Source organism: Paenibacillus sp. FSL H7-0331 (assembly GCF_001956045.1).
The window spans coordinates 115,344-160,074 of the sequence record NZ_MRTH01000018.1; the positions used below are offsets into that span (position 1 = coordinate 115,344).

Sequence of the window (44,731 nt, forward strand, 5' to 3'; positions counted from 1 at the left end):
TTCGCATGGCTTCCTCCTATTTCTTCTATTCAGGAAAAACCCATTTTCCGATCGGTTCAAAGACCGCTTTCAGCGGTGTGGCCGGACTTGGCAAATGAACGTCAGCAATAAGTAGTGACCCGATCACGGCAGCGGTCAGCATCAGACCCATATACGCGATCACGTTATCTCCTTTGGAAAGCATGTTTTGAATTTGCAAATAGGACAGACCTATGACAAACATCAGGAACAATGCCAATTTTATAACCATCATTCCTCGGTCACCTTCGAACTATTTGATTCACTCAAAATCAGCTTACGCTTCCGTTTAGTAACAAGCACAATCAGAAGTATGACAAGCGGGATTATTATTTGAAATGGAACCGAATACCATTGCCATACTTTTGTTGCAAATTGGATCAACTCCGTGTTGCTTTGGTAGACAAGGAAGGAAAATTCCAGCATTAATAGACTCAAAGGAAAAAGGTACGTACGATACTGTTTGCTGGAAAGTGCCCATGAAAGCGATTTGGCACATACATAAAGGCAAATACTTATTTTGATAAATCCCCCCATCATCCAGCTGAGAATCTCAATCGGTTCTATCCGATCAAAGAAATCTGCAATCGAAATGTACTGATAAGCGGTAAAGCTCGGATAAATCAACTTCGATGATAATTCTCCCAGTATTAACGTATTACGAACATTGACAAGAAGAAGCAATGAACCGGCGATTATGAGCGTCCACAGCATCGTTTTCTTCGCCTGTCCGATTATATTAATATGCGGAATAACCATCGCAAACAAAATCGTTTCGCCAAATGGAAATCCGACAAGCTCTGTCATTCCTTGAAATATTGGCTTCCAACCAAGATCCACCACAGGGAGCAGATTATCGAGTTGGAAATCTTTTCCCATAAGAATTAGCGATAATATGCCTTCTAATAACACAAAAACAACAAGGGGCACTGAGCAGCGGGAGATCACTTCGATTCCCGCATAGGTCACCCAAATCACAAGCCCCATCATCACAGCTGAGATGACAAAAGGAGGTGTCTTGTGCAGTGCGACCATCAAGATAAACTCAACAAACGCGCGCAACACAAGAAATCCGAGGTGAAAGCTGTACCATGCATAGCATAGTCCTAGAAGACGGCCGACCCAAGCACCAAACAACTCCCCTCCGATTTCAATGAGAGACTTACCAGGATATAACTGGCAAAGATGCGTATATACCCACACAATTCCAGAAGATAGAATCATACTAAAAAGTATAGAGATCCAAGCATCGTGCCCGGCTACCGCGGCCAGCGGTACCGTTAAAGGGGTGCCAACCATAAACATTAACATTACCGCCGAAAGCCCGGTGCTTGAAATCTGCTCGACTTCACGTTCCATTTCTTCCACCTCCTTCTCAGCCAATCATGACTCGGGTAATAAAACCTGTTTAGTGGAGCCTATGCACCGTCATTTGGTTATTTCCTGCTCTCGAAGTTGCAGCGAAGGTCCCGTCATACCCGCACGTGTGACAACAAAATCTACATCTACACTGATTTCTGCTTCCGCAAAACTTTCTTTCCACTGTGGTTTGAGTTTTTTCCATGCTTTCTTGTTTTTCTTGTGAAGTGTGTCGCCAAAACCGAAAATATCGGATGCATACTTCTTCTGTACATTTTCTATTAGCTTCACTGTTTCCGTGCGAACCAACTGCTCAAGCTCTTTTTCCACCATGTGTAAATTCTTGGGGTCTGAAAAATCCAGATGGGTATTGCTTTCATCTATCGTTCCTTTTCCTTTCAAATGAATCGCAAATTTCACCTTACTTCCTTCCACTGTTGGAGCTATTACCCCTTTTGATTCGATCAGTGTGACACTTACGTTGTTTTTTTTATTTGGCAATTGAACGATAATTATACCTTGCTTTAGCTTTCCGGTTATCCAATGTAAAAGTTGTGTATCGTGATTATCTAGATAGCCCAGCAGCTTCAAATCTTTGAAAATCGCTGTACCCGTCAAATTGAACGTTTTCTTGACTGGCTCACTCCCTTTGGGTTTCTGTGGACTTGGCGTCAGCTCAATTGCACTTAAGACAGGCTCTATGCCTTCCCCGGAAGCAGCGTTGAACAGATCGCGGAAAGTAGCAGTCATACCCCCGCTCTGTTTCTCTATCTCGCGCACTGCTTCGGAAGGCACAAATTCCATTGGGTAATCAGTCATGATCGCGTCTTTACCTTCCCCTCCTTTGACTATTAGTACATACGTACGGAGACGTGACAATGAGTTACGGCTAAAATGATCAATAATATCGTTGATCCCTTTTCTAGCAAGCTTCTCTCCAATAAACAACACACGTCGTTGTGAAATGAATAATTTGCGGGATAGCTTAGGTTGTTCATGCTGAACAATTTCCTGCACATTAGTCCCTATTCCTGATTCAACAAAATAACTTTTAGTTGCTTGCGGCGAATTGTCGATTTGACGGCTAGGTACTGCAATTTGACTTAAGCCATAATAACGTCCGTCCTCCTCCAGATCCAAGGAAGAAGCCATCATCAACGCAATATCGTTGATTTCCGCACGATCCCAGCATCCCGTACATACTACCGTGATGGCAATAAGAATAACACCAATCTTCCCTAAATAGATCATCACAGAGGACCACCCTTCTCCTTGTTTCGATCCGGAGCGGGTTTTTGTCCTGGAGGAACACGCAACGGTTCCTGATAACCCGTTAATCGGGGGCGTAGCTTCAATGCCCAATGCGGAGTACGGATCAATACGTCTTTCAATCCGCTTAGTGATAGTGGAGCCACCGGCTCAAAGTACGGAATTCCAAACGAACGAAGTGAGCTCAGGTGAATCAGAATACCGAGCAATCCAATGCCAACGCCGTAAAGACCGAACGTTCCTCCCAGGAGGATCATCGGAAAACGAAGCAATCGAGTACCGATCGCCACACTAAACTTAGGTATCGCGAAATTTGCAATTCCTGTAATCGAGACAACAATGACAATTGGCGCAGAAACGAGACCCGCCTGTACCGCGGCCTGCCCAATAACAAGCGCACCCACAATGCTGACTATAGTAATCTTCTGCATTTTGCAGCGCACTCCAAAATGTCATCGGTACGATGAGTACGTTAGGTGAGCCGTCAACTAGAATCGCTATCTTGCCTTCGAGCAGATTGGCCATGACAACGTCTGGCCTCTCTGTGTTCTGTACCTGCGGAAACGGAGAAAACGGCATATCTTCAATGAACTCCTCGATATAGCCAGAATCGATCACCCCGTCAATCTTGATAGTCGAAACGCGTTCCCGTACCTCCTTCACAACGGAATCGGTTGCAATCCCACTGATATAGGCGACCAATACCTTCGTTTGAGATAGTTCTCCTAAAGTAAATGATTCAATTTTCAGACGCGATGTCCGCAAGCGTTTGCGAAGCAAGATTGTATTTGTTTTAATCTCTTCGATAAAGCCTTCGCGCGGGCCACGAACAACTGGCTCCGCCTCCGGTTCTTCCACATTCCGAGATGGAAACTTTTCCATGCCGACAATCAGCACATTCTGTGCCCCATCAAGAACAATCGCTAAACCACCATCAAGCACGCCTTTAACAAGCTCGTCCGCCATATTCGTCACATGCATTCGCCCAATCGTCAGCGTCTGCTCTAATTTTTCGGCTATACTTAAGAGCTCTTTTCCTTCAAATATTCTTTCGCTGTCCAGCACTCCCTGTAATAAACCATGCGGATCAATCATTCCGTCCACATAAACCAGAACAGCTTGGTTACTACCAAACAGACTCACTGTTCGAAACACAACATCCGAACAATGGGCAAACGTCCTTTCCAATAGTAACCGCTTTGTATCTATATCCTCACCCATAGTCACTATCGGTCCAGAGAGACTTTGCAATTCCAGTATCCGTTTATTGCGACGGGATGATCCCATCAATAGTTTCATTAAACGATACATAGATGAATCCCATCCCTATTTCTGCTAAAATGAATTTGCTTATTATTAGAATTTCAAGTAATAATTATGCAAATCGTTATAATTTACCTCACGTATCTTTGTTCAAATTTAAAATTGCTATCCATCATTGTTCACCCCAACTTGGATTCGAATTTTATTTATTTGGTATTCGTGCATGCACATGATTACCTTTCAATGGTATAATCGGTTTAATCAAAAATTCAAGATGTTTAGTTGGAGGTTTGTTAAAACTTGCATATCGGAATCGATTTGGACAACACCATTCTAGATGCAACTTCAGCTTTTTTACATTACTATAATATCGCGTCTGGGTTATCGTTAACGCATGTAGATGTGAATGATTTTTATTTATACCGTTTATATGGGTGGGATAAAGAAGAACGCGATGCCGTTTATAATAAATACGGTCATGATATTCATTGGAATTCATCGCCTCTACCCATGGCTATAGAAATATTACAGAAACTATATACTCAGCATCAAATATCCATTATTACCGCACGACCCTTGCTTTTTCGCGAAGTTACCATTAACTGGCTTCAGCATCATAAGATTAATTATCACAATATTACACTGATCGAAAATAAACTCCAAGCATGTATTCAAGCTAAGGTTGATGTATTGATTGATGACGGTCCTCACTATGCTGAGGAGTTTGCCCTTGTTAATAAGCCCGTTATTTTATATGAACAGCCCTATAATGTATCCGTTGCTAATCCCTTAGTATTTCGTGCTACGAATTGGAATGAGGTAGACAAGCATGTTGATTACTTGGCCTCTAATCTAAACTTGAGTTAAACTTCTATTACGAAACGGTTTCGCATCAAATGGATGACTACATAGACTCATATGGGGGATTTTGAACAGATGGAAGAACATCATCAAGACATTTCAAAAGCAGGCACGAGGGATCCCATTAATTGGAATTCGACCGACACGATTCATAGTGACCTGCTTGCCACCAGGGATCTTGTATATAACCCTTGCAGGTTTGATTGCTCTCAACCACTCGAAGAAAAACAAAATTCTGACTATGGCGCGTATGTATTTAACTTGAATGCTCTTTCCATTAGATTTCGTGTCGCAAAAATCACACCTACAAAGATCGGACAATTTGTGACCCTATGGGAGAGAATCGGGAATGGACCGACCCAACCCTATGACATATCAGAACCAGTCGATTTCTTTGTTATTAGTACACGCCATGATAACAACTTGGGGCAGTTTATATTTCCGACATCTGTTCTATGTGATCAGGATATCGTATCCAGTCAAGGTAAAGGTGGTAAAAGAGGAATACGGGTTTACCCATCATGGGACCATCCTACAAGCCGTCAGGCTCTAAAAACTCAAGCTTGGCAGCTGGAATATTTCCTGGAAATACCTGTGAATAGACCCTTAGACCATGTTCGTGCACAAATGCTTTACGGGGTCCAGCCAACATATTAACCAACATATACGGTTTGACATTATTTTCAGATAAAAGCTGGATTTTCTTACTCTAAGGAATCCAGCTTTTAGTTCCTTGATTATATGATCTCAATATATCTTTTTGTCATTAGCTTTTCTGATAAGTGCGTTAATCCAAAGACCTGATCGGTGTAACCGGCTGTATCCGTGTAATGTTCTTCAATCTGTAAATCGGTTTCAACATAGGCATATATTTTTCCAGTACAGCTCTAACGGTAACATTCAAAGGAACCTCTCGCTGCTTCCTCCTTGTCTGTCATCTGTCTTAGACTTGTCTTTTCTTCAGGAACCAATTTGACTGGTTTTGAGGGATTGCGGCGAATGAGTCCTTCCGAGTTTGCCCATTCAAAAAAACGTTTCAGTGTGATGAGACGGCGATTGATTGTAGATGGCTTCAACCGCATTGTTTTTTGCATATCTTCTCGGTACCGCGTCAATGTCGGGGTAGCCACATCCTCGATCGAAATACAGGTTTTCTCTTCCTGGTACTCCGCGGTTTCAAACCAACTAATAAACTGTTTTAAATCACCGGCATATTCGCGTAACGTTTTTGGATTTAATCTTTTTGTGTCGTGAGGACATGAATGAATGCCTGAATATATTGTTCACCTTGATCTGAAATTGCCATTGTATGGCTCATCGTTCTAGGTCATCCAAACTGTTGACTTATCTTAGCGGTCATCAATTATTCGTAAAACGTGTGCGTCAAATAGCCCCCACCTCTGCTAGGTGGGGCTATTTGACGCACACAGAGCTACCTATAATGTACCAATTAAATGTCACAAACTAAGCTAATAAAGATTTGAAGCGTCTGGATAAGCCGATCATTAAGATTGTGCGTGGTTATTAGAAATAATAGTAAGGGTGATTCCGCTAGAAGACAATGAAATAATAGGATTTGTTAGTGGTATGCCAAGTGTAGGTAAAAACACACTTAGATCGTGCGACTATGAGGCGCACAAAAAAGCAGAGAGAATGTCATCTCCCTGCCGTGCAACGTCTCTTCCATGTGCCGCTTGCGCCGTATCCTGCAACTTTTCCGCAAGAGGAAAATCGTACCGCTCATATTCCAGCACATCATACATTTGTTCCAATGATTCCAGCATGTATCCTTCGTTCGTTTTCTGAATGCTCATATCGATCTCTTGCTCTTTCAGCTTTCTCTTTAGACGATACATCGTATTGTGTAAATTATGCAATGCGCGGTCCTTGCTCATATCCGGCCATAACAAATCCGCCAACCGCCACTTGTTGAGACCCTGATCCGGGTGACAGAGGAAGAAAGCTAATAACTCCTCCGTCATTCGTGTTGGAAAGTGGACCATCGAACCTCTCGAATTACGGACCTCGAATCCCCCCCAAAACACCGAATCAAGGCAGGCTGCCCTTTTGCACGGCATCGGCGACAGGGCAATGCCGCTTTAACAGCCGGCTCGCAACCTGCTCGATTACCGTGGGTGTCACGGGCTTCAAGATGTAATCGAAGGCATAAACTTTGATTGCGTCTAGCGCATAATGCTTATGTTCCGTCATGAAGACGATTTTCGTATGCTTTGACGCCTCGTTAATCTTTTCCGCGAGCTGCAGCCCGTTCATCCTTGGCATTTCCACATCAAGGAAAGCGATATCCGGTTGAAGCTCAGGCAGGCGAGCTAACGCCTCAAGCGAGCTTGTAAACGCGCCTGTGATCGGTAAAGTGCGGAACTTGTCCAATAACGCGTTTCATTAAATTTAATGTCGGTATTTCGTCCTCTACAATGACCCTTTTAAACAATCTCGCCTCTCCTCCGTTTACCTGATCCGGCATGTTCGTTTTTCCTCACAGGCAAAACCATTGTTATATTATTTTCAAATCAATTTCACCTAAAAATTAACTTGCTCTCATCCAAGTTGTGACTACCTTGCTCTGTTACTTTCCGCCGACTGATACCGGCACATGAACATGATCCACGGACGCCTCTTGAATGTTCTTAAACGCCCAGTGTTGTGAAGGTACATCACTCCACTTTGCATCGGATACAGATAACGGATCCCGGCCCGACAACTTGTTAAGCATCATCACCGCTTCAGCCCGGGTAAGGGTCTGCTCAGGACGGAACGTGCCGTCCCCGTATCCGTTAACTACTCCCGCCGCCTTCGCTTTCCCAATCGCTGCCGCTGCCCAATGGCCTACGGTGTCGGAGAAGCTGCCGCCGCCTTCCGCGGCCGAGCTCAAACGAGCTGCAATGCTTGCCGCTTCAGCGCGCGTAATGGTTTGTTCCGGCTTGAAGCTGCCATCCAGATAGCCGTCCATCAGTCCGCTGTCCGCTGCCACATCGATAGCTGCATTGGCCCAATGACCAGGCGTGGTATCCGTATAGGTTATGGCAGCTGTCTTACTGCTCTTATCCTTAGCGAACAACCGGACTAACACTGTTGCCATTTCTGCACGCGTAATTGGCTTGTCCGGTCCGAATGTGCCGTCCGGATAGCCCGTCATATACGCTTGATGCACATTACTTGCTTGCGATCCTAGCTGAACGACCGTAAATGTACTAAACTTGTTCACGGTAAACCGGATGCCCGGCTTGCCCGTTGAATCGTAGGGGACAATTTCCCCTCGAATCAGCTCTTTTGTGCCGTCGCTATGCTCGATGAAGATGCCCAACTCTTTAAGCTGCTGCTCGTTCAGGCCCGTGTCGGGTAAAGGCAGTACCAGCGTAACCGGACGGTTCTGCATGTTCGTCTCGATCATCATGGGACGACCCAAGACATTGACAATTGCACTACCGGCGGCTTCACGCACAATCTGCTCCGTTCTTGCACGTTGTTCGATTTCACTGCGTTCGCTTTCTGTTTTGACCGGCACGATATTGAAGTAGATGTCATCCTTCCATCCTTGCAGCGATCCGTCCGGAATAACAATGCGTACATTATTCGTGCTGATCTCTAAATTCACTTTATTGTCCGCCAATTTGGCTGTTGATTCCTTCGGCAAAGTGACTTTAACCTCTGAAACCTCATCCTTGGGATCGGGAATGACGATCTTGGCAGAGTTGGAACCGGCAGCTTTCAGTTGATCAACCAGCTTGTCCGCCTGACCCGGCGTAAGGGAAAGCTCATCCTTCTTTCGTCCGTCCGCTCCAGTCGTACGATGTATGACCGCCGTGGACACAACGCCGCCGTTGCCGGTATTTTCTACATTAACAGTGATGGTCTCGCCCTGTGAAGAACCGGACGATGAACCGCCCCCGCCGCTGGACGTATTGCGTAAGGTAATCGCCGCGCTGATCGCCGGCGTTGTTACATTGCCCGCCGCATCCGTCAACTCCATGGATACTGTCTTTGCGCCGCTGCCCGGGTTCAACGCCCATGCTTTCGTTCCAGCAATCGCTTCCCATGAGCTCCAGTCCGCGTTGTCGTTAGAAAAGCGCATCCGGATACCATTCGAACCCGCACCGTCGCTCCCCGTAATCGTCAAGTTGACGGAGGTCGAGATCGTGCTCTCTGCTCCGCTGTTAATGCTCAATGTTCCCACAGGCGCCGTTTTATCGAACAATACACTGCTGCCATCCGTTGTCGTATTTACGCGTACTCCCGGGTTTCCGGACAAATTGGCGAAATCGATGGTGAACGGAACAAGCCCTTCAGTTTCATTGCCTGTAAATGAATATTCCGCTTTATAGACATTGCCGCCCAAGCTTGTCACACTGGCCGTCTGGCCTGTAAGGGTGACTGCGGGCAATTCCTTTAAGCTCTCGCTGGCTGTAAAGGTTAGAGTCACCACGTCGCCTTTTTTGGCAACGGACGGGGTGGCATTACGGCTGGCGATGCCCACTTTCGTCAGCGTCGGCGGCACTGCCAGGTTCGGCTTGATGCTTGCCTCATTGGAATCTGTTATCCATCCGCCGACATTGTATGCTTTGACTAAGAAATAGTAAGTTGTTCCGTTCGTCAAGCCGTTTACGCTGTAGGTTGTTTGCGTAACGGTAGCTTTGTAGGTTGCGTCGTAAACGCTGCTTGCTGTACCCATATAAAGATTGTAGTAGGTGGCTCCTGTTACGCTGTTCCAGTTCAAGAGGGCTGTACCGTCTCCCGCAGCCGCCTTCAAATGGAATGCAACTTCAACTTTACCGGGCTGCAGCGTTTTCGTCATTTCTTTCGCCGATGCGTCGGTCACGGTAAATTGTTCCGGATTGTTTCCCTTTAAGGTTAAGGCTTTAGTCCCTGTCTTCGCCCCATCCTTAATACGAAAGGAGATCGTAAACATTTTTTGGCCTGACGTTATAGCGGCATCGCCGCCCCTCTGATCCGCCCAAGCAGCTTTGAGTGAGCCTGTAGTATTGTCGTATACGGAATCGAAAGTGTCCCCGTATTGGCCTGTTATTTTGGTCACTTCCAGCGAGGCTGTATCATAGCCGATTTCCATTCCGTAAGAACCGACTCCTTTCGAAGCTTCGCTTACAGATATGGGCACATCGACCGTTTCGCCGGGCGCTCCGCTGGCACTGCCGATAACAAGGCTCACCGTGCCGGGCGCAAGCGGATTGATGCGTACCGTACCGGCGGTAAGACCGGGAATCGCAGTGAAAGCCGTATCGTCCACCGTATATTTCGCTGAGGTAAAGTTTACAATGGAATCGCCCGGTACCGCGTTTTCTTTAATTTTCAGTTGAACCGTGAATATCTTTTGTTTGGAACTAAGAAACCCAAGGTCGGTTAAACCCGTTGCCGCAACCTTAATCTTTCCAGCCACGGATGTATCTGCGCTAAAAAGAGAGGATGGCGCTTCATCTTTTACCGCTGAATTCCCTTGGACAAGCTCAAGCACCTGGGCGTCATAAGACAATTCCATACTGTATCCTAGAATAAAATCGTTTACACCCGGTGTTGTCCCCGGCTCCATGTTGACTGCCACACTTACCGTACTTCCGGGCTCGCCTGACGACCCGACTGCTTCAGCTTTCACACTCACCGCCGCGGTAGCCTCGGCGCCGCCCATCGGTCCGAATGAAGCCGTCATGCACAAGACCACGATAAAAACGAGCATTTGGTGCAACCATCGTCTGGTTCCATATCGACGTTTATCCATTTATTTCACTGCCTTCCTAGGTAAATGTTCATCATGATCGCCGTGTCTGCCGTATCTACTACTCCATCGCCGTTCATATCGGCTATTTCGAGTTGCTCGGCAGTCAAAGAGATTTTCCCCAATATATATTGATTGACAAGAAGTATATCTGCAGGCATAACCTTTCCGTCCCCGTTCATATCTCCCTTAACAAGAGTCGTAAAGCTCCATACGCCGGGGGAAGATATCCCTTCGTAGGTGCTGCCGTCCTGATTCTGAAACGCCCCTGCCTCAATATATACATCATAATGGGTACCGCTCCCCAGTAGTTTGGGCTGAATTTTAACCGTATTTCCCAAAATGCTCACCTTCTGCGCATCATTAACCCCGATTCTCTCCACCTCGCTGTTATCTGACGATTTGCGGATCACGATGCTTTTCCCGTTCACTGCCGTTACGTTCTCACTGAAGGTGAGACTCAGTCCTGTCTTCAGTGGAACACCTGTCGCGTTCGCGGACGGAGTGAAGGTGCTTACTTGCAGTCCAAACGGAATTGCCTTGAGCACCAATTGGGCCGAAATCGGACTGGCAACATCGTAAGTGCTGTATGCGGCATAAATCGCGCTGTTGTTTCCATAAAGAGGGAGATCTCCCGTGCTATTGGGAAATGCCCCATTGTTGCCGATAATCGTCCAGTTCCCGTTTACATACTGATGGATGAATGTTTTTATAACGAATTGTGAGCCCTGTATTTCAATCGTGTAATAGGATACGTATAACGAATCCTTTGCCTTTGTGAAGTTGATGTTCATGGGCGACATTTCCGAAAAATTGGCTGCACCTACGCTTTCCCATTCGCTTCCGTTGTATTTCCGTACGTTAACATACTGGTTGTTTGAAGAATTTTGATGATTGTAGGCAACGTAAGGCGTTCCGTTGTCGATGTAAATTTTGGGATATTGCACAAAATCAACAAAATAAGGGTGGCTCGACGGTAACTGAACCTGGGCATATGTGCCTCCTACTCTCTCCCATGTATTACCGTTCAGCTTTTCCGCTACAATGCTATAGGGACTGACCTCTTGATAAACCACATAAGGTATTCCTTGGTAGACATACAGGTCGTTAGCTTGAGTTTGCTGGCCTAGCGTTGCGCCCCCGACCATATTCCAGGTCTCGTTCTCCAATTTCATAACGGTCACTTTTCCCGTCGAATAAGAAATATAAGGAACGCCTTCGTCAGCATAAAGAGAGAACATATTTCTTGCCGTGCTGCCTACATCAAAAATGCCGTTTCCTGCCATGCTCCATGAGCTTCCGTCATACTTTTTCACGTACAATTTATTAGTCAGAGACGTATGAGCCGTGTAGGCAACATAGACGATCCCTTGACTGATGCTCATTTTGACATCATAGATGTGGCTATAATTGTCGTCTGAAATGTATTCGCTGCCTACCGGTTCCCAGGTGCTTCCATTAAACTTTTTAACCTTCAGCCTGGGGGTGTTGTTTTCATTCTGAATATAGGCGGCATAAGGACTGCCGCCGTATGCAGCGATAGTAATGCCTGATATGGATCCTCCTTCGTTAATGCTGCTTACATCCTTCCACTCGGTTGCTGCCTGCGCAGGTGCTGCCTGCAATCCGGCGAATGCCCAAACCATTACCAGACCGAAGATCAGCATGCGCTTCAATATGCGCGCCATTTCTCTCACCTTTTTCTATTTTTTTATCCATGTTTATATGGATATGTATTCTAATATAACAATCACTTCTCACAAAAAACTCACAAACTTGCTATTTTCCAATGCAAAATATGTTCTATTATATATTTATTTGCAAAATGCTAGACGAAGGATATATCTTCATCTCTTTATATCGTAAATATTACTATATTATTTGTCAGTTGTTTTTCCAGCCATTAGAAGTCCGTGATGGCCGAGGAAAAGAATGAATATTTCAGGCAGAATACGTCTCTCAATTCATTACGGCCGCTGACAACAGGAAGTTGAGTGAGACCGGTGATCTGGGTTAAACCGTTCGGACTATTGGGCTTAGAGCAAGAAAAGACTGCTTAGCGTATATTTTCGTTAAAATGTTGGTAGGACCCCATGCCCATCAAGCTAAGATGAATCTATACCCCAAACTGGAAAAATAAGCTATCCTTTCTACATCAAGCATAATTAAAAGCTGGCTTCGTCCAACGAAAGAGCAAATATACCGCGCAGGATTTAGTTTCCTTATGTGTCTTTTTAAATGATCATGTAGCTGTGACTCCCCTAGCACGATTATGTAGCCAACTTAATGCCTCCAATCAGCTTTCGATGAGCGCAGAAGGATTGAACCAGAGGTTCAATCCTTCTGCAGTTGCCTTCCTTCAATCCCTTTTTTCAACGCTTCTCCAAGAATAAATCTCGACTTCCTTTTCGCTGCCTTGTGAATGTAACTCCTATTTTCATCGGATCCGTATCCTGGATTCGACTGTTTTTCAACTTCCAGACCCCTATGCCGACCGTTATCAGGGATCCCGAGGAAGTTCTCATACGGCTGGCATGAAAATACAACTCGAAGACGAGTTGAAAACCGGAGAATTCTTACAAGTGGATGTTGGCCCCGAATAAAACAACGACGGTCTATATGGCTCAAAACGAGCGAAAACGGTGGAAATGAACGATCTTTGTATTCGAGATATGGGCTACTTTTGTTTAGAAGACTTTGAAGAAATAGAGCAGCGAGGAGCTTTTTATGTTTCGCGGTTAAAATTGAATGTCCACGTATATGAACAAAATAAGGAAGTTGAACCATTCAAAGATGGCAGGGTAATAAAAGCAATCATTGTACAAAGAAATCGAACTGGAAGCTATTATGAATCGTCTTCAATCTGAAGAAATGGTGGAACTTTCCGATGTGTATCTGGGTCTTTATAAAAAATTTCACACACGGCTTCTTATTTACAAACTTACGGAAGAACAGACTCAAAAAAGCGGCTCCCGATGCCTGCTAAACAAGAGAAAAAGAAAAACGTAACCTATAAAGAACGATCAAAGCGTTGAAGTGCCATCAATATCTAAGAGCATGTCCATGACCTGTATTCCCTACGCTGGCAAATCGAGATTTTATTTAAAACGTGGAAGTCCATCTTATTGACCGGTGCAAGCCGATCAAAACTGAACGCTTTGAATGTCATGTATACGGGCAGTAGATCGCCATTTTGCTGAGTTCTTCTCTCATGTTTCAAATGCGCAGGCTTTTGCTGATGAATTGTAAACAGAAATCACGATCTGCTGCCTAGGAAATTGAAATTCTTAAAACGAAGCCACCAAGGCTTATTTAAGTCTGTACAAAGTTCAGTTCTAAGCTAATTGATTTGGATCAAGTGACGAACAGTAGCATCTGGTCCTTTTTCTTTGTTCTTAGCTTGATGGGCATGGGGTAGGACCCCTTTACGGTCTATAAAATGAAACTTCACAGTCAGCAGACAAAATGCCCTCGACCATGAAGGTAAAGGGCATTTTTACTACTCTATGATGGTATACTGTTCACTTTGTTAGGTTAAAAGTAGCCTCCACCCTCACGGACGATCCGTTGTGCCTGTTCATAAGCTTGCTCCTCTATAACCACCGTAAGCAAAATATCCATATTACGTACCCCGTTATAATCATAATACCCATCCTCTGAACGAGGAGCACTTAGTCCGCTGGCATCAACGTCTGCCGCTGCCAAGATGCCTTCGTCAATCCCTGGGCTCTCATTATTTAATGTTAGAAAGCTTAAACCAGGAAAACCGCCCGTTAATGGATTAAACGTTTCACTCACACCGTCACCCTGGAATTGACCAATCCTAGCAACCTGAACATCAATGGTTCCAAGCTCCTTAAGCTTGGGAAGCAGTCGATTTGCATCATCAGGTGAATGAAAGTAAGCCATGATGCTTTTTTCTGCCAAGGGTATACCCCCTTTCTTCATTATATAAAGCTGCTTCTACCGCTTGTTCGTTCGTATATTGACATCCAAATGCCGCCTTCTCCTCTGAATAGTTTGCTATAAATCCAGTAAAATATGTGTTGATTTATAGGATATTACACGGTTGGAATCGTGCCTCCATCAATAACATATTCGCTCCCTGTAATCGATGACGCACGGTCGGATACCAGAAATGCAACCAGCTCGGCAACTTCTTCCGGAAGTCCCGGGCGGCCAAGTGGAATGCCACCGAGTGAGTCCATTAACTGATTCAGCGCACTTTCTCTGCTCCCAGCTGTGGTTGCAATTCGATCAATCATCGCATCTGCGGCCTCAGTTTGAATAAAACCTGGTGATAGTGTGTTTATACGTATTCCTCGTGGAGAGAACTCGTTGGACAAACCTTTGCTGTAGTTGGCAAGAGCAGCCTTCGCCGCCGCATAAGCCAATGTCGTTTCATATAGAGGCATTCGTCTTTGGATTGACGTGAAATGAAGAATGACGCCGGAGCCTTTCTCTACCATCAGTGGCAGCAACCCGCGGTCCAGCCTAACAGCGGCAAGAAGATTCCAATTCAACGCATGAAGCCAGTCTTCGTCGGTCAGGACGAGCGCTCCTCCGGGTGGTGTGGTGGATCCACCGACGCAATGAACCACAATATCTACACCACCGAGCCGCTCTTTAACCCCTTGAATAACCTTGTCGACACCATCCGATGTTGACAAATCCGCTTGAACGAACAGATAGGTTTCTGCCAAATCGGCAGGTAAAGATCGCGCGGTTGTCATGACGGTTGCGCCAGCAGTAGATAGTCGTTTGACAACGGCTTGACCCATTCCTTTTGTACCACCTGTGACAAGTACCTTTTTGCCTTCAAATTCATTCAACTGATTTGTATATGATTTGTTCATTGTATAGCCTCCTGTAATTTTGGGTTATGCACCCGGATTGAATTAACTTCAAAGTTAGTTTACACTTGACCCTTTCATAGCGTCCAATTTATAATAATAATGAAATTGATTAATAATATTCATATAAAAGAGGCGGACTATTGGAACTTACCCAATTGGAATATTTTTTGACGGTTGCACGGCTTCAACATATGACTATGGCTTCTAAAGCACTCCGTATTACGCAGCCCGCATTAAGCCATGCTATTTCCAAGCTTGAAAACGAATTAAACGTTCCTTTATTTGAACGCAACGGCCGAAATATTAAGCTTAATCGGTATGGACAGATGTTCTCGAAATGGATTGAACAGGCCATGCACAATATTGAGAACGGTATGCAGGAAATCGAGGAATGGTCCAATCCCGATACAGGTGTCATCTCCATCTCATACCTTAATATTCTGGGTGTTGATCTGGTTCCCACCCTTGTGAAAACTTACCAATTGAACCATCCTAACGTTCGTTTCGAATTGACGCAAGGAAATCTCGGAGATATTGACGAGCATTTGGAACAAGGACTATCGGATTTAATGATTACCTCGAAGGAATCGATTATTGACAATCATCAATGGATCGTCATCCACACTATGCCTTTATACATCGTCGTCTCTTCTCGGCACCGTTTTGCTGGTGATTCTGCATTAAGTCTGGCGGAGCTATCAGGAGAGCCCTTCGTAGGCCTCAAAAACAACTGTGGGTTGAAAGCCACCATCTTGTCCCGTTTTCAAAATACCGGTTTTGTGCTAACCTCAACTTACGATGCTGAAGATCTAATCACGGTCGCGGGATTTATTAAGGCAGATCTCGGCGTATCCGTACTTCCCAAAACATTGGGGCTGATGCTGGACGGGCTCGTCTGGATTCCAATTACGGATGAAGGCTGGTACTGGGAGATTGGTCTGAAATGGAGAAAAGACCACTATGTGTCACCAGCGGCCAAACGATTTATCGAATATGTAGAGCTTTCATCATCCAACCATGTTGAACCACAAGGTTGAGTCTAGAGGCAATTGAATCCCTCTGCTCGACCTTTTTCAATGTAAAAAAGAGTGATGACAGCAAAATAGCTGCCTCTCCAGTAGCTACAAAACTACTGGAGAGGCAGCTCCTCATGCTAGAACTGCTTACCAACTATGCTGCTTACTGCATCCTTGAGCAGCATAAAAGCATCCCCATTGGTTAAATTCTGTTTATCTGCGATACTATCGACGGTAGCTTGGCTGATGATCCCTTTAGATTGAAGTTCAGCTTGCGCTCCATCTAAGTTTGTGTTTAAGCCGAGTGCTTTCACTAACGTAAAGCTTGCTTGCTGCAAGTTTAAAGGTTTATTAGCTGGTTCTGTCATACCTTTTAATGCTTCAGAAGGAACACCCGTAAAATTAGCCGCGTAGATCCGTTTCATATTATTGATCTGATTAACCATCCTTTGAGCATTAGATGCCTTGTCCAAATCAAAGGCCGTGTTGCCGTAAGAGCCGTAAGCAAGCCCCATATATACGGCTGCTTTAAGACCAGGATAAGCCTTATGCTCCATAAAGGACGGTTGATTCAAGGTATACGGCTTTATATCCATTCCTTGGTCGTTCATTTGCTTTTGCATTTCCGCAATCAACGGCTTCGATTCGGATAACTCGTGGAAGGTAACGTTATGATCCTTGGCAAGCTTTACGGCAACACCAGCTGCTTGGCCTTCCGCCATTCCAGTCGGAATGACACGAGCGCTTCCGTGTGCCAACGTATCATAACTGGCAGAACGTCCCACCACGAGCAATCCGTCAACAGCTTGCGGCACGATACTGCGGAATGGTACAGCATATCTCCAGGGATCAACAGGAATGGCACCGTTATCTGCTGGTGAAGTTTTTTGGATATCCGCAGGGTAGGAGCCGAAGGCTATTCTGTCCCACTGATCCCGATTTTCCAGTAAATCAATAATACTTAAGCGGTATAAGCCTTTCATATGTCGGGTTTCTCGAACATAAAGCTCAGAGGCGATTCCATCCAGCTCGGCATTCTTGAATTCCGGGAATGTATTTAAATATTTAACGACATTGGGTATTTCCTCATGGGCAATGTCCAATGCTTCCTTGTGCGAATCCGGGTTTAATCCATCAATACCAAAAATATGCAGCGCATTAATTAAAATCGTATCGTCATTTTGCCTGCCAATGTTAAGCCCGCGCATCATGGCACGTTCCTTGTTCAGAGGCACGTATGATTTCATCTCAGTCCCGTATCCCCAGGCAGACATTTTGTCTGTTCCTGTGCCGTCGTTCCCATCTTCATTTAGCCGTTTGGAGATGAGCTCCCATGCTTTGGCATCGATATTTTTCAAACGAAACACAGCCGTAACCGCCATCGCAGATTGGATATCACCCAAATCTTCGCGTCCTATTGTAAATTCGACGCCAGCAGCAGCGGCGAAGTCAGCATCCTGAGTGGCATCAATAACAGCTTTGGCCTCTATATGATGCTGTTTACCGTCCTTGGTTGTAACCTTAACCCCAATAACCACACGGGACTTGTCATTTTGCTTAACGATAGGCTCAATCGTCTGTGATTGCATGAACACATCGATGTTCTCTTCCGAGCTAACCAGCCCATAGAAACCATTAGCTGCTGTCTCGATATCAAACGAATGGCCTTCTATTTGTTTGTACCATTCGGTAAAAATTCCTTGATTCAAGTAGGCCTGTGTGTTTCCCGGCAAGTTGGATTTAGGCTTCACCCAGTTCATATCAATACTGTTTAACCAGCCTACCGTCATCAAGCCTCCCAATACTTCACGATCTCTGCTTTCTATTAATAAGGTTTTCAATCCATTGCGCGCTGCAGAGACGGCTGCACTAATACCTTCCGGATCTGTACCAACAACAACCACGTCATAACTATCCTGAAGCTTGTCCACCGATTCGACCTTCTTGGGCTCCTGACGCTGCGGCGCCGCTGCCAACGGGGTATCTCCTTTCATTCCTTTGTTGTACAGCCAGCTTCCTCCGATACCCAACATGACGATCACAGCTACGAATAAAATCCAATTACGTGACATCCTACACCTCGATTTCAAATTTTTTATCACTTGTATAATCAAGAGTATACTAGCCAAATCTTTAGATCTCATATGCGGCCGCTTATGAACCGCTTAAGTCATTCTTAATAATTATTAAGAATTACCTGTAAGCAGTGGAAACCTCGTTTCAAAAACGGTCATGCTTCTATTGCTATGTACAGCGATTTGACCGCCATGCACTTCAATAATGCTTTTAGCAATGGCCAACCCGAGCCCGGTGCCTCCTGTTTGCGAAGATCTTGATTTCTCAGCACGATAAAATCTTTCGAATATATAAGGCAAGTCCATTTGAGGAATGACTTCTCCATAATTAATAATTTCCACGATGGCTTCACTACTGCTTGTTCTGATCTGAATATCGACGTATTTGCCTTCCCTACCGTAGCGAATCGCATTGGAAATTAAATTTTCATAAGCACGTACCAATTGATTTCCATCGGCATGGATGTACACCATTTCATCATCAGAAGCCAAGCGGTAAGACATTCCTGCTTTCGTTAAAGCCGGTATAAACTCTTCCGCAAGCTGTTTTAAAAAACCGTACATGTTAATTTTGGTCTTCTTCAGAACGGGATCATTACCATGCAGGGAAGTATAATCAAATAAGTAATCAATTAGTTTTTTTAAATTTTTCGTTTTTTCGTAGGCTATATTCGTATAATACCGAAGCTCTACCTCATCCTTATATCGGTCTGATTCAATCAATTCGAGATAGCCTAATATTGAGGTAAGCGGTGTCCGCAGGTCGTGAGAAACCCCGGTAATTAATTCATTCTTAGTTCGTTCAGCGATTCTTTCTTCCTCAATCGATTTGCGCAGCTTTCTCGTCATCTGGTTAATGTTATCCACCACTACGCCCAATTCATCCGACGATCTTGCGACAATTTCGTAGCTGAGGTTTCCTTTGGCTATCTCCTGAAGACCCAGCGTAATTTCCTCCAGATAGCCTATGATTTTTCTACTAAAGATAAAGAAAAAGAACAGGAACAAAAAGCCGCCGATGACAACCATTACGGGAGTGGAACCAATGTTATTGACCACCCATCTAACAGGAGTCGTAAACGGCTTCACATATATCAAAGCAAGCAAAATTCGATAGCTGAGAAACACGGTTATAGCCGCAAGTACAATACTGAGCACAAACACGTATATAAACTTCCAACGCATCGTATAAATAAATTTATTTTTCAATAACAGTCTCTCCCTGCCCAGTCTCTCGTCCCTACTCAATCGTATAACCAATTCCCCACACGGTTTTAATATATTGAGGATTGCTTGGATCTTTTTCGATTTTTTCACGAATTTTGCGGATATGTACCATGATAGTATTGTTCGATTCCCAGAAGGGCTCGTTCCAGACATTTTCGTAAATTTTCTCCATGCTGAGTACAATTCCCCGGTTTCTTGCAAGCACCTGCAGGATGGCGAATTCCCGTGGTGTCAGCCTGACTTCATTGTGATCAATGCTCACTTTGTGCGTTGCAATATTAATGACGAGATCGTCAATAATGATTTCATTATCGTTTTTGATGGACGAAACGTTAAGCTGCCTATACCTCCTAAGCTGGGATTTGACACGAGCCGTGATTTCAAGCGGACTGAACGGTTTGACCACATAATCATCTGCACCAATGCTGAGTCCCGTTATTTTGTCCATTTCCTGGCTCTTGGCTGAGAGCATAATAATCGGCATATGCTTTTCTTCCCGGATTTTCATACAAGCTTCAATACCGTCCATTTGTGGCATCATCACATCCAGAATAATTAAATCGACGTGCTGAGAATTCAATATCTCCAAGGCCTCAATACCATTACTTGCTTTCAATAAAATAAACCCTTCATTTTTCAAATAAATCTCCAGGAGATCGACAATTTCCTTTTCATCGTCAACTAGGAGAATGGTGCCTCCGAACATATCAAGCCCTCCTGATCCTCTATCTACCTCGCAAAGATCCTGCAGTTGCGGATTCTCTATATTAGCATAGCATACCCATTTAACGAAAACTCTTAAGATGATCTTAATATAATACCTACTTGTTCTAAGGGTATGGCATCATGTCTCTTGTTAACGCAAAAAAGACTACTATTATGAGCAGCCTTTGTACTTAACTTGAATCGTCTTGCTCGTTATTTCCTTGCGATTAACATGAAGCGGTTCGAATTCGTCCTTATTCCTTGCGCGGTTTGATTGTCTGCTATAAATTTCTGAAGGATGTTGAAATCATCATCACATGCCCCAAAATCGGGAATAATCGGAGTGTATTTCAAAAGAAATACCAAATCTTCATACGACTCGTAATATTCTGTTGCATCGTATTCATAGAACTGAATTTCAGTAAAGCCAGCCCTTGCTAACTCTGATAGGTACTTATCTTTTAAAATCCCTTCGTCAGCTCCAAATTGCTGTCCCCTGCCAAAAGCTTGTTTTATGTTAAATTTATCGTTATTGCTTACTTGTTGGGTGAGAAACCAACCCTCTTGTACTAATACTTTGGCTACCTCTTCTGAACAGAAATGCGAATGCTGACATGTTACCATATTAAAAAAGCTTGAAGGGAACTCCAGATTTGCTGCATCCATCTGCAAGAAGCGTACATTGGATTTATTGGACTTGTGCAAATTAGCAGCAGCCGTTTGCACCATACCATTCGAATTGTCGATTCCTACTAGCAGCAGAGCAGATTCGGAGATGGATAGCAATCTTTCACCTCCACCAGTCCCGATATCCAGCAGTAAATCAGACTTCTTGCATCTTTGGGTAACTTCATTGTAAAAATCCCACTGCTTTCCCTCGGATACCACCTTCAGTTGACTAAAATCCCAACCGTTTAATCTTCCAACCTTATCGTAAAAGTTCTTATATTCTAATGGGTTCATACGTTGTTTCGAACGCTACGGAATGACATCGATCTCACCTCATATAGAAAGATATTCCAATTATAACGATGAACTTATCGACATTCAAGGGTAGCAAATAACTTAAGCAGGGTTGTCCCTTCCCTACAGCAAAAAACGCCTTCAAAGAACATGAAGGCGGGTGGTCCGAGAAATTAGTAAAGAAATGCGCCGGTAATGATTACCAACAATATAAACAGTACAAGAATCGCACCTGTAGAAGTGCCAAAGCCATAGCCGGCACAACTTTCACCAACTCCGAGTGCACCCATGTCAATCCCTCCTTCCGACTTCCATTCTGTAGGTTATGTTAGTCAAATGTCATGTGATTGGACGCTTTAAAAATATTCAGAGAGAAATGTAGTGAGTGGAAACAACAGAGAAATGCCCACCTTACTCGGTCAGGGAGTGTGCTTTCTTGCGCCTTTCTTTTAATAAAAAGGTCAACGGAATAGCAACAATACAAATGATGGTCGCCGTCATAAAAACATCCTGCACCCCTAAGGTCATCCCCTGCTCTCTCACGAGTTGGGCACCTGCCGACGCTCCAGTACTCAGCTCTTTCTGGTGAGTCAACGATCTGGCCGCGAGCAAAGAACTGAAAACTCCAATGGATAACGCTCCTGTTGCTTGGCGCACCCAGTTCGTCACAGAGGAAGCATGTCCTGAATTCTCCTTGGGAATAGCAGACATCCCTGCATTCATGACAGGCATAAATGCCAAGGCAATCCCTACATAACGAATTGTCATCCAAGTGGCCACATACACATGAGTAGCCTGGAGCGTGATATGACTTAACTCCCAAGTCGATACGATCAGCAGTACAATACCACTTAGAATCAACCAGAAAGGACCTATCTTGGTATACAGCTTTCCGACAATCGGAGAAAAGAAAGCCATAACCATAGAACCAGGCAGCAGCACCAAAGCCGTGTTCAAAGCTGTCGATTGCTGAATATCCTGCAGAAACACCGGAATTAAAAAGGTTCCCGAATATAACGAAGCCGTAATAATGCAATTAATAATCAAGCTGTACGTGAAACGGTTGGTATGAAAAACGCGCAGGTTGAGCAACGGTTCTTTCAAGGAAAGCTCACGGCGAATGAAATATACCAAAGTCGCTGCCCCAACGATCAGAAACGAACATGTTTTCCAGGAGGTCCAGCCCCAGCCATTTCCTTCGCTAAATGCAAGAATAATAAAAGAACTGCTGACAAGGACGGTAATAAAACCAGGTAAATCGAATGTATTTGACTTGCTTGCTCGTTGAAAAGGAAGGCACTTGAAAGCAACGGTAATCGCGATAAGTCCTATCGGTAAATTCAGTAAAAATAAAGATCTCCAGCCAAAGTATTCAGTTAGCCAGCCTCCCAGAGTCGGTCCAAAAGCCGGTGCCAGCATGGAGGATAAGCTCCATAAACTCATCGCAAATGCCTGTCGGTCTTTTTCAATAAATTGGTAGATCATCGTCATTGTTGTAGGGATAATCAAGCCACTGAACACCCCCTGCAAAATTCGAAACAACACCAACGATTCAATATTCCATGCGATCGTACATAAGCCTGAGAATAATGTAAAGCCGGATAAGGCAAATATATATAAACGCTTATAGCTCCACCGGTCACCAAAATAGCCGACAACCGGAGCAACGACCCCTGTAGCCAGCAAAAATCCGGTAATCATCCATTGAACCATGCCGAGCTCGGCGTGAAAATCTTTCATAAATATCGGAAAGGCAACATTGATTGTTGTCGAACTAAGCATGGACATAAAATTTCCGAAAAAAATAGCTAAAATAATGAACCAAAACGATGCATTGCCAGCTGCCTTATTAGCCACAATATCCTCCACCTTCTCACCTACATGTTTATATGATGCAGATATTGGTTAACCCTATATTCTCCAACAGAGCCCGTAAATAATCGGGTTTATTTGTAAGTAGTTGTATGATACAATCATCTCATGTATTTGTATTATACAACTACATATCCAAATGTCAATGCCATGCAAAGGAATGATGTACAGGTGAAAGAAAAGGATCTGGAATTGATCGATTATGAATTAGTCGTGCTTATCCGTCGCACATCTTTGGACAAGGAACTGGGAGGACTTGATCGATCCACCTATACGCTTCTCACACAGCTGTCCATGAATGGACCCGTTGGTGTTAAGGCGTTAGCTGACGAATTTCGTTTGGACATATCGACGATAAGCAGACAAACGACTCTTTTGGAAGCCAAAGGATATGTGCAGCGAATGCCCGATCCGACGGACGGAAGGTCCAGTTATTTTCAAGTCACGGAATTAGGTATGCGTAAAGTAAAGGAGGCCAAAAAAGCCCGACTAGCCCGACATGCACAGCTATTCAAGGACTGGTCTGATGAAGAACGCCAAAAGTTCGGGGAGCTGCTGGCAAGATTAAATCGGACGTTTGTCGAGTGAGAGTGTGACGAACACGGACTGAATTACTTTACAAAATTGATGAAGTTGACCCCATAGGTCTGTCCAATCTCATGTAAACGCAGTTAAAAACCTCTTCCCGATGGAAGAAGCCTTTAACCGGATTCTTATTAGTTTCCATACGTAATTTTGTATCGTGTAGATTGCTAACTTAACTGTAAAGTGCCCTCCAGCTTAATGGCCGTAAAGCTCGGAAACCCATTTTTCACAGCTACCCAAATAATATGATGAAATTCATCCAATCCAGTTTTATGCTTGTTGGCGCCAGTTCTCCCCATTTGGATATGTTGATTGCCAGCTATCTTCTCAACTTCCAACTTATGAAAATGTCCAGCAAGCATTGTATACGGCCTTGAATTCAAGGATTGGACCAATCGTTCGTATACGGTATCATCCGTTTTCCATATCGGCCGATGTGTCATGACAAAGGTCCAATCCGCATCTTGATGCTCATTAAGTATTTTTTCAATAAATGCAAACTGTTCCTCCCCGATGCACGGTTTTGGTTGATGCGTATTTGGATCTTGTGCCTGTTGCTTGGAAATGTTAGACAGCAGCGCCTGAATCACCTCTTCAGCTTTTTCCGGTTCACGCTTGCTAAGTATTTCTGTCTCTCGAAATGCGAGTTCAAGTTCAGGGGAAAGCGATTGCTGCGGTTCTTCCGTATTCAGAGCCAAGAATAGAACCTTCCCATAACGAAAGGCATAATAATCCATCCCCTTCCGTTCCTGCCAAACCTGCTTCATGACCACACTACTATAATCATGATTGCCAGCAATCGGTAAGAACGGCAATCCTGTACTTTTAATATGTGCTTCAAGCTCGTCCCATTCCCGATGAGCGCCTTCTGCTTGCTGCCAGTATCCTTCAATCAAATCGCCAACAGCAACGATAAAATCCGGGTTCATATTCTTGACCAACCCTAATGCCTCTTCAAACTTTCCTTCAATCGCAAAGCCGGTACGATCCCCCATGATAGCAAATTGGAAATCATTTGACGATGTCTGTGGTAATTCTCCTACCCATGGTCGCTTGTCTGTTTGGAAAAGCTTCTCATCATAAAACATTTTCATATCTAAAATCTCCTTTTGGGGTCATTTTTGGGCTTCTAGTAATTGCTGTACCTGTTTTGCTGCCGATTTCACTGCATCCTCCGGAGTAATTGTAAGATCCAACAAAGCTTTTTTGATTTCATCCTGAATTTTAATCGATATTTCCTTGTATCCTCTCATCGTCGGCCTTGAACGAGCAAAATCAAGCTGATCATATGCAACGCGATATTGCGGTGTTTTAGTCCATAGCTGTTTGATTCGATCACTTTCCTTTGCTTCCTTTGTCACTGGTATATACCCTGTTAATTCGCTCAATTGAGCCACATTTTCCTTTTGCGCAAGCCACTTAATAAAAGCTACGGCAGCCTTCTTTTCCTGCGTTGATGACTTTGCTAGAACAGTCAGATTGGACCCAGTTGTGCTCGCTGCGTACTGCTGCCCTGCCGGTAGAAAGCCAACACCAAGCTCGAATTTATCCTTTGCTCCCTCAAGCATAGTAGGCAGTGTAGCCGATGTTGTGAAAATGATTGCGGCTTTCTGTGAGATGAAGTCGTTAATCGCCGATAAATGCGCATTCGATTCCTGACCGGACGGTATCTTCATGGAGCCGTTCTTTATCATGTCTTGATATAACCTGACTGTAGCGTAGCCGGCTTCGTTGTCGAAAGCGACTTGCTTTTCATCTGGCGAGAACATTTCACCTTTTTGCTGAAACACTCCATCCTCGAAAAAGATCACGTCAATAGGCATCTCAAAACCGACAACCGATTTGTTTTTATCAGTCGTTTTTAGAGCAAATGATTTAAGTTCTTCCCAATTTTTCGGGCCTGCATCTGGAAGCCCTGCGTCACGCAGCATATTTTTGTTGTAGTACATGACAAAAGTACTTCGATAAAAAGGTATACCGAGCAATTGATCCTTGATTAAGGCATTATTCAACATACCTGGATGAAAAGCAGCAATTTCTTCTTTTGAAAAATACGTTTTTAAATCGTCCAGTGCACGGGATAAACCGAATTCCGACGTTTGCGTAGTAGCAAGCATTGCGATGGCCGGCTGATTCCCCGCAAGAATGGCGGCTTGCAGCTTGGTGGCAAGAGCACTGCCATCCCCCAAGTTCACTCCAGTTACTTTAACCGCGGATTGTTCGGAATTATATTTACTGATCATTTCTTCTGTTGCTTTGCTTAGCTGAGCGGCTTGCGCATACCAATATTCAATTTTGGTCACGGAAGCAGCTGTGTTTTCGGATTTGGCACCTCCCGAGCCTGCTTTATCCCCTGCTGGGTTATCTGTCTTGTTGTTTCCTGCACACCCGGCAATCGATAATACTGTTACTAAGATAGTTAAATTTAATAAAAGCTTCTTCATAAGGTTCTCTCCTTTTAATGGTTCAATTATCTATTTGATGCCGCTGTATGTAAAAGCGGACTTGATGTGTTTACTGGCAAACAAATAGATCATAAATATCGGCGCCACTAGAATAACATTACCAGCCATCAGTAATTGCCAATGCGTACCCTCGGTATTGGTCAATTTGATCATTCCAACCGTCAACGTATGAAGCTGCTCGCTGCTCGTCATGATTAGCACCCAAAATAAATCGTTCCAGTGCGTGATAAAAAGCAGCAAAGTGACGGTAACTATGATTTGCTTGATCATTGGAAGCAGCATATTCAACACGAGTCTTCCTTCTGACAGCTGCTCCAACTTTGCCGCATCAATAATGTCATCCGGTAATTGCTTGAATGATTCGGTCAGTAGGAAAATGGCAAATGGCGAAACCATATAGGGGATCGTTAATGCTGCATACGTATTTATCCAGCCCAATTCACTGAGCAGCAGGTAGATAGGAATGATCACAACCTGCATCGGAAGCATCATGCCCGCAAGAATCATGGCGTACACGACTCTGGATCCCTTGAACCGTCTTCGTGCGAACGCATAAGCAGCTGGTATTGCGACAACCAATTGGAGTGCGGTAGTTAATATGGCTACGAGAAAGCTGTTAAACACATAACGGGGAAAAGGTCCCGTCCTCCATACTTCCAAATAGTTCTCAAACATCAATTGCTTCGGGAAAAACGATGGTGGAAAAACCAGCGTCTCCGGCAGCGTCTTAAAGGAGGTGACAATCATCCAATAAAACGGGAACAAATAGATCAGTCCGACCGCCAGCAACAAGAGTAACCCTGCCGCTTCTGGGATGTTTACACCAAATACGCGTTTGCTCATTTTTTGAACCGCCTTTTGTTTAATGGTAATGAACCCGGGAACGTAGTATCAGGAAGTTCGCAATCGTCACAATGGATACAATCACAAACAGGATCACAGCTCCAGTCGAAGCCTCACCAAATTTATAAAATTCGAATCCCGTTTGATAAATCCAGTAGACTAGCACATTCGAAGAGTTCGCTGGCCCTCCGCTTGTCAGAACTTTGACGGAATCAAACACTTGTAAAGAGCTGATGATATTCACAGTCAGCATGAAAAAGAGCGTTGGCGATAACAAAGGAATAATAATTTTGGTAACTATTCGGACAGGATTTGCACTATCCAAACGTGCGGCTTCTAGCACGGGTATCGGAATAGCGTGCATGCCCGCAATAATGAGCAAAATATTAAATCCGAGACTTTTCCATATGGCCACCAGAATCAATGACATCAACGAAGTGGCCGGACTATCGATCCATAGTAACGTGGGCAAGTGAAGCGATTGGAGTATCATGTTCAATAACCCATAATCCTTATCCATCATCCACATCCATAATAAAGATATGGATACTAATGGGATGATATGGGGCGTGAACACCGCAGTCTGAACAAATTGATGCAGTTTTCCGGGACGATTCAACAGAACTGCCAGGATAAGCGATAAAGTACAGGAAATAGAGACCGTAAAAAATGAATAGAAGAACGAATTTCGTAAAACCTGCAAGAAATCTTGTGATTGTGCTAAGCTCAAGTAGTTCTGTACGTCAACAAACTTCCACGTATTGCTTAGCAGATCAACTTTGTAAAGACTAAGATAGAATAGGTAAATAACGGGATAAACCGTAAACACGAGACACCCGATCAATGCAGGCAAGATGTAAAGAAAGGGTCTGTAATCGATACGATGGCTCCGAGTCAAATTTGTTCTCTCCTTTGGCATAAGAGTTATAAGTCGATTAAGTGTCGGTTAATAACATGTCTTGAAGCTGTTCCCGATTCGAAGCTGTTAAACCGACCGCTTCTTCCAAATAACGGTCGATGTCCCCGTAACGTATATGGATTTCATCGAATGCAGCCTGAAGGTACTCTTGTCTCGCTTGCATCACAGCCCATAGAACATCCCAATCCTCTTCATGCGTAAGCTTCGGTTTAAGGAGAGCTAGGGTTTGTAGATCCGCTTCTTCTCTGTACGTATTGGTAAGTAGATAGTCTTCCATTATGGTTTGTTTCGGGACACCCAACGCCAGTAGAACAATCGCCGATCCGAAGCCTGTGCGATCCTTTCCGGCGGCGCAATGCTGTACCATCGGCAGATGGCCGGGCGTTAACAGAAGTTCGAACAAGGTGGCAAATGACTTCGTAAAATCGGAAACATACCGCTGATTGGCAATTGTCAACATTTCACCCGTTGGGCCCAGTAAATGAAGCTTGTCCATGGTGATCATGTCCATATAGTTCATTCGTGAACGATGCCTTGGAGATTTAACTTCAATAGGAATTCCAAATTGCTGAGCATCCCCGATTGATGGGTTTGGTTTTAATTTCGCCTCGTATTCTGCTCGGTAATCGCAAATCATCTTCAGTCCGCAATGCTGTAAGTACAGCCGGTCAGCCTCAGTCAAACCTATCAGTTCTTCTGATCGATAAAGCAATCCCCATTTAATATAACGCCCGTCAGTCGTTGCATATCCGCCCATATCGCGAAAATTCATGGAGCCTTGGAGCGGTAATCTCCTTTCGCTTGTAATTCGAGCTCCCCCGAACTCAGACTTCAATTTAAAATATGTTCTTCGTCCAGGATGCGGGTCATCGAATGATAATGACGAAACACCTGCAGACGTTTCATCCAATTCTTCATTTACATCAATCGGCGACACCCCAGTAAAAACCTTCACTTTTCCCAATGCCATTTCCTTGTTCCATTGAATGTGCATTCGGTTTCCAATACGATTTACTTCTATGTTTGATAATTGAATCTCCATTACTTTATAGTACCCCTTTCTTATGTATCCATTATTGTATACATATTAGTGTACAATTCATTTGTTAAATGAATATCATCGTTTAATGAAGAATTTATTAATGAAAATGCCACCGCCAGCAGTGGACTCAGATTCGTTTTTTATTGCAACATCGAGTCAAACCGTGTAGAATTCTAGTGAGATAAAGCTGAAGGGAACATTTTGACAATGCCCAAATTATCCTTAGAGTCTATTGCCTATACAAATATTCGCCAAAAGATTATCTCTTGCGAGTACTTGCCTGGAACGGTATTATCCGAAAACGAGCTTGCCATCGAATTTAATATGAGTCGCACTCCGATTCGTTCCGCACTCTCTCATTTGGAATCAGAAGGATTTATCGTTTCCTTCAACAAACGGGGCATCTTGGTGAAGGATATCTCGCATAAAGAACTCGTACACATCTATGAATCGATTTTGGCCCTGCAATTGTACGTGCTGGATCAAGCCGTATTACGTCAATACACATTTGATGAAAAGAAATTAAAATCATATCTGGAAATACAGATAGAAGCCAGCCAAAAAAATGATTATAAGGTATACATCGAAAATTCCGTTTTGTTCAGACGAACTGTCATTTCCGCAGCGAACAACGATACGATGCTGAATATGATCGATTCCTACAAAGACAAGGTCATAATGAAATCATTACTTCATTGGAAACAAACACCCCATCTGCAGCACTACTCTGCAAATCGAATCAATCAATCGGTATACGAATCAATACTTAAAGGGAATTTCGGAGAAGCCAAACAATCACTGATCGAAGCCTTTGAAAAGATCCTATATCGGACTGCGATGGATGTTCCGGGGTTTGATAGCTAAAGCAAGTGCCCCCCTTAGAATCCACATTGGAATAAACTCAAAGTTTATCCAATGTGAACTCTAAGGGGGGCACTTTTTGCGAGTGGTAAACTCGGTAAGCAGCCAACATTGATTTGTAAATCAAATATTTCATAAGCTCAACCAGAACTTACTGGATGCCCAACTTCGTGTATGTAAGCATATATCGGCCGATTGAAAAATTCAACAAAATACTTATATCTACTTAAATTATACTTTAATATACTTAAATTATATGATAAAGTTACTTACAAGAGGTGAGATTGATGTATCAAGAAGAACGATTACTGAAAATACTCGACTATATTAATATACATCACGCGATGAGTGTTATGGATATCTGTTCTCTTTTAGATGTATCTAGGGATACAGCCCGAAGAGATATTGTTAAATTAGTACAAGAAGGAGTTGTTATCCGTACACATGGAGGTGTCGCTCTGCCTCAATTGCAGAAGGAAATAGCCACGTATCAGGAACGTTTAATTGACGAAACAGACAGTAAAAGAACCATTGGGAAGTTAGCAGCTAAACTGGTCCAGGATCGGGAAACAGTCATTTTAGACGTATCAACTACGGTACAGTCTGTAGCAGAGCAAATTACAGCTAAAAACATTACGGCTATCACACATTCCATTGATATTGTAGGGATTCTGGCAGGTCGGGAAGATCTGCAAGTTTATGTGCTCGGCGGCTATTTACATGCCCAAAATCGGTTATTATTCGGACCCTCCGTCATCGATAAGCTAAGAGAATTAAGAGCTGATAAGGCATTTATCGGAGCTACAGCTATACGAGCCGATGGGCTTTACTTTCCTTACGAAGATGATGTTTCTGTTAAAAAAGAGATGGCCCGCAGATCGGATCAGGTAATTGTTGTCGCAGATTTCACGAAGTTTACGAGCAAGTCGGTTTATCGTTTAGATTTTGACTTTGTAGACATTTTGATTACCGATCAAGAGGTGCCTATCGAAATAAGAGAAGTACTTCATAATAAAAATATAACGATTATTCAATGTGCGGAGAAAGACAAATTCGAGGAGGATTACAGAGATGAGTCTTAAAATTTTACACAATGTAAACGTGATTCAAGAAGATAACTCTCGTTTATCTGCGGTACTTTGGATACGTGACGGAATTATTGAAAAGATAGAAAGTGGTCTGTCTTCTCTTCCTGAGGGCGAATATGAACTTATGGATGGTCAAGGACATTTATTAATACCAGGCATGATCGATGTTCATATTCACGGTGCCAACGGGTTTGATATGATGGATGGAAGTGAGACGAGTATTCAAGAGGTGTCTCGGGCTTGTGCACAAACAGGCTGCACCTCGTTCCTGGTCACTTCCGTCAGCTCGACTATTGAACAATTATTAACTATGATTCGTAGTGTGAAACGTGTCATAGGGCATGAAGTCGGGGCCAAAATTGCAGGGCTTCATCTAGAGGGTCCTTACCTGAATCCGAAGCGTAAAGGTATGCAAAACGAACGGTTTTTACGACATCCGAACCTTACTGAAATGAAAGAAATTTTTAACGAAGCAGATGGACTAATTAAGATGGTTACAATAGCTCCCGAATTACCTGGTGGGATGGAACTCATCTCCTTTCTGAAGGAAATGGGCGTAGTTATCGCGGTCGCCCATTCGGATGCCACATACGAGGAGGCCAAGCAAGCCTTTGAAGCAGGAGCGAGTCATGTTACGCATTGTTTCAACGGCATGCGTCCGATTCATCATCGGGATCCCGGTCTGGTTGTAGCCGCTTTTGAAGAAGAACATGTAAGTCTCCAAGCGATTGTAGATGGCATTCATTTGCATCCTGCGATCGTTCGAATGATGCATCGTCTGAAAGGACCAGATGGCATGGTACTTATCACTGATGCTTTGCAAGCCATGGGACTAGGTGATGGGAATTATATGTTCGGTGGCCATCATGTTACGGTTTCCGACGGTGTAGCACGCCTGGAGGATGGAACTTTAGCCTCCAGTACGGTTACAATGAATGAGGCACTGCGACTAACCGTAGAAACCGGCATTCCTTTAAAAGACGCGGTTACAATGGCTACAAGATCACCTGCACGAATACTTGGCCTTAATAATACTATAGGTAGTATCTCCATGGGTTTTGATGCTGATCTTGTTTTGTTAGATGAACAATTCCAAGTTCAATGGACAATGATTAAGGGTTATATCGTCTAATTTTCGGGTGGGATGCTGAGCTGGAATATCTTCCTCCAAATTCCCTCATCCCTCATTACGAGGACTGCCGAATCATACCGACAGCCTCGTCCTAGTTGTTTTTGAGCTATCCTTTCCCGATAAAGCCACGATGCCTTAACAAAGCTTTCTGCGCGTTGCCCAGTAACTAACAACTTTCCTTAAGATCTCTGCAAACTCTTCAGATGCTCCGCAGTTGATGATGATGCGGCATAAATCATGATCTTTAGCGCCGGATTGTTTGGTAGCTGTAAAGTCACGTGCTCAAACTCCATCTCCCCGATCAATGGATCGCTCCATCGCTTGTGGCAATCGGTGATAACTTGAACGTCATGCCGCAGCCAACAAGAACGGAACAGTTCACTTATCTGCATAAATTCCTCTATCAGTTCCTTAAACCTCGCGTCATGTTGGAAGTATGCGTAATCTGCTCGAAACCGTGCAATCATGACATGTGCTTTTGCTTCCCAATCCTTGTTGTTCATTTGAAGCGATGGATCAGTCAAAAACCGTCTTAACCAATTGGGCCGCTGCTGTATCCCCTTAGAGAATGCCGGCAGTCTGAACACAACCTCCGCCGCTTTGTTCCACATCAACAAATCCCAACTTCTCCCCAATATAAAAGCAGGATTAGGTTCAAGAGCAAGCACTGTTCGCTCCAAACCGGTACTCACCTCTTGATCCACTTCATCTTTCTCTAAATCTACTGGCCTTACCAGCATGCGGAGATGGCGTCGCTCATCCACGGACAATCGTAATCCTTCGGACAAGCTATCCAGTACCTGCTCGGATGGATTTACTACTCTGCCCTGTTCCAATGAGGTATACCACGAAGTGCCTATATGGGCAAGTTGGGCTACCTCTTCACGTCGAAGTCCAGGTGTTCGGCGTCGACCATATGAAGGTAATCCCACTTCTTCGGGAGTAAGGCGCTCTCGACGTGCCCTCAAAAATTCACCCAGCGATTCGTTTGAAGAACTCTTTTTCATAGATTAGTCCCCTTATCCTGACACTGCCAATCGTACGATAAACACAGGAGGGCAGTTGATTCCACGATCTGTAATACTACTAGTATAACACCGACAATATGAGGAGGGCATCGAAAATGAATGTTTTTGTAACTGGAGTAACAGGGAAAATAGGAAGCCGGTTTGTACCGCGTTTGCTGCAACACGGTCATAACATTAAAGTTTTGGTTCGCGATGCTGCGAAGGCGGATTCGTTTCAACAGCAAGGGGTCGAGGTTATAGAAGGTGACCTTTTGCAAATAGAGAGTCTCGCAAATGCGTTGCAAGGCATTGATACCGTGGTACATCTGGCAGCACAATTTCGTGGAGTAGATGAAGCAACCGCGAGAAAGTCAAACATCGATGCCAGCATTGGTTTAGCGGAGGCTGCCCTGAAGGCAAACGTTCCAAGATTTGTGTTTGCCAGCACGAATTTAGTGTATGGTGCAGGTAATCATAGCAGACCGAGCCGTGAAGATGATGAGCTGCGACCTGTGTTCCCTTATCCACAAACCAAAGTGACAGCTGAAAAAGATTTGCTTCGGATGCATTGTGAGCAGGGATTAGGGCTTCGTATCTTACGATTTGCTTTTGTTTATGGAGAGTGTGATCCCCATGTCTCGGAATTTCTGCCGATCATGAGTAAATGGAACCCTGCCAAACGGCTCCATATGGTGCACCATGCGGATGTAGGACAAGCGCTGCAGCTTGCTACCTCCACATCGGACATAGATGGCCGCATCTATAACGTTGCCGATGACTCGCCCATAACGGTGTCAGAGCTGATACAACTCCATGGTTTTCCCCACCAAGAATTAACGGGATCCTTGCAGCAAGAGTTCAATCCATGGGATATGATTGTAGATACAACACGTATAAGAGACGAATTAAACTATCGTCCGATATTCCCTTCGTTCTATACAGCAAGGGATGCAGGAGCTTTGTAAAAATTCCACTTTTTAGCCCCTTATCCTTTTTGGGGGCTTTCTCCCTAAAGTAAAAAAAACCACGCTGGGCGCAGTTTCTCATTTACCAAATCCACTTTTGTTGTCGTTTCCTTTTCCTTTTCCTTTACTACTATAGAGAGATACTTCTTCTATAATAGAATCTTCTGGTAATCCAAACTCCTTCAATACTTCTTCTAAGACATGATATGCTGGTCTCTCGGTTACTGGATTCTTCATTTCAACCCTGAATTTGTCGGGATAATAACCCTTCACTGCAGCATATTCATAAGTGTTCCACCATTGATTCCTTATATAGTCTACTGCTTCAGCTTGTGACATCGTGGAAATTGACTCAGCATCCTTGCTTATGTTGATCTCTACCAAAGTATTTGTGATGCCATACAGGAAGTCACTCTTAGTTCTACGTTTATACACATTCACAACTGTAGTTGTGACATCTAATAGGATGCCGCCATTTACTTTATCTGCGGTAACATCGCCTAAACTGACTATTTTATTGTCGATTGCCTTTACCTCTTGCATGATCTAAGTTCCTTCTCCCCATAATACAATTTTTCTATGGCAACAGTATTTAAATCGCAGCATCTAAAATAGGTTTGGCGCATGTCAGCTGTGGCTCTGTCCAAAGATTCATGGTTAATTATATACGTTAAAAGCAGTATCTTCAAATTTAATTAAGGAAGATGTCGAAATGGCTTATTATGCTTTTAATAATTAAACGCTTCTAACAGTTTTTCCATCGTTTCATAATCGGGAAGCTGCATCACCCTATCAATCGAGGCACTTAGACCCTCCACAGCAAACACTGATATATCCGTTGAATTACCAACGACACCCGTACGAAATCCATACCTCTCCCATGCCAGCTTTTGCACTTCGGTATCCTTTAGAAAAGATATCAGTACCCTCGCCTTCTCATTCAAAGGCACAATGGTATGAACGGACCACAAAGTTGGAGCGGGATACAGCATTCTTGGCATGGCGCTTTGCTGGAGCTGTTTCCAAACCTCGGGATTTTGCTTGGCAAAATAAAGGACATCACTTTCGTAGCCGACAATAATTTTATGGCTGCCTGCTCCTGTTTTCAGATATTCCTCGAACAGCTCGGTAGTCGAAGATTTTTTGAATCCCGATTTGGCAAAAATAGTTTGAATTGCATTCTGTACTCCAGGAATCGAAGCTTGTGTGATTACATGACCATCACTCAAGGCATCGGCGGCAATCGCGGCATAGGAGTTGCCAGAGTTGGATTTTTTCGGATCGGAAGTATCAACCACAATAGGACCATAAAGCTCTGTTAATCCGATATCCGACCATTTTTTATCGTCCATAACGAGCTGCAGCAGCTTTTTATTGTCCAGAGTCAGGGAACGATCGGTTTGTTGCTGGACGATCCCCAGCTGTTCAAGCGGACGCACCACCCTCTCCCAGCTATAATAGACGAGCGGTGTACGAAATACCTCTTCCGTGCCATTTATTTTAGTAAGACTCTTGAGTTTCTCCACCACAGTTTGGCTGGCTGGAAAAACAAAATCATAATCTTTCAATTTCTGCGCATCCGTCATTTCCAATGATCCCGACTTGAAAGTATCCAGGGTGATTCCATATTTGGTTTTCGCCAGCTTTTGAAAATCAGGATCTCCAAACAATGCCTCCTTCTCGCTGCCGATCAGTCCCTTGAGGACTATAGTACTGCTCATTGGTGAATTTCCAGTAGCCATGTTCTGATCTGGTTTCCACACCGTTTTGACTAGAACACTGATGATAATAACCAGTAAAACGAGACTGATTCCGATAACCTGTGCTTTTCTCATTGTACATCCTCCCATTCCAGCATTTGGCTAACTACATCCATTTTGATTGCCAGATCGGACAGGTCATTGATAAGCAGCTTGTTGTATTGTGCGATAAAATTAACCTTGACGCCCTCTAGCACCTCTTCGATCTTACGCAATACCTCATTACTGGAAGCATTGAGGTAGCTTTTGGAGGAAAGCGAAACATAGCGGTTCACCATTTCCAAGGTATTATCCAGGTAGAAGGTCAATAGCTGCTTCGATGCAGGTAGATCGGCTGATTTCTTCTGAATGAGCAGCATGATTTGCATACTGGCTCCAACAATTTCATTCACATCATTTTGGATACGTGGATTGGAAATATGATATGAAGCACTTCGCAGCAGCTCCAGCTTTACCTTGGCAGCTCGAAGCAGTAATTTGGTTTCCTTGGCTGCCGGGTCCGCGGCTGTGAGGATCAAATGCAGGCCCACGTACAGAATCACTCCCAGCACCAGCGATAAAACGATACTGAGATCTATCACGAACATGAAAAACACAAAAGCCCCGGAGCACAATGCAAGTGATAAAAACATCGTAAATTGCGGCAGAGCCATTAAGCGTGAGATCAATTGTATCCCCTCACTTTCTTAAACGCCCCTGTCAGATCGCCACCACTTGGGAAGACGTCGGCATGTGTCAAATTGGAGATAGCCCGCAGCTGCTTTTCATCGGCATCCCCGAACGTAATTGAGAATACAGGAATGTCCTTTCCAAGCGTTGTGTATGCCTGCTGAAAATCATTAATTCGACCACTAGACATCCCGTCCGTCATAAGCACGACGGAAACAACATATTTGTCCGTATCCACCTTGCTTATCAAATTCAGCGCTGCGATGGACGGGTCATAAATGTTCGTTCCCCCGCTTGCACCGAGCTTCTGTATTTTATCCAATAAAGCCGGGAATTGTCCGGGACCTACAGCACTCCACTTATCTATAATGTCCGAATTAAAAGGCATGACTATGATGGTATCCTCAGCAGAGGATTGCAGGAGCACCTGCTTTGCTTTTTCTTGATTCAGCAGCAGCCCCATCGCTTCCTTCACTCCCCGTTCGCCACCATTCGTAGACATGCTGCCGGAATAATCGATGCAAAAGACGGTATATGAAGGCTTTTTAAACAGGGTTTGATACCTATTTAATGCTTCACGAATGACCTCGGGCTCGGGGAATGGGATCGGAGATAAAGTCTTGCTCATATCGATACCCCAATCCGGGTTAAACACTGCTTTGTTTGCCCCTGCCACAATGCCGCCAAAGCCTGTTCTTCTGCCTAATGACAGAATTTCCTTTTGGGTTCCGGCTGACAACAGATAGCCCTGCAGTGACTTAAACCATTCCTCCGTCTCTGCCTTTCCGTTGTTAATATAACCCAGTGAATAGTCCGCTACCGTCAGCCCATTAGTTGGATAGATCAGGTATAAGGGTTCTTTATTAGCGGCAATCAGACTTTTATTCGTCTCGATCAACACGGCTTCGTAATTGACCATTGCGTCAAAATCCGCTTTGAGAAACAGGTCCTTCAGCCATTCTGAGCTGCCGCTCGAACGGTTCACTCCACTTAACAAGCTTTTCATTTTTACTGCTAGCTCTGGTTTCTGCAGATCCTGGATAGTTAGGGTAGATGGATTGTCTAGCATGGCATACAGAAATCCGATATAGGCTGATGCCCCTGAATTGGACTGCGAAGCCGATGTCATCGCAAATTGCAGCTTCTTCTGCTGCACCGCCTCTGCCAGCTGCTGCACCGTTACATCATGACTGACAAAACCCAGCTTCTCCGCTACGCTTTTACGGATACCCCATACGACTGGTGAGGTCATAACCGACTTCTGGTCCTTCACTCGCTTGTTCGTATCTCCCATGGAAATCCACTGTGAATTGGCAAGCCATACAGCATCGTATTCGGAATAATGACTGGAAAGCTCAGACATGCTGTCCACGGATCCTTTAAACACAAATTCAACATCGAAACCTTGTGTGTCCGTAAATTTGTTAATCAGCGGTATCAGTGCTTTGTTCTCGGAGCTTGAAAGGATGCGGAGCTTGGGCTTGCTTGGAGATTGCAAGGCTTGACAGCCTGTAACAACTAGTGAAGTCACAATAATCAACATCAGCGATAATAATACAAACCTTTGATTTTTACACATATAGCGCCCTCCCTGTATGGTAAACATGACATATTATCAGGATACCTTCATAATAAATTAACATGATTATGGGGAGTAACGATTATTGTTAACGCATTGTTAGATATTCGCAAAAATAAAGTTTTTAACTGCCAGAATGTTGATTTTTATTGGAGATTTTTGTTTTTAGCAGAATTAATAAGAAAGCAAGCAGTGCAAGCACAATTCCGCTCCAGATGAGTTGATGAATCCCCAAGTTAGCAATAAACCAACCACCCATCGAGGTCCCTACAGTAATTCCAAGATTGGAAAATGAAACAAACAAGCTATTGCCGAATTCGGGAGCTTCTTTCGCCTCGGCTGTTAGCCATGCTTGACTGACAATAAGCCCGCCGGAATGCACGGCCCCCCATAAGAATACGATCACAACCATCGGAATGAAATAAGAACCCAGATCATAAACGATCAAGTAAATAATCACATATAGCAGAGGAAACATGATAACGGTCTTTGTTAAGCTTTTATGCAAAAAACTGCCAAATAAAAAATTGCCCACAATCATGATGATACCAAAAGCCATCAACATCATACTTATCCATGAGCCGTTCATATGGGTTACTTGACCAAGATATTCAGCAAAATAGCTGTACACAGCAAACATAGCTGCAAAAATAAAAATAACAGTCACGATATTTAACCACAATTGAGGTTTGCGTAATATACCTAGCTGCCCGCCATAAGACATTTTTTCCTTAACAGGCATGGACGGAAGCCAGGCTAGTATCCCGACAAAGGCAATCGTGCTTACCACAGCTCCAAACTGGAAAGCGGCGGCTAACGAAATCTTTTCCGCGAGATACGAAGTCAAAGGCACGCCAAAAGCAAACCCGACCGTAATTCCAGCGAAAACCTTGGTGACCGCACGGCTGCTCTTATCCGGCGGGACAAGTTGGGCTGCGGTCACAAGGGCAACCGAAAAAAAGACGGGATGAACAATAGCGGGGATAATCCGGAAAACCAGCATCACGTCGAAGCTGGTCGTATAGGCATAAACAAGGTTTGAAATCGCAAAAATAAGCACTGTGGTTAATAGAATGACTTTACGATTAATACCGGAAACGAGCAATATCAGGAATGGACCTGAAATAGCAACGACTAACGCAAATATACTTACAAGCCACCCGGCCTGTGAAGTCGAGATATTGAATTTTTGAGTTACCTGGGGCAGAACCCCTATAATCCCCATTTCTGTTGTAATAATGCCGAATACGCCTAAAGCGAGAATCATGATAAGCAAAGGGTTAACCTTTTTCATTTTAATTGTAGCCTCCATTTATATTTACATATACAGAAATATAGATATGTAGTGCCAAAAAAAAAGCTCCTTTCTGTCTATAGATTGTTTGTGATGTACTCGGAAAAAGCCTGTATGGTTTTTTCGTTCCGACGATAGTACGTCCACTTCCCGATTCGCTCGGATTCCAACAAACCAGCTTTTTGCATAGTCAACAAATAACTTGAGATTACAGACTGTGCAAGTCCCGCTTTCGCCTGAATATCCCCCACACATACACCAATACGAAAATTAAGGTCTTGTTGTAGATCTACATTTATAGATTTGTAAATATAAAAGATGCGTCTTTACTACTGATTATCGATTCCCATCAAAATAAAACGCAGTCGCAAGTGTGTGAAACACAGGGTCCCTCCAGCCTTTTTTATGTTTCCTCTTTTTCGAAATGTATGTTTTAATGAAAGGATGACGGCAGCTTTTGTCGAAAAGGATATGAACAGAATTTAAGGAGGAACGGAGCATGACTTCCGTTTGGGAACAATTAGAGAAACAGGTGCCGACATGGCTTGAAGAAAGCCGTAAACAGGCCTGCTCAGGGAACGTAGCTGCCTATATACCAGAGTTGGCTAATGCTCCACGGGAAGCACTTGGCTTCACCATTTTTGATAATACAACACGTATTATCACGGCCGGGGACTACGATATGCGGTTCACCTTGCAGAGTATTTCCAAAGTTTTTACACTACTGCTCGCGTTAATGGACCAAGGGGAAGCTGGTGTGTTCTCCAAAGTCGGAATGGAGCCTACTGGCGACAATTTCAATTCAATGCTGAAGCTGGAGCTGGTAGATCCAGGCATTCCGTTTAATCCTCTAATCAACGCAGGAGCTATTACGGTGTCCTCTCTGATTGCAGGAGCCACTCCTGCCGAGAAGACGAACCGCATTCTTTCCTTTTTCCATGAATTGACCGGAGATCCGACACTTACTTTTAATGACGCTGTTTATCGTTCAGAAACGAATACCGCACATCGCAATCGTTCGCTAGCCTATTTCCTTAAAGCTAACCGTGTTCTTGGAGATGAGGTCGATGTTGAAGAGGTATTGGAGGTTTACTTCAAGCATTGCTCGATAGAAGTTACCTGCTCGCATCTGGCGAGGATGGCACTCGTACTAGCCTTCGACGGCACCGATCCGATGACGGGACGGAAGCTGGTTCCCCGCCGTTACGTGCAAATTGCCAAAACGTTCATGCTGACTTGTGGGATGTACAACGAGTCGGGTGCTTTTGCAATCCGCTCAGGATTACCAGCGAAAAGTGGTGTGTCCGGTGGCATTCTTGCGTTGGTGCCTGGCCACTACGGTATTGGTGTTGTTGGCCCTGCCTTGAACACCAAAGGCAACAGCACTGCTGGTGTTCATCTGCTGGAAACCCTCTCTACCGCTTTTGATTGGAGCATCTTTTAACGATTGACCCTGAACACGAATATCAGCGTACAAAACAAAAACGGCTAACCTCCCATATGAGGCAAACCGTTTTTTATTTTGCAGGAATTCTGCAGGACTATGGAGAGCCGTAAACGTCGCAACGTCTGATGTGAGCGTTCCGCCCGGTTGGTTTATCACCATTTATAAATAGATAACTCAAGTCCAACTATTGGACGGTACTCAAATGGATCTTTTTCACATAGTTTTGTAATGGCGTAATATACGTGTTTCGGGAAAAGGAGTTGGAGTGATGGTGCTGTATAAAAAAGTGAATATCGAGGGATTGACTCTATTTTTTCGTGAGGCCGGGGCTCCGAGCCATCCAACCATTATCCTACTTCATGGATTTCCAAGCTCCTCCCATATGTTCAGGGATTTGATTCCTCTTCTGGCAGATCGATTTCATGTCATCGCTCCTGATTACCCCGGATATGGAAATAGCAGCATGCCTCAAGCAAAAGAATATCCATATACCTTCGAGCATCTATCCATGGTGATCGAAAAGCTTATCCACAAGCTCAATATTTCCCGCTATATATTGTATGTCCATGATTATGGGGGACCGATTGGATTTAGGCTGGCTATACGCAATCCGCACCGCATTCTTGGCTTTGTTATTCAAAATGCCGTGGCCCATGAGGAAGGGCTGGGTAAACCGTTCGATCTCTTTAAAGCACTGTGGGCGAACCGCAACCCGGCAACCGAAGCGGCATTTTCCGAGCTTGTAACTTTTGATTTTACAAAGAAGCAGTATATTACAGGAGCATGCCAACCTTATCTCATTAGCCCTGATGGGTATTCGATGGACCAGTTTTTTCTGGATCGTCCTGGAAATAGCCAAATTCAGCTCGAGCTAGGCTACGATTATAGACACAACGTAGAGCAATACCCTTTATGGCAGCAATATTTGCGGACCTATCAGCCTCCGACACTTGTAACGTGGGGTAAAAATGATTTTATCTTTACGTTGGAGGGGGCCTTCGCCTTTAGCAAAGAATTGAAAAATATCGAAATCTATCTACTATGTGGTGGGCATTTTGTGCTGGAGGAACAAAGCCGTCCTGTTTCCGAGCTTATCAAGCGCTTTTTTGGTCGCCTATATGCTTGGCCGTGAACAGTGAACGATTCGGCCATCGGTTGATTGACCAGCTCTTCCGCGGCAAAATCTATCGTGTATGCAAAGGAATTGGGGGGTTACACAATGTGTTCACAAAAAGATCATAAGAAAGGGTTTGAAAAGCAAGTCGGCTTCGCTTATCATTAAAAGAGACCGGACGGTTCGGTTTTATTTCGTGCCAAGGAGGATGGTCTTTATGCATGTACAAATTGTCTTATTCGATGGATTCGATTTATTGGATGCTCTGGCTCCCTACGAAGTGTTTACAGCAGCCGAGATGTTGTCGGGAGGTGCGGTAACTGCTCAACTCGTATCAGCAGAAGGTATCAGGAATGTATCAAGCGGTACTAATGGGCTGCAAATCGCAACAAGTGGTATGATAGATCCAAGTAAATCCAGCATCATTCTTGTACCCGGGGCCTCTGGAAGCATGGTCGGCGATGGACCTGACTCCGTTGTCTCGTTACTACAGAGAGCTTCAGAAACCCAATTGACTACTCTGGTAAGGAAAGCTTTTGGCAAACCCGGAATCACGATTGCAACCGTCTGTGGAGGTTCTCTCTTACTTGCCATGAGCGGGATGCTGGAAGGCAGACATGCTGTCACCCATCATCAGGGAATGGATGCTCTTAGTGCGACTGGAGCTATTCCTGTGACGGCTCGGGTAGTGGATGACGGCGACTTGGTTACAGGCGGAAGCGTAACTTCGGGTCTGGACACAGCCCTGTACCTGATTGAGCGTGAATTGGGGCCGAGAATGGCTCATGCGGTGGAGCAACTGTTTGAATATGAAAGGCGTGGAACGGTCTGGCAAGCTCGCGGACTCGCTCCAATAGCGGAAGTGTCGCCGTCCAGCCCCGAGTCGGACCTATCCCCGCAAATATCCGGTCTTGAAGAAGCGACTGACGGAGACGAGCCTAACTTCGAGGGTGTGTGGTCTGTAGTTATTGCAACTCCAATCGGCAAAATGAAGGTAACCCTCACCATTAGCAAAGTTAATGGACAGGTATGCGGCATTGCTGAACAGGCCGGTGAAGTAGTGGACTTCATGGAGCCAGTTATACAAGACAACCAGCTTTCTTGGCTGCTGCGGGTAACGAAGCCTATGCGATTGAATTTAAGGTTCCATGTTCACGTTCACGGTAACCAAATGTTGGGAACGGCAAAAGCCGGTATGCTGCCTGCTTTGAAGGTGACAGGTGAACGACTGGAGAACGCAGAGCAAAACAACCTTACGCAGGTTTGAATGTCAATAACCATCGTTGAATTTGGTTCCTTGCATAGCGGACATGTTTATTATCGAGCGTAAGCCTGCTTGACATAATCGCCCCTTCAATAGACGAAAAAATAAAGGAAGCCGCCGACTCCGTGTCCATGTCAGCACTGAACTCCCCGGTAACGGTACCCTGCTCAAGCAGCCTCTGGATAAATGCAAGCATTTGTCGGTAAGCATCCATGGCTTGATCACGCAGCACCGGAAAGGAATGATCACTCTCAACAGCTGTATTCAGAAAAGGACAGCCTCCTTGAAGGGGTGGATTATGCACCGTATCGCTGTACACATCGCACATCGCCAGTATGGCATCGGTCGAAGTGTGGCAATTCTGTATCGCCCGGGAAAAGTGTTCCCAGAGTACTTCTCCTGCATATTTGAATGCTTCCATAGCAATATCGTCTTTGCTGGAAAAGTTGCGGTATATGCCACCTTTGGTCAATTGGGTCGCATCCATAATATCCTGCATGGTCGTTGCCGCATATCCTTTCTGGTTGAACAGCTCCGCCGATTTCATAATAATATGCAGCTTTGTTTTATCACCTTTACGCATAGCCAATATCCTTTCGAGAATCGATAGATTCTGTATGACTTGTTTTCAGTAAATCATAGCACAATTGGGTACGATAAGGCCAAAAATGAGGGGGAATAGAGAATACAATGTTAAAATCAAGGAGCTATTATTTAATCATGCTCGCCATTATCGTTTGTTTTATTGTCTACGTGATTTATATGAATTTTATATATGATCCACAAGCTGCTAGTTTCCTGGATCACAAACTGAACAAGAAATTCAATGCCCCTGTTTGGTTAAATGTGATGTATGTCCATGTCCTGTGTGCTTGCCTGGCCATGGTATCGGGAGCCATTAATTTCTCCCAGACGATTTTAAGGAATTACCGCAAGCTTCATAAAATTAACGGTTATGTGTATCTAGCCGCTGTTATTATAGTAGACGTCACATCCGGTTATATGGCTCCCTTTGCCACTGGAGGAAAAGCTGTCAGCATAGCGTTCAATTTGTTGAATATCGTTTGGCCAATCATGACCGTTATCGCGATTTTGAAAATTAGAAAAAAACAAGTAAAGGCTCATCGCAAGTGGATGACGCGCAGCTATGCTTTTTGTTTTACGAATCTGTTCATACATACGATCACATATATACTTCATGACGGTATAGGGATTGGGTTTGTAACCAGTTATACAATGGGTGTGTATGGCTCGCTGCTGCTGCTTCCGATCATTGCTGAAATCATAAATATAAAGTTCCATAGCTCAACTCCTTCAGAACCAAAATTCAATTAACCGTACAGACGATCCATTGCCAAACTGATTAGTACAAAAACAGAACATATGTTCTCAGCTTGTCGAGAAACCCGGACATTTTAAAAATACCGGGTTTCTCTTTTTGTTTTGCACGTATCAAATCGAGAAATC

The 44,731-nt window shown here is 44.2% G+C and carries 43 protein-coding genes and 3 pseudogenes; 14 read left to right on the forward strand and 32 right to left on the reverse strand.

Translation table 11 applies throughout. From position 1 onward, the window contains the following. Positions 1-25 precede the first annotated feature (25 nt). The 5 genes from BK127_RS24550 to BK127_RS24565 all read right to left on the reverse strand — a co-directional run bounded on the left by BK127_RS24550 (position 26) and on the right by BK127_RS24565 (position 3,945). A complete protein-coding gene (locus tag BK127_RS24550; protein WP_076234155.1) occupies positions 26-253 on the reverse strand; it encodes a hypothetical protein in 228 nt (75 codons plus the stop codon). Next, entirely contained in the window at positions 250-1,377 is a 1,128-nt protein-coding gene (locus BK127_RS24555) for a GerAB/ArcD/ProY family transporter (RefSeq protein WP_076234156.1), read from the reverse strand. Before BK127_RS24555 ends, BK127_RS24550 begins: the two co-directional genes overlap by 4 nt. Positions 1,378-1,446: 69 nt before the next feature. Further along, on the reverse strand, positions 1,447-2,628 hold the full coding sequence (locus BK127_RS24560; RefSeq protein ID WP_076234157.1) for a Ger(x)C family spore germination protein: 1,182 nt from the start codon (positions 2,626-2,628) through the stop codon (positions 1,447-1,449). Continuing rightward, complete coding sequence (locus BK127_RS44885; RefSeq protein WP_256711428.1) at positions 2,628-3,050, reverse strand: spore germination protein; 423 nt, start codon at positions 3,048-3,050, stop codon at positions 2,628-2,630. The genes BK127_RS24560 and BK127_RS44885 overlap by 1 nt, the downstream gene beginning before the upstream one ends. Next, positions 2,944-3,945 (reverse strand): spore germination protein, encoded by a 1,002-nt coding sequence (locus tag BK127_RS24565; protein ID WP_256711429.1) that lies wholly within the window; start codon positions 3,943-3,945, stop codon positions 2,944-2,946. The genes BK127_RS44885 and BK127_RS24565 overlap by 107 nt, the downstream gene beginning before the upstream one ends. A gap of 264 nt (positions 3,946-4,209) precedes the next feature. Here BK127_RS24565 and BK127_RS24570 point away from each other — a divergent pair, with 264 nt between their 5' ends. Together BK127_RS24570 and BK127_RS24575 are read left to right on the forward strand one after the other, a co-directional pair. Then, on the forward strand, positions 4,210-4,776 hold the full coding sequence (locus BK127_RS24570) for a 5' nucleotidase, NT5C type (RefSeq protein ID WP_076234158.1): 567 nt from the start codon (positions 4,210-4,212) through the stop codon (positions 4,774-4,776). Positions 4,777-4,845: 69 nt separating this feature from the next. Continuing rightward, positions 4,846-5,427, forward strand: a complete 582-nt coding sequence (locus BK127_RS24575; protein ID WP_076234159.1) for a MepB family protein — start codon at positions 4,846-4,848, stop codon at positions 5,425-5,427. Between the two features lie 122 nt (positions 5,428-5,549). Here BK127_RS24575 and BK127_RS45715 read toward each other — a convergent pair. The 6 genes and pseudogenes from BK127_RS45715 to BK127_RS24600 form a co-directional block, all read right to left on the reverse strand. Beyond that, positions 5,550-5,633 (reverse strand): annotated as a pseudogene (locus tag BK127_RS45715) (Tn3 family transposase); the annotation flags it as partial. Between the two features lie 24 nt (positions 5,634-5,657). Continuing rightward, the gene (locus BK127_RS24585) at positions 5,658-6,050 is read right to left on the reverse strand and encodes a site-specific integrase (RefSeq protein ID WP_305954322.1); all 393 of its coding nucleotides are present in this window, start codon (positions 6,048-6,050) and stop codon (positions 5,658-5,660) included. 345 nt (positions 6,051-6,395) lie between these two features. Beyond that, positions 6,396-6,773: an AfsR/SARP family transcriptional regulator gene (locus BK127_RS44890; RefSeq protein WP_256711430.1), complete on the reverse strand. Its 378-nt coding sequence runs from the start codon at positions 6,771-6,773 to the stop codon at positions 6,396-6,398. Positions 6,774-6,819: 46 nt separating this feature from the next. Continuing rightward, positions 6,820-7,161, reverse strand: a complete 342-nt coding sequence (locus BK127_RS44895) for a LytR/AlgR family response regulator transcription factor (RefSeq protein ID WP_256711431.1) — start codon at positions 7,159-7,161, stop codon at positions 6,820-6,822. A gap of 196 nt (positions 7,162-7,357) precedes the next feature. After that, entirely contained in the window at positions 7,358-10,519 is a 3,162-nt protein-coding gene (locus BK127_RS24595; protein WP_076234160.1) for an S-layer homology domain-containing protein, read from the reverse strand. Between the two features lie 5 nt (positions 10,520-10,524). Beyond that, entirely contained in the window at positions 10,525-12,204 is a 1,680-nt protein-coding gene (locus tag BK127_RS24600; RefSeq protein ID WP_076234161.1) for a dockerin type I domain-containing protein, read from the reverse strand. 960 nt (positions 12,205-13,164) lie between these two features. Here BK127_RS24600 and BK127_RS45720 point away from each other — a divergent pair. Both BK127_RS45720 and BK127_RS45725 read left to right on the forward strand, forming a co-directional pair. Continuing rightward, the gene (locus BK127_RS45720; RefSeq protein WP_076234162.1) at positions 13,165-13,383 is read left to right on the forward strand and encodes a transposase; all 219 of its coding nucleotides are present in this window, start codon (positions 13,165-13,167) and stop codon (positions 13,381-13,383) included. 198 nt (positions 13,384-13,581) lie between these two features. Continuing rightward, positions 13,582-13,716: pseudogene (locus tag BK127_RS45725) on the forward strand (hypothetical protein); the annotation flags it as partial. 334 nt (positions 13,717-14,050) lie between these two features. Here the strand turns inward: BK127_RS45725 and BK127_RS24615 are convergent. Together BK127_RS24615 and BK127_RS24620 are read right to left on the reverse strand one after the other, a co-directional pair. Then, positions 14,051-14,443, reverse strand: a complete 393-nt coding sequence (locus BK127_RS24615; RefSeq protein ID WP_083689547.1) for a hypothetical protein — start codon at positions 14,441-14,443, stop codon at positions 14,051-14,053. A gap of 134 nt (positions 14,444-14,577) precedes the next feature. Next, entirely contained in the window at positions 14,578-15,372 is a 795-nt protein-coding gene (locus BK127_RS24620) for an SDR family oxidoreductase (RefSeq protein ID WP_076234163.1), read from the reverse strand. A gap of 140 nt (positions 15,373-15,512) precedes the next feature. On the opposite strand from BK127_RS24620, the gene BK127_RS24625 reads away from it, so the two are divergent. Next, positions 15,513-16,409: a LysR family transcriptional regulator gene (locus tag BK127_RS24625; RefSeq protein WP_076234164.1), complete on the forward strand. Its 897-nt coding sequence runs from the start codon at positions 15,513-15,515 to the stop codon at positions 16,407-16,409. Positions 16,410-16,525: 116 nt separating this feature from the next. Here the strand turns inward: BK127_RS24625 and BK127_RS24630 are convergent, their stop codons facing one another. From BK127_RS24630 to BK127_RS24650, 6 genes are all read right to left on the reverse strand, one after another. Then, on the reverse strand, positions 16,526-18,460 hold the full coding sequence (locus tag BK127_RS24630; protein ID WP_076234165.1) for an FAD-dependent oxidoreductase: 1,935 nt from the start codon (positions 18,458-18,460) through the stop codon (positions 16,526-16,528). 114 nt (positions 18,461-18,574) lie between these two features. Next, entirely contained in the window at positions 18,575-19,672 is a 1,098-nt protein-coding gene (locus BK127_RS24635) for a sensor histidine kinase (protein WP_076234166.1), read from the reverse strand. Between the two features lie 31 nt (positions 19,673-19,703). After that, a complete protein-coding gene (locus BK127_RS24640) occupies positions 19,704-20,396 on the reverse strand; it encodes a response regulator transcription factor (RefSeq protein ID WP_076234167.1) in 693 nt (230 codons plus the stop codon). Positions 20,397-20,608: 212 nt separating this feature from the next. Next, positions 20,609-21,358: a class I SAM-dependent methyltransferase gene (locus BK127_RS24645; protein ID WP_076234168.1), complete on the reverse strand. Its 750-nt coding sequence runs from the start codon at positions 21,356-21,358 to the stop codon at positions 20,609-20,611. 173 nt (positions 21,359-21,531) lie between these two features. Beyond that, a complete protein-coding gene (locus BK127_RS42565; RefSeq protein ID WP_083689548.1) occupies positions 21,532-21,648 on the reverse strand; it encodes a sporulation protein YjcZ in 117 nt (38 codons plus the stop codon). 121 nt (positions 21,649-21,769) lie between these two features. Beyond that, on the reverse strand, positions 21,770-23,215 hold the full coding sequence (locus tag BK127_RS24650; RefSeq protein ID WP_256711432.1) for an MDR family MFS transporter: 1,446 nt from the start codon (positions 23,213-23,215) through the stop codon (positions 21,770-21,772). A 186-nt stretch (positions 23,216-23,401) separates the two neighbouring features. Here BK127_RS24650 and BK127_RS24655 point away from each other — a divergent pair, with 186 nt between their 5' ends. Further along, positions 23,402-23,818, forward strand: a complete 417-nt coding sequence (locus BK127_RS24655; protein WP_083689554.1) for a MarR family winged helix-turn-helix transcriptional regulator — start codon at positions 23,402-23,404, stop codon at positions 23,816-23,818. Positions 23,819-23,982: 164 nt separating this feature from the next. Here BK127_RS24655 and BK127_RS24660 read toward each other — a convergent pair whose 3' ends face one another. The 5 genes from BK127_RS24660 to BK127_RS24680 are packed head-to-tail and all read right to left on the reverse strand — an operon-like array spanning position 23,983 to position 29,036. Continuing rightward, on the reverse strand, positions 23,983-24,909 hold the full coding sequence (locus tag BK127_RS24660; protein WP_076234170.1) for a metallophosphoesterase family protein: 927 nt from the start codon (positions 24,907-24,909) through the stop codon (positions 23,983-23,985). A gap of 21 nt (positions 24,910-24,930) precedes the next feature. Continuing rightward, on the reverse strand, positions 24,931-26,259 hold the full coding sequence (locus tag BK127_RS24665) for an ABC transporter substrate-binding protein (protein ID WP_076234171.1): 1,329 nt from the start codon (positions 26,257-26,259) through the stop codon (positions 24,931-24,933). A gap of 30 nt (positions 26,260-26,289) precedes the next feature. Beyond that, on the reverse strand, positions 26,290-27,123 hold the full coding sequence (locus tag BK127_RS24670) for a carbohydrate ABC transporter permease (RefSeq protein WP_083689549.1): 834 nt from the start codon (positions 27,121-27,123) through the stop codon (positions 26,290-26,292). A 19-nt stretch (positions 27,124-27,142) separates the two neighbouring features. Next, positions 27,143-28,021, reverse strand: coding sequence for a carbohydrate ABC transporter permease (locus BK127_RS24675; RefSeq protein ID WP_256711433.1), 879 nt, complete (start codon positions 28,019-28,021; stop codon positions 27,143-27,145). Between the two features lie 37 nt (positions 28,022-28,058). Next, on the reverse strand, positions 28,059-29,036 hold the full coding sequence (locus BK127_RS24680) for a tyrosine-protein phosphatase (RefSeq protein WP_179097588.1): 978 nt from the start codon (positions 29,034-29,036) through the stop codon (positions 28,059-28,061). A 255-nt stretch (positions 29,037-29,291) separates the two neighbouring features. On the opposite strand from BK127_RS24680, the gene BK127_RS24685 reads away from it, so the two are divergent. The 3 genes from BK127_RS24685 to nagA all read left to right on the forward strand — a co-directional run bounded on the left by BK127_RS24685 (position 29,292) and on the right by nagA (position 32,165). Beyond that, positions 29,292-29,948: a GntR family transcriptional regulator gene (locus BK127_RS24685; RefSeq protein ID WP_076234175.1), complete on the forward strand. Its 657-nt coding sequence runs from the start codon at positions 29,292-29,294 to the stop codon at positions 29,946-29,948. A 284-nt stretch (positions 29,949-30,232) separates the two neighbouring features. Then, a complete protein-coding gene (locus BK127_RS24690) occupies positions 30,233-31,027 on the forward strand; it encodes a DeoR/GlpR family DNA-binding transcription regulator (protein WP_076234176.1) in 795 nt (264 codons plus the stop codon). After that, positions 31,017-32,165 carry an N-acetylglucosamine-6-phosphate deacetylase gene (gene nagA / locus BK127_RS24695; RefSeq protein ID WP_076234177.1) on the forward strand — a complete coding sequence of 383 codons (1,149 nt, stop codon included), beginning with the start codon at positions 31,017-31,019 and terminating at the stop codon, positions 32,163-32,165. Before BK127_RS24690 ends, nagA begins: the two co-directional genes overlap by 11 nt. Positions 32,166-32,344: 179 nt before the next feature. Here the strand turns inward: nagA and BK127_RS24700 are convergent, their stop codons facing one another. Then, a complete protein-coding gene (locus BK127_RS24700; RefSeq protein ID WP_076234178.1) occupies positions 32,345-33,172 on the reverse strand; it encodes a helix-turn-helix transcriptional regulator in 828 nt (275 codons plus the stop codon). A 116-nt stretch (positions 33,173-33,288) separates the two neighbouring features. Between BK127_RS24700 and BK127_RS24705 the strand changes: the two genes are divergently transcribed. Next, positions 33,289-34,137 carry an NAD-dependent epimerase/dehydratase family protein gene (locus tag BK127_RS24705; RefSeq protein ID WP_076234179.1) on the forward strand — a complete coding sequence of 283 codons (849 nt, stop codon included), beginning with the start codon at positions 33,289-33,291 and terminating at the stop codon, positions 34,135-34,137. A 78-nt stretch (positions 34,138-34,215) separates the two neighbouring features. Here BK127_RS24705 and BK127_RS24710 read toward each other — a convergent pair whose 3' ends face one another. The 6 genes and pseudogenes from BK127_RS24710 to BK127_RS24735 form a co-directional block, all read right to left on the reverse strand. Then, complete coding sequence (locus tag BK127_RS24710) at positions 34,216-34,680, reverse strand: hypothetical protein (protein WP_076234180.1); 465 nt, start codon at positions 34,678-34,680, stop codon at positions 34,216-34,218. 185 nt (positions 34,681-34,865) lie between these two features. Beyond that, on the reverse strand, positions 34,866-35,972 hold the full coding sequence (locus tag BK127_RS24715; RefSeq protein ID WP_076234181.1) for a hypothetical protein: 1,107 nt from the start codon (positions 35,970-35,972) through the stop codon (positions 34,866-34,868). Continuing rightward, positions 35,969-36,565 carry a 5-bromo-4-chloroindolyl phosphate hydrolysis family protein gene (locus tag BK127_RS24720; protein ID WP_076234182.1) on the reverse strand — a complete coding sequence of 199 codons (597 nt, stop codon included), beginning with the start codon at positions 36,563-36,565 and terminating at the stop codon, positions 35,969-35,971. Before BK127_RS24720 ends, BK127_RS24715 begins: the two co-directional genes overlap by 4 nt. Further along, positions 36,562-38,145, reverse strand: a complete 1,584-nt coding sequence (locus BK127_RS24725) for a vWA domain-containing protein (protein ID WP_076234183.1) — start codon at positions 38,143-38,145, stop codon at positions 36,562-36,564. Before BK127_RS24725 ends, BK127_RS24720 begins: the two co-directional genes overlap by 4 nt. A gap of 124 nt (positions 38,146-38,269) precedes the next feature. After that, positions 38,270-39,439, reverse strand: coding sequence for an MFS transporter (locus BK127_RS24730; RefSeq protein WP_076234184.1), 1,170 nt, complete (start codon positions 39,437-39,439; stop codon positions 38,270-38,272). Positions 39,440-39,516: 77 nt separating this feature from the next. Next, positions 39,517-39,726 (reverse strand): annotated as a pseudogene (locus BK127_RS24735) (ArsR/SmtB family transcription factor); the annotation flags it as partial. A 212-nt stretch (positions 39,727-39,938) separates the two neighbouring features. On the opposite strand from BK127_RS24735, the gene glsA reads away from it, so the two are divergent. The 3 genes from glsA (at position 39,939) to BK127_RS24750 (ending at position 43,267) form a co-directional block, all read left to right on the forward strand. Next, complete coding sequence (glsA, locus tag BK127_RS24740; RefSeq protein ID WP_076234186.1) at positions 39,939-40,883, forward strand: glutaminase A; 945 nt, start codon at positions 39,939-39,941, stop codon at positions 40,881-40,883. A 271-nt stretch (positions 40,884-41,154) separates the two neighbouring features. After that, positions 41,155-42,018 (forward strand): alpha/beta fold hydrolase, encoded by an 864-nt coding sequence (locus BK127_RS24745; RefSeq protein ID WP_076234187.1) that lies wholly within the window; start codon positions 41,155-41,157, stop codon positions 42,016-42,018. Positions 42,019-42,217: 199 nt separating this feature from the next. Continuing rightward, positions 42,218-43,267: a DJ-1/PfpI family protein gene (locus tag BK127_RS24750; RefSeq protein ID WP_076234188.1), complete on the forward strand. Its 1,050-nt coding sequence runs from the start codon at positions 42,218-42,220 to the stop codon at positions 43,265-43,267. On the opposite strand, the gene BK127_RS24755 is transcribed toward BK127_RS24750, so the two are convergent. Next, entirely contained in the window at positions 43,254-43,847 is a 594-nt protein-coding gene (locus tag BK127_RS24755; RefSeq protein WP_076234189.1) for a TetR/AcrR family transcriptional regulator, read from the reverse strand. The two genes, BK127_RS24750 and BK127_RS24755, sit on opposite strands and share 14 nt — an antisense overlap. Positions 43,848-43,954: 107 nt before the next feature. Between BK127_RS24755 and BK127_RS24760 the strand changes: the two genes are divergently transcribed. Further along, entirely contained in the window at positions 43,955-44,599 is a 645-nt protein-coding gene (locus tag BK127_RS24760) for a DUF2306 domain-containing protein (RefSeq protein ID WP_076234190.1), read from the forward strand. The last annotated feature ends 132 nt before the right edge of the window (positions 44,600-44,731 follow it).

Excerpts from the sequence above, each read along its gene's own strand:
- BK127_RS24645 (WP_076234168.1), bottom strand. The coding sequence starts at position 21,358 with ATGAACCCATTAGAATATAAGAACTTTTACGATAAGGTTGGAAGATTA.
- BK127_RS24755 (WP_076234189.1), bottom strand. The coding sequence starts at position 43,847 with ATGCGTAAAGGTGATAAAACAAAGCTGCATATTATTATGAAATCGGCG.
- BK127_RS24660 (WP_076234170.1), bottom strand. The coding sequence starts at position 24,909 with ATGAAAATGTTTTATGATGAGAAGCTTTTCCAAACAGACAAGCGACCA.
- BK127_RS42565 (WP_083689548.1), bottom strand. The coding sequence starts at position 21,648 with ATGGGTGCACTCGGAGTTGGTGAAAGTTGTGCCGGCTATGGCTTTGGC.
- BK127_RS24595 (WP_076234160.1), bottom strand. The coding sequence starts at position 10,519 with ATGGATAAACGTCGATATGGAACCAGACGATGGTTGCACCAAATGCTC.
- BK127_RS24670 (WP_083689549.1), bottom strand. The coding sequence starts at position 27,123 with ATGAGCAAACGCGTATTTGGTGTAAACATCCCAGAAGCGGCAGGGTTA.
- BK127_RS24620 (WP_076234163.1), bottom strand. The coding sequence starts at position 15,372 with ATGAACAAATCATATACAAATCAGTTGAATGAATTTGAAGGCAAAAAG.
- BK127_RS24665 (WP_076234171.1), bottom strand. The coding sequence starts at position 26,259 with ATGAAGAAGCTTTTATTAAATTTAACTATCTTAGTAACAGTATTATCG.
- BK127_RS24710 (WP_076234180.1), bottom strand. The coding sequence starts at position 34,680 with ATGCAAGAGGTAAAGGCAATCGACAATAAAATAGTCAGTTTAGGCGAT.
- BK127_RS24690 (WP_076234176.1), top strand. The coding sequence starts at position 30,233 with ATGTATCAAGAAGAACGATTACTGAAAATACTCGACTATATTAATATA.
- BK127_RS24575 (WP_076234159.1), top strand. The coding sequence starts at position 4,846 with ATGGAAGAACATCATCAAGACATTTCAAAAGCAGGCACGAGGGATCCC.
- BK127_RS24600 (WP_076234161.1), bottom strand. The coding sequence starts at position 12,204 with ATGGCGCGCATATTGAAGCGCATGCTGATCTTCGGTCTGGTAATGGTT.
- BK127_RS24760 (WP_076234190.1), top strand. The coding sequence starts at position 43,955 with ATGTTAAAATCAAGGAGCTATTATTTAATCATGCTCGCCATTATCGTT.
- BK127_RS24550 (WP_076234155.1), bottom strand. The coding sequence starts at position 253 with ATGATGGTTATAAAATTGGCATTGTTCCTGATGTTTGTCATAGGTCTG.
- BK127_RS24715 (WP_076234181.1), bottom strand. The coding sequence starts at position 35,972 with ATGAGAAAAGCACAGGTTATCGGAATCAGTCTCGTTTTACTGGTTATT.
- BK127_RS44890 (WP_256711430.1), bottom strand. The coding sequence starts at position 6,773 with ATGGTCCACTTTCCAACACGAATGACGGAGGAGTTATTAGCTTTCTTC.
- nagA (WP_076234177.1), top strand. The coding sequence starts at position 31,017 with ATGAGTCTTAAAATTTTACACAATGTAAACGTGATTCAAGAAGATAAC.
- BK127_RS24555 (WP_076234156.1), bottom strand. The coding sequence starts at position 1,377 with ATGGAACGTGAAGTCGAGCAGATTTCAAGCACCGGGCTTTCGGCGGTA.
- BK127_RS24560 (WP_076234157.1), bottom strand. The coding sequence starts at position 2,628 with ATGATCTATTTAGGGAAGATTGGTGTTATTCTTATTGCCATCACGGTA.
- BK127_RS24745 (WP_076234187.1), top strand. The coding sequence starts at position 41,155 with ATGGTGCTGTATAAAAAAGTGAATATCGAGGGATTGACTCTATTTTTT.
- BK127_RS24705 (WP_076234179.1), top strand. The coding sequence starts at position 33,289 with ATGAATGTTTTTGTAACTGGAGTAACAGGGAAAATAGGAAGCCGGTTT.
- BK127_RS24725 (WP_076234183.1), bottom strand. The coding sequence starts at position 38,145 with ATGTGTAAAAATCAAAGGTTTGTATTATTATCGCTGATGTTGATTATT.
- BK127_RS45720 (WP_076234162.1), top strand. The coding sequence starts at position 13,165 with ATGAACGATCTTTGTATTCGAGATATGGGCTACTTTTGTTTAGAAGAC.
- BK127_RS24730 (WP_076234184.1), bottom strand. The coding sequence starts at position 39,439 with ATGAAAAAGGTTAACCCTTTGCTTATCATGATTCTCGCTTTAGGCGTA.
- BK127_RS24750 (WP_076234188.1), top strand. The coding sequence starts at position 42,218 with ATGCATGTACAAATTGTCTTATTCGATGGATTCGATTTATTGGATGCT.
- BK127_RS24630 (WP_076234165.1), bottom strand. The coding sequence starts at position 18,460 with ATGTCACGTAATTGGATTTTATTCGTAGCTGTGATCGTCATGTTGGGT.
- BK127_RS24565 (WP_256711429.1), bottom strand. The coding sequence starts at position 3,945 with ATGAAACTATTGATGGGATCATCCCGTCGCAATAAACGGATACTGGAA.
- BK127_RS24685 (WP_076234175.1), top strand. The coding sequence starts at position 29,292 with ATGCCCAAATTATCCTTAGAGTCTATTGCCTATACAAATATTCGCCAA.
- BK127_RS24640 (WP_076234167.1), bottom strand. The coding sequence starts at position 20,396 with ATGTTCGGAGGCACCATTCTCCTAGTTGACGATGAAAAGGAAATTGTC.
- BK127_RS24680 (WP_179097588.1), bottom strand. The coding sequence starts at position 29,036 with ATGCACATTCAATGGAACAAGGAAATGGCATTGGGAAAAGTGAAGGTT.
- glsA (WP_076234186.1), top strand. The coding sequence starts at position 39,939 with ATGACTTCCGTTTGGGAACAATTAGAGAAACAGGTGCCGACATGGCTT.
- BK127_RS24700 (WP_076234178.1), bottom strand. The coding sequence starts at position 33,172 with ATGAAAAAGAGTTCTTCAAACGAATCGCTGGGTGAATTTTTGAGGGCA.